Consider the following 56357-nt stretch of genomic DNA (forward strand, 5'->3'; position numbering starts at 1 on the left):
AGTCGATTCGTTCTGGAGACTGGCACATTTGTATAGTCCGGCCGCCGGCTTTAAGCCGGACGCATTCATCATTACAGTCATTGGCAACTCCGGAACATCTGACTTTGCTCTAACACTTACTGAAAAAACATGGTTTGCCTTTGAAGATCAAACGGGCCTGCTTGAAATCTCTTTTGCCAACTATGGTTCACACACCAATGACTATCAATATTCCATGTGGAATTATCTATTCGATGACATAATAACTTTTTCCCCTATTCCTGAACCCCCTTCAGCGTTCCTCGTGGCTTCGGGATTGATCGTCAGCGCATCTCTCCGCCGATACCGTCGACGCAATTACCGACGCAAACCATGCGTCGCTGTTTCCAGTTAGAGTCGGTTACGAATTACTGACGCCAACACGATAGGGGAAGACTTTGGATTTATCCTCACAATTAATTTGCCATCGAAGACTCGCAATACGTCTTTGAGAGGAGGCTTGCAAACGATGGCGCACTCTCAGCACCGCCAGACTTCGAGCGTGCGCCATGCACTCACAACGCGCTGTTCAAGATGTCGGTGACCACGGCCGGCGTGTAGAGCTCGGCGATGCCGAAGCCGCGGACGTTACTCTGTACTTTTTCGGCGATGGCCGGCAGGTCGGCGGCGCTGATCTGCAGCTGCGTCAGGCGCGTCGGGGTGCCGATCTTGTCGAACCAGTGCTCCAGTGCGGCGATGCCCTGCTCAGCGCTGTCGACACCGAACACCTGGCGAGCGAAGCGCTCGAACTGCGCCGGGTTGCGGCTGTGATACCACTTCATCCACGCCGGCATCACCACGGACAAACCGGCGCCGTGCGGCACGTTGAACAGCGCCGAAAGCGCATGCTCGATGGCGTGATTCGGATAGCTGAAGCCGGCGGCGCCGGAGAAGGTCAGGCCGTTCAGCGCGAGCGTCGCCGCCCAGGCGAATTCGGCACGGGCGTCGTAGTCGGCCGGGTCGGCCAGCAGCGCCTCGGTGGTTTCGATCACGGTGTTGAGCAGCGCTTCGACCAATCGTGACAGCAGCTTCGGATGCACGCTCGCCGTGAAATAGGCCTCGATCAGATGGGCGATGACGTCGGCGGCGGAATACACCAGATAGTCGCGCGACACGCCGCGCATCAGCTGCGGATCGACGATCGAAACCTGCGGGAACAGGGCCGGCGCAGCGATGAAGAATTTCTCCTGCGTGTCTTCGTTGGTGACGACGGCGGAGCCGTTCATCTCGCTGCCGGTGGCGGCCAGCGTCAGGATGGTGAACAGCGGCAGCGCCGAGGCGATCGCGGCCTTGCCGAGAAACAGCTCCCAGACGTCGCCGTCGTAGTGCACACCGGCGGCGATCGCCTTGGCACTGTCGAGCACCGAACCGCCACCGACCGCGAGCACGGCATCGACCTGCTGCGCACGCGCCAGCGCAACGCCTTTGCGCACCGTCGAAATGTGCGGGTTGCTGACGATGCCGCCGAGTTCAACCCAGGCGATGCCCTGTTCGGCGAGCTTGCCGCTGACGGTGGCGAACAGTCCTTCGCGCTTGATGCGTTCGCTGCCGTAGCAGAGCAGCACTTTCCTGATGCCGCGCGCGGCGAGGATCTCGCCGATCAGCTGTTCCTTGCCGGTGCCGAATTCGACGCGGGTGGGATTGAAGTAAGTGAAGTTTTCCATGGGCTTATCCGATAGGGGCTGATGAGAACGCACGACTGCAGGCGGGCGCCGTGAGCAAAGCCGTGTCGATGACGAAACGGGGAGCCGCGGCGTTGAAAACGCCGCACCGGCAGTCCGAAAGCCGCGTATCCGCCGCGGCGGGATTGCCCGTCCTGTACATCGGCTGACTGCCCTCGCCTGCTGATCACGGTGAAACTGCCGGGAGGCGATCAGGGCTCGGCAGCGCGCGCCGGCGCGGCCGCCGGTGACCTTGAGCATTCTCCCGCTCACGGCCGCGAATCGATTGAACGATCCTGCCCAGTTCTTGCCCGATCCGCCGAACTTCAGCACAACGCCCCCTGCCCCACCGGCGGCCGCAGTACAGTGCGCGGGGCAGAATTCCGAGGTCCGCAGGCCAGTGCACGACGATTCGAGTCAGGAGAGTCCGCGGATCGGCGCGCTGCACACGACGCTGGCCCGCCACATCGCACGCCGCTGTGAACACTCCGGGGAGTGGCCGACGCCGATCCCGGCACTGTCGTTCTTCCGCATGGAATGGCCGACACCGCCGTTCGTCTGTCTGGTGGAGCCGAGCGTCGTGCTCGTCGTCCAGGGGAAGAAGCAGATGCTGATGGGCGGCGCGAGCTACGCCTACGACACCCGCCGCTTTCTGATCACCTCACTGGACCTCCCGGCCAGCTCGCAGGTGATCGAAGCCAGCCCGGAGCAGCCCTGTCTGGGGCTGGTGCTGAAGCTCGACCTGCGGATGATGGCGGAGCTGATCGCGCAGGACGGCCTGCCGCCGCCACACGAACGCACCGCTCAGAGCATGGGGCTGGGCACGATCACCCCACGGCTGCTGGAGCCGTTCACGCGCCTGCTGGCGCTGCTCGATGAGTCCGATGCCATCGCCGTGCTCGCGCCGCTGATCCAGCGCGAGATCCACTACCGCCTGCTGCTGAGCGATCAGGCGGCCCGCCTGTGGCAGATCGCCGCGGTGGGCAGCCAGGGCTATCGCATCGCCCGGGTCATCGACTGGCTGAAGGTGAATTACGCGGCACCGCTGCGCATCGACGAACTCGCTGCCCGCGTGCAGATGAGCCGTTCCAGCCTCCACCATTACTTCCGCCAGCTCACCGCCATGAGTCCGCTGCAGTACCAGAAGTGGCTGCGCCTGAACGAGGCGCGGCGCCTGATGCTCAGCGAAGACCTGGACGCCGCCAGCGCCGCCTTCCAGGTCGGCTACGAAAGCCCATCGCAATTCAGCCGTGAATACAGCCGCCTGTTCGGCGCACCGCCCAGGCGTGATGTCGCCGGCCTGCGCCGCGAAGCAGAGCACGTACCCGCCGCCCGCAAGTGAGCCGCAGCCGCTCCGCGGCAATGCCCATTGCTCCAGCCCGGCACCGGCGACGCGCGGCCCCGCATCAGACAAAACCTGGCGCCCGCTGCTCAGAGCTCCCACGCCCTGTCCCCGTCAAAAGATCCGCGACGGATCTGTGCGGCCCCGTTTGCGTGGGCGTCGCAATCCCGAGAGCGCCTGCTCCCGATCGCGCCGCGCGGGCGGCAGGCGGATAAAAAAGTTCATCTGACAATCAATTGCTGCAGAGCAACAAATTTAATGCTGCACGGTCATAACGTGCACTTCACAGCTGGGGTTTACTGAAAAAAACCTTTGCGAAAACCCTTCCCATGCAACCATGCCGCAGTGCAACATGACGCTAATCAGGTCAGTCCAGCGCTGCTGCAGGGCGCGGTGGAATGCCAACAAGCTATTGAAAACTTTACCGGTCCCAACAGGGACACGGAGGCCGTTATGTCTGCAGAGCGCATCGCGCCACTTGAACTCGAGCGCTTCCTGCCTCACCGGGTCAACGTCATCGCCGAGCTGATGAGTCGCACGCTGGGGGCGATCTATCGTCATCACTTCGGCATCAGCGTGCCGGAATGGCGGGTGCTGGCAGCACTCGCCTACGGTGCACCGCTGTCTGCCAGCGAAGTCGGCCTGCGCACGCACATGGAAAAAGCGCGCGTCAGCCGCACGCTGTCACGCCTGCAGGACGCCGGCCTGATTCGCCGCGAGGTCGATCCGCGTGACAACCGCGTAGCGGTGCTGGATCTGTCGCGCGACGGACGTGAGCTGTTCTCGCAACTCTCGGCGATGGCGATCGACTGGGAAGCCGATCTGCTCGCCGGCATGGGTGATGACGACCGCGAACACCTGACCAAGCTGCTCGGCCGCCTGCACGCGCGCATCGACGAGCTGCGTGCCAGCTCATCGAAGCTGTGCTGAACGGCGCGCCTCAGGCCAGCCAGTCGCGCGCGCGCAGATAGTCGGTATACAGACGGGCCTCGGGCGTACCGGCGGTCGGTTGCCAGTCATAACGCCAGCTGACCAGCGGCGGCAGTGACATCAGGATCGATTCGGTACGCCCGCCCGACTGCAGGCCGAACAGCGTGCCGCGGTCCCAGACCAGGTTGAACTCGACGTAGCGGCCGCGACGGTAGAGCTGAAACTCGCGCTCGCGCTCGCCCCACGGCATGTCGCGGCGGCGCTCGACGATCGGCAGATAGGCGTCGAGATAGGCGTTGCCGACGCTGCGCATCAGCCCGAACGCCTGCTCGAAGCCGCCTTCGGCGTAGTCGTCGAAGAACAGGCCACCGATGCCGCGCGGCTCGTTGCGGTGCTTGAGATAGAAATACTCATCACACCAGCGCTTGAAGCGCGGGTACAGCGCCTCGCCGAACGGTGCGCAGGCATCGCGGGCGACACGGTGCCAGTGCCGGCAGTCCTCATCGAAGCCGTAATACGGCGTCAGGTCGAAGCCGCCGCCGAACCACCACACCGGCTCGGCGCCGTCCTGCAGCGCGACGAAAGCCCGCACGTTCATGTGCGAGGTCGGCACGTAGGGGTTGCGCGGATGGATCACCAGGCTGACGCCGAGCGCCTCGAAGTGCCGCCCGGCCAGCTCCGGGCGCTGGGCGGTCGCCGACGGCGGCAGACGCTCGCCGCGCACGTGCGAAAAATTGATGCCCGCCTGCTCGAACAGCGCGCCCTCGCGCAGCACGCGGGTGCGGCCGTCACCGCGCAGGCCGGGGCGGTCCTGCGGCCGTGTCCAGTCATCGCGCAGGAACGGAACGGTGCCGTCGGCGGCTTCGATCGCGCTGCAGATGCGCGTCTGCAGATCGAGCAGGTAGGGACGAATCGCGGGAATATCGAGGCTCATCGGGGCTCCGCAGGCAGATGTGGCACGCCATTCAGCCGGCGCGCACCAGCTCGCCGCTGCGCGCGTCGCGGATCGTCGTCGGTCGCGCCTGGCCACCGAGTGCGCCATGCAGGACCAGATCGACGTCGTCACCAAGCCGTGCGCGCACGGCGAGCGGCGTGCGCGCCGGCGGCTGACCGGCACGGTTGGCGCTGGTCGACACCAGCGCGCTACCGGCGGCGCGGCACAGCCGGACGACGAGCGGGTGCGCGGTGACGCGCACGGCGAGGGTATCGTGGTCGCCGCGCAGCCAGCGCGGCACATCGCGCCGGCAGGGCAGCAGCCAGGTGTTCGGGCCGGGCCAGGAATCCCCAATGCGGGCACGCAGCGCCGGCGTCAGCGGTTCAAGGAAGGCTGCGAGCTGGTCGAAGCCGGCGGCGATGAGGATCACGCCCTTGCCGATCGGCCGACGCTTGAGCGCGAGGATGCGCAGCACGGCATCGGCATCGAGCGGATCGCAACCGAGGCCGTAAACGGCCTCGGTCGGGTAGGCGAGCAGGCCGCCGTCACGGATGACGGCGACGGCCCGGGCCAGCGGGAAACGGGGAATCAGGGACATGCTCGGCGGCTATGGCAGCGGCGGCGGTCGCCGCCGGCGGGTTCAATCGGCCTTGGCGCTGGATTTCGGCGCTTTTGCGGCCTTCGGGGTCTTGGCTTCCTTGGCCGCTTTCGGTTCTTTGACCGCTGCACTGCGGCCGCGGGCACCGGCTTTTTTCTCCGGCGCCGCCGCCAGCAGTTCGAGGCACTCGGCGAGTGTCAGGGCAGCCGGCTCGCGATCCTTGGGGATCTTCGCGTTCTTCTTGCCATCGGTGATGTACGGACCGTAGCGGCCGTTGAGCACCTGCACCGGGCTGTCGTCGAACACGCGGATGTACTTGTTCGCCTCGGCTTCCTTGTGCGCGGCGATCAGCTCCAGCGCGCGCTCGCGGGTCAGCGTGTAAGGGTCGTCGTCACCCTTGAGCGAGCAGTACTTCTTGCCGTACTGCACGTAGGGGCCGAAGCGGCCGACGTTGGTGCGGATCGCTTCGCCCTCGGCGGTTTCCCCGAGCGAGCGCGGCAGCTGGAACAGGTCGAGTGCCTCATCCAGCGTGATCGTGTCCATGCGCTGCTCGGCGCGCAGGCTGGCGAATTTCGGCTTGTCGGCGTCGTCCTTGGTGCCGATCTGCACGAACGGCCCGAAACGGCCGATGCGCACCGACACCGGCTTGCCGGACTGCGGATCGATGCCGAGCTCGCGCGCCTGGGCGACCTCCTCGCGCGACACGGAGGTTTCCTTGTCCGTGACCAGCGAGCTGAACGGCCCCCAGAACTCGTGCATCAGCGGCACCCAGTCCTTTTCGCCGCGGGAGACTTCGTCGAGCTCGTCTTCGAGCTGCGCGGTGAAGTCATAGTCGACGTAGCGGGTGAAGTGCTGGGTGAGGAAGCGGTTGACGATGCGGCCGACGTCGGTCGGCACGAAGCGGCGGTTTTCGATCACCGCATATTCGCGCGCCTGCAGCGTCGAGATGATCGCCGCATAGGTCGACGGCCGGCCGATGCCGTATTCCTCCAGCGCCTTGACCAGACTCGCCTCGCTGTAGCGCGGCGGCGGCTCGGTGAAGTGCTGATCGGCGCTGATGTCGCGCAGTTCGATGCGGTCACCGACCGCCAGCGGCGGCAGCACGCGGCTGCTGTCCTCGTCGTCGGCGTCCTTGGCCTTGGCGTCGTCGACGCCTTCCTCGTAGACCATCAGGAAGCCGGGATCGGCGATCGTCGAGCCGCTGGCGCGGAAGGTGTTGCCGGTGCCGCAGGCGAGATCGACAGCGACGGTGTCGAGCGTCGCCGGGATCATCTGGCAGGCCACGGTGCGCTTCCAGATCAGCTCGTAGAGCTTGAACTGCTCGGCGCTGAGGTGGCCGCGCACCTGCTCGGGCTCGATCACCGCAGAAGTCGGGCGGATCGCCTCGTGGGCCTCCTGCGCGTTCTTCGCTTTGGTCTTGTAGACGCGCGGCTCGTCGGGAACGTTGTGCGCGCCGTACTTGCGGCTGATCAGCTCGCGGATCTCGGTGAGAGCCTCGGCAGCGAGGTTGACCGAGTCGGTACGCATGTAGGTGATCAGACCGACGTTGCCCGAGCCGATGTCGACGCCTTCATACAACGCCTGCGCCGTGCGCATTGTGCGGTTGGCGGAAAAGCCGAGCTTGCGCGAGGCTTCCTGCTGCAGGGTCGAGGTGGTGAACGGCGCCGCCGGATTGCGCTTGCGCTGCTTCTTGTCGACCTTGGTGACACTGAGCGTGCCCTGGGCGGCAGCGAGCAGGCTGCTGCGCACCGCGGCCGCACGCTCACCGTCGCTGATGCTGAACTGCGTGAGTTTTTCGCCGGCGAATTCGATCAGCTTGGCGCCGAAGGCCTGCTGCTTGAAGCAGGCGGCACCGATGCTCCAGTACTCGCGCGGCTCGAAGCGTTCGATTTCTTCTTCACGCTCGACGATCAGGCGCAGCGCCGGCGACTGCACGCGGCCGGCAGACAGACCGCGGCGGATCTTCTTCCACAGCAGCGGCGAGAGATTGAAGCCGACCAGGTAATCGAGCGCGCGGCGCGCCTGCTGGGCGTTGACCAGGTCCATTTCCAGGTCGCGCGGATGGCTGATCGCTTCCTGGATCGCGCGCTTGGTGATTTCGTGGAACACCACACGCTTGACCGGCTTGCCGTCGAGCAGCTCGCGCTCGCGCAGCAGCTCGTAGAGGTGCCAGCTGATCGCCTCGCCTTCGCGGTCAGGGTCGGTCGCCAGAAACAGCGCGTCGGCCTTGGCCAGCGCCTTGGCTATCGCGTCGACATGCTTCTGGTTGCGTTCGATGACTTCGTACTTCATCGCGAAGTCGTGACGCGGATCGACCGCTCCCTCCTTGGGGACCAGATCGCGCACATGGCCATAGGAGGCCAGCACCTCGAACTCCTTGCCGAGGTATTTCTTGATCGTCTTGGCCTTGGCCGGCGATTCCACGATGACCAGGTTCTTGCTCATGCTCGCTTCACTGCTGCGCTCAGGCGAAGTGCAGAGGCCGCGCACGCCGTAGCGGGCCAACGTGCCGTGGGCGGGAAAATGGGGGCAATGCTAGTGGAGATAGCCGGTGACGTCATCGAACAGGAGATCTTCGACCGCCGCGTAGGCGTCTTCCTGTCCGGGCTGATGAAACAGCACCATCATGATCAGCCACTTCAGCTGCGTGCTGTCGATCTCGTCGGTATCGAGCGCCATCACGCGGTCCATCACCAGCTCGCGGGTCATCGGCGACAACACGCCGACCTGCTCAAGCTGCATCAGCAGACCACGGCATTCGACATCGAGCCGCACGCACTCTTCCGCGGTGAAAATACGGAAGGAGCGGTCGGTATTGACCGGTGCCGCTGGGTCCTGCTGGCGCTCGACGAGGCTGTCGAGCCACTCGAAGGCCTGTTTGACTTCACGGGTGGCGAAACCAGCCTCGATCAACTCGCTGCGCATGGACTCGCGATCGGAGTCGGCATCGATGTCCTCGCTGATGAAGTTCTGGAACAGGTACATGAGTACGTCCAGGACATTCTCTTTCATCTCCACCTCGCATCAGACAAGCCGGACGAACAGGCCGCCGGGGGCGGAGGATACGTATCCGTCCAGCTCAAGGATCAGCAGCATGGATGAAACCACCTCGGCCGTCAATCCGCTGCGCTGGACCAGAAGGTCCACCGAAGACGGATCATTTCCCATTGAATCCAGCAGGTTACGATAGTCATCGTCAAGCTGCCCGGGCGTTGGCAGCGACGCCGCCGCAGCCTCGACCGCCGGGGCCGGCAGCGGCGTACGGAGTGCGGCATGCAGGTGCGGGGCAAGCTCGCCGAGGATCTCATCGGCAGTTTCGACCAGCTTCGCCCCCTCGCGAATCAGCGCATGGCAGCCGCGTGTCAGCGGGTTGTGGATCGAACCCGGCAGAGCGAACACTTCGCGCCCCTGCTCCGCCGCCAGCCGCGCCGTGATCAGCGAACCGCTCTGCAACGCCGCCTCGACCACCAGCACGCCGAGCGAAAGGCCGGCGATGATGCGGTTGCGCCGCGGAAAATTCTCCGCCAGCGGCGGCATCCCCAGCGGAAACTCGCTGATCAGCGCACCTTGGGCATCGGCAATCGCATGTGCGAGATCCCGATGGCGCGCCGGGTAGACTCGGTCCAGCCCGGTACCGAGCACTGCCAGCGTGCGTCCGCCCGCCGCCAGCGCCCCGGCATGCGCCGCGCCATCGACGCCGAGTGCCAGCCCGCTGGTGATCGCCAGGCCGTGTGCGGCCAGGCCGCCGGCAAAGGCATGGGCATCGTCGCGACCGCTGCGGGTCGGCCGCCGCGTGCCGACGATGGCCAGCTGCGGATCACTGAGCAGGCCGATGTCACCGTGCACCCACAGCAGTGGCGGCGGATCGGCGATCGCGGCCAGCTGCGGCGGATAACCCGCGGCGCCCAGACACAACAGATGATTGCCGGGACGCTGCGCCCAGGCGAGATCGGCCTCGATGCCGGCCGGATCCGCCGCGGCAAGCACCGCGCAGCCGGCCTCCGGCACGCCGGCGCCCCGCCAGGCCTCGCGCCCCGCCGCCAGTGCCGCGGCAGCCGATCCATGGCGGGCGAGCAGTGCGCCGAAGCGTGCCGGACCGACCCCCGGCGCACGCGCCAGCAGCAGGCTCGCAGTCAGTGCGTCCATCATCCGGCCAGGCCGATCAGGGCGCGCCGACGCGGTCCCTCACGTGCATGTCCCGCGTAGCGCTCATCACCAGCGCGTAGCTGACACGATCGAAGGTCTTGTAGACCATCAGTATGCCGGCCTTCTGATCAGGCAGTGTGACGTCATCGCCGCCGCCCGGTGCACGCTCATCCCGAACCACCCGGCCGGCTTGATAACCACCGAGCACACTACCGACCTCGACCCCGTCACGCTTACCGATGCTGAGTACCACGGAGTGATATTGGCCGATCAGCGAAATACCATCGAACACATCGAGGATGTAGCCATGTACTCCGGGTGCAACCGGCTTCGGCGTGAAATAAAACACGCTGTCATCGGTATCCCGTGCCGTCGGCAACAGGCGATCCCCTGCCAGCGCCTCACGGCGCGTGGACAACAGGCGCAAGGTCGCCGGATCGCCGTCGGCCTCAAGCTCGGCCTCACCGACGTCCAGCCCGTAGAAGCCGAGGGACTCGCCCGTCTCCGGGTGCCGGTATTCGCCAGCCGGCCGGTAGACGTGCCAGAAACGCGCGGCTGGCGGCTCGATGCCGCGCACGTAAACCACATCACGTGCGCCAAAGGTCACACGCGGATCGGGTCCCGCCAGCAGATAAGGCGCTTGCTGCCAATCGTTGCTGTCGAGCACGACGGCCTGGCGCAGAAAGGGGCTGATCAGATCACGCTGAATTGTCGGGACCGCCTCGTGCAGGGCTTCTTCACGGATCTGCGGCGACAGCTTGATGGTGCCGCCAACCCGCGTACCGCTGCGCGTCGTCGCCACCCGCAGACGCGGCTGCGAACCTTCGTAATACAGCTCGATCACGTTACCCGGATAGATGCGGTGCGGATTGGCGATCTGCGGATTGACGTGCCAGATCTCGGGCCAGCGCCAGGGCTGGTCGAGGAAACGCCCGGCGATATCCCACAGCGTATCGCCCGGCACCACCGTGTAGCGCTGCGGGGCGCCGCTGCGCACCTTGAGCGGCTCGCTGGGGCGGGCACTGGCAGCCGTGGCCAGCAGCGGCGGTGCCGTGCGCTGCGCGCCGTCCGCTGCCGACGAATCCAGCCCCTGCGTGGCACAGGCACCGACGGCGCCGGCAAACAGGGCGCTGATTAACATCCTTCCGGGAAGCGTCATGCGGCGAAGTCCTTGAATCCGAGCGGGCGGCCGGAGTGTAGCGAAACCCTCCGCCGAGGGCACGCGCACCCGGCGGATGCTACCGATGACGGGCGAATCCGTTAGACTGACGGCCACTTGCCGGCGCCCGCAGCGGGCGGATCCGCCACTGAACGAACACGTATGGCCAAACTCGACATCCTCCACTTCCCCGATCCGCGCCTGCGCAAGCGTGCAACGCCGGTCACGACCTTCGATGCCGCCCTGCAGGGACTGATCGACGATATGTTCGACACCATGTACGAGGCGCCTGGCATCGGCCTGGCGGCGACGCAGATCAACGTCCAGAAACGCCTCGTCGTCATCGACGTTTCTGAAGAAAAAAACGCGCCGCTGGTGCTGATCAACGCCGAGATCCTCGAAAAACGCGGCGAAGAGGAAATGGACGAAGGCTGCCTGTCGGTGCCCGGCTTCTACGAGACGGTACAGCGCGCCGAGTGGGTGCGGGTGCGCGCGCAGAACCGGCACGGCGAGTTCTTCGAACTGGAAACCGACGGCCTGCTCGCCGTGTGCATCCAGCACGAGCTCGATCACCTTGAGGGCAAGCTGTTCGTCGACTACCTGTCATCGCTCAAGCGCGACCGCATCCGCAAGAAACTCGAAAAGGAAGCCCGCCAGCAGGCCGGCTCCCGCTGACGCCCCGGTGAATGCAACGGCGCCGACCTGGCGCCGTTGGCGTTTCTCTCCGGGTCACCGAGGCCATCATGTCCAGCCGCATCATTTTCGCCGGTACGCCGGAATTCGCCGTGCCTTGCCTTGAGGCCCTGCTCGCCTGCGGGCACGCGCTGGCCGCCGTCTACACCCAGCCCGACCGGCCGGCCGGCCGCGGCCGCGCGCTGGCCGCCAGCCCGGTCAAGCAGTGCGCCGCCGCCGCCGGCGTGCCGGTGTATCAGCCCGTCAGCCTGCGCAATGCCGCCGCACAGGCCGAACTCGCGGCGCTGCGCCCGGATCTGCTGGTCGTCGTCGCCTACGGCCTGATCCTGCCGCAGGCGGTGCTCGACATCCCGCCGCGCGGCTGCGTCAACGTCCACGCTTCGCTGCTGCCGCGCTGGCGCGGCGCGGCACCGATCCAGCGCGCACTGCTCGCCGGCGACGCACAGACCGGCGTCACGCTGATGCGCATGGAAGCCGGACTCGACACCGGACCGATGCTGGCGACCGCGATCACACCGATCGCCGCCGGCATGAGCGGGGGTGAACTGCACGATGTGCTGAGCCGCCAGGGTGCAGCGCTGCTCGCCGAACACCTCGACGCCCTGCTCGCCGGCTCGCTGCCCGCCAGCGCGCAGGACGATGCGCTGGCCTGCTACGCCGCCAAGCTCGACAAGGCCGAAGCCGTGCTCGACTGGACACGCCCGGCAGCCGAGCTGGAACGCCAGGTGCTGGCCTTCAATCCCTGGCCGGTGGCGCAGACCACGCTGGCCGACGCCACCGTGCTGCGCATCTGGCGCGCGCAGGCGCTGGCGCAGGATACCGACGCGACAGCGGGTCGGGTCATCGCCGAATCGCGCGCCGGCATCGACGTCGCCTGCGGCCGGGGCTGCCTGCGGCTGACCGAGCTGCAGCTGCCGGGCAAGAAAGTGCTGCCCGCCGCCGATATTCTCAACGGCCGCCATTTCGTCGGCCAGACGCTGGGAGCCGGCGCATGAAACCACCCCACCAGCCAGGCAGCGACGCCGGCGACGAACCGCTGCGGCGCAACCGCCCGCGTCCGGCCGCCGCCAAGCCCGAACAAAGCGCACCGCCCGCCGCGAAAAAATCGGCGGCCAAGCGCAATTCCCGCACCGCCGCCCCGCGGCCGCGCAAGCAGCCCGCTGCCGCGGGCGCCGCACGCCCGGCGCGCGCGAGTGCCCCGCGCCTCGACGTACGCACCGCCGCGGCGCTGACCGTCGCTGCCGTGCTCGACGGCGGCAGCTCGCTGTCGAGTGAGCTGCCACGCCAGGCCGCCCGCGTCGCGCCGCGCGACCGCCCACTGCTCGCCGAACTGGCCTACGGCACGCTGCGCTTCTTCCCGGCGCTCGATGCCCGCCTCGCCCGCCTGCTCGACAAGCCGCTGGCCGCCGGCAGCGCGAACGTGCGCGCGCTGCTGCTGCTCGGCCTCTACCAGCTCGAACACCTGCGCGTGCCCGACTACGCCGCCGTCAGCAGCTGCGTCACGGCCGCCCGCGCACGGCCGGACACCGCCTGGGCCGCGGGCTTGATCAACGCCGTGCTGCGCAACAGCTGCCGCCGTGCCGCGGAGCTCGATGCGGCCCTCGCCAGCGATCCGGCAGCGCAGCAGGCCCATCCCGCCTGGCTGCTCGAACGCCTGCAGACCGACTGGCCGCAGGCGTGGCCGGCGATCGTCGCCGCCAACAACAGCCATGCGCCGCTGACGCTGCGCGTCAATCTGACGCGCGGCAGCCGTAGTGAATACCTGGAGCGGCTGACGGCCGCCGGCATCGCCGCCAGCGCCCATCCGCTGGTCGACAGCGCCGTCGTGCTCGACAACCCCTGCGAGGTCGAAGCACTGCCGGGGTTTGCCGAAGGTGCGGTCTCGGTGCAGGACGCTGCCGCCCAGCTCGCCGCCGTGCTGCTCGCCGCCGCGCCCGGCGAGCGCGTGCTCGATGCCTGCTGCGCGCCGGGCGGCAAGACCGGACACCTGCTGGAGCACACGCCCGGCATCGAACTGCTGGCGATCGATGCCGATGCCGGCCGTCTCGGCCGCGTGCACGAGAATCTCGCCCGCCTCGGCCAGAGCGCCGAGGTGCGCTGCGCCGATGCCGGCAACCCGCCGGCGTGGTGGGACGGGCAGCCGTTCCAGCGCATCCTGCTCGATGCACCCTGTTCGGCGACGGGTGTAATCCGCCGTCATCCCGACATCAAGGCACTGCGCACGGCGGCCGATCTCGACAGTCTGGCGCAGCGCCAGCTGGCGCTGCTCGATGCGCTGTGGCCGCTGCTCGCGCGCGACGGTATCCTCATCTATGCGACGTGCTCGGTGATGCGCAGCGAAAACGAGGGAACCCTGAACGCGTTCCTTGCCACACATGCCGATGCCCGCGCCGAACCGATCCGCACCGAGTGGGGGCAGCCCTGCGGCCCGGGTCGTCAGATCCTGCCGGGTGAAGCCGGCATGGACGGCTTCTTCTACGCCTGCCTGCACAAACTGCCGTGAACCAAACCGCCGGCCACACCGCTCTGCTCCGCACGCTGCTCGGTGTGCTGCTGGCGGTCGTGCTCGGCGTGCCGGCGGCCTGGGCCGACGGCTTCAAGGTGGTGCGGGCACACACGACGACGACGGATTCGGTAATCCGCCTCGACGCCCGTCTCGAATTCGACTTCACACCGCCGCCGCTGGAGGCGCTGCGCAACGGCGTGCCGCTGACCATCGAGGTGCAGATCGAGGTGCTGCGCGCACGCGAATGGGCCTGGGACGAAACCGTCGCCAGCGTGCTGCAGCGCTACCGCCTGGAGTATCACGCGCTGGCCCGCCAGTTCGTGGTGTTCAACCTCAACAGCGGCGAGCTGCGCAGCTTCCCGACGCGCAACGGCGCCATCGAGTTCATGGGCCGCATTCAGGACTTCCCGCTGCTCGACCGCGCCCTGCTGGTCAAGGGCGGCAGTTACTACGGCCGCCTGCGCACCACGCTCGACATCGAATCGCTGCCGCCGCCGCTGCGGCCGCTGGCCTATCTGTCGAGTGACTGGCGGCTGTCTTCGCCCTGGTACGCGTGGTCGCTATGAAACACCTGTCGGCCGGTCGCGGCTTCCTGCTCAATCTCGGCGTGCTGGTCACGCTGCTGTTCGCGCTCGGCCTGATGAGCGAGGCGACCGGCAACTCGACGCGCTTCGGCGAGCTCTATTCCTGGCTGCTGGTCGGCAGCGTGATCGGCTTCGTGCTGCTCGCCGTGCTGATCGGCGGCAACCTGCTGCGCCTGGCACGCCAGGTGCGCGCCGATGAACCGGGCTCGCGGCTGACGCTGCGCATGTTCCTGCTGTTCGCGGCGATCTCGGTGGTGCCGGTCTCGGTCGTTTATTACTTCTCGGTGCAGTTCATCGCCCGCTCGATCGATTCCTGGTTCGACGTGCGCGTCGAAAAAGCCCTGGAAGACGCGCTGGAGCTGTCGCGCACGGCGCTCGACCTGCGCATGCGCGAGGTGCTCAAGCAGACCACCCGCATCGCCGCCCAGCTCGGCGAAAACAGCGACCGGCTGACGACGCTGACGCTCGCCGAACTGCGCGGCGAGAGTGATGCGCAGGAGCTGGCGGTGCTCAAGCTCGACGGCAGCGTGGTGATGGTGGCCGGCAACGACACCGTCAGCCTGGTACCGGAACGGCCGCCGGACGTGGTGCTGGCGCAGGTGCGCCAGGGCAGCGACTACGTCTCGCTCGATCCGACCTCGGAACTCGGCTTCCAGCTGCGCACCGTGGTGCGCATCCCGGCGCGCTTCACGCTCGGCGACGAGTGGCTGCTGCAGGGGTTGTTCCCGGTCGCCGACCGTTTCAACACGCTCGGCCATTCAGTGCAGACGGCGTTCGATTCCTACCGCGAGCTGGTCTTCCTGCGCGCGCCGCTGAAGACCACCTTCATCCTGACGCTGTCGCTGGTGCTGCTGCTCGGCATCCTCAGTGCGCTGTCGACGGCGGTGTACTTCGCCCGCAAGCTGGTGCAGCCGGTGCGCGATCTGGCCGAAGGCACCCGCGCGGTCGCCGCCGGCCAGTACGACAAGCAGCTCGCCCCCGGCGCCAACGACGAGCTGGGCTTTCTGGTGCAGTCGTTCAACGAGATGACGCGCAGCCTCGCCACGGCGCGCGACTCCGCGCTGCAGAGCCGGCAGATGGTCGAGGGCCAGCGCGCCTACCTCGAAACCGTGCTCGCCCGGCTGTCTTCGGGTGTGCTGACACTCGACCACGACGGCCAGCCGCGCACCTTCAACGCCGCGACCATGCAGATCCTGGTGATGGACCCGACCGATCCGCTGCCGGACGATCCGGACGCGCCGATCCATCACCTGCTCGACGCCATCGCCCCGCACCTGGCCGCCGACACCACCGACTGGCGCCAGGAAGTCGCGCTGTTCATGCCCGGCGGGCGGCGCGTGCTGATGTGCCGCGGCTCGCGGCTGCCGGATGCCGTCGGCCTCAAGGGCGGCCACGTGCTGGTGTTCGACGACATCACCACGCTGGTGCAGGCCGAGCGCGATGCCGCCTGGGCCGAGGTCGCACGCCGCCTGGCCCACGAGATCAAGAATCCGCTGACACCGATCCAGCTCGCCGCCGAGCGCATCCGCCACAAATACCTCGGCAAAATGAACGAGGAGGACGGCCGCGTGCTCGACCGCGGCACGCACACCATCGTCCAGCAGGTCGCGGCGATGAAGGAAATGGTCGATGCCTTCAACGAATACGCCCGCGCCCCGCAGCTGCGCCTGGTGCACCTGAACCTCAATGAATTCATCACCGAAGTGCTCTACCTGTACCGCGAGTACCCGGCCGGCGTGGAAATCGTGCTCGATCTCGACGCGGCCAATCCCGTCATCGAGGCCGACAAGGGCCGTCTGCGCCAGCTGCTGCACAACGTCACCAAGAACGCCATCGAGGCCATCCGCGACGGCCACGGCTCACAGCTGGCGATCAGCACCCGGGTGCTCGCCGAGGGCATCGAACTGGTGTTCCAGGACAATGGGCCGGGCTTCCCGGAAGGCTCGCTCGGCAATGTCTTCGAGCCCTACGTCACTACCAAACCCAAGGGGACCGGGCTAGGATTGGCGATCGTCAAAAAAATCGTTGAAGAGCACGGCGGCCTGATCCGCGCGGAAAACGCCCCTGAAGGCGGTGCCCGCATCGCGATCCGCTTCCCCGCCAGCCATACGGCCGCTGCTCCGGCGCCCGCCTCCGCGGCCGCCGCATCCACACTGCCACTGACGCGAGCCGAGGAGGCCGGATGAGCGCAGCCCATATCCTCGTCGTCGATGACGAGCCCGATATCCGGGATCTGGTCAAGGAAATACTCGAAGACGAGGGCTACGAAGTCAGCACCGCCGAAAACGGTGCCACCGCCCGCGAGGCGCGCCGCGCGCGCCGCCCGGATCTGGTCCTGCTCGACATCTGGATGCCGGATATCGACGGCATCAGCCTGCTCAAGGAGTGGGCCGAGGGCGACGGCCTGCCGTGCCCGGTGATCATGATGTCGGGCCACGGCACCGTCGAAACCGCGGTCGAGGCCACCCGCCTCGGTGCCTATGACTTCATCGAAAAACCGCTGTCGATGGCCAAGCTGCTGCTGACTGTCGAACGGGCGCTGGAAGCCGACAAGCTGCGCCGCGAGAACATCGGCCTGCGCCGCCAGGCGCGCCCGGTGGCCGAGCCGGTCGGCCGCAGCGACACGGTGCAGAAGCTCAAGGCACAGGCGCAGCGCATCGCGCTGCACGAAGCCCCGGTGCTGATCACCGGCGAGCCCGGTACCGGCAAGGAGATCTACGCCCGCTTCATCCATGCCAGCAGCCCGCGCAAGGCCGGGCCGTTCATCGACGTCGGCGTCGGTTCGATCGCGCGCGAGAACTCGGCGCTGGAACTGTTCGGCTCCGAAGCCGGCGACAAGGTCCATTACGGCCGCCTCGAACAGGCCAGCGGCGGCACGCTGTTCCTCGACGAACTCGCCGACATGGCGCCGGAAACCCAGGCCAAGCTCGCCGGCGCGCTGGAAAACGGCTCGTTCCTGCGCATCGGTGGCAAGGAGCCGGTGCAGGTCAACGTGCGCGTGATCGCCGCCTCGCACCGCGATCTCGAAACCGAAGTCCACGCCGGGCGCCTGCGCGAGGACCTCTACTACCACCTCAACGTGCTGCCGATGCGCCTGCCGCCCTTGCGCGAGCACTGCGAGGACGTGCCCGAGCTGCTGACCTACTACGTCAACTTCTTCGTCGATCAGGAAGGGCTGCCGTACCGCAACTTCACGATGGCGGCACGCAACCGTCTGCGCAATTACGGCTGGCCGGGCAACATCCGCGAGCTGAAGAACCTGGTGCAGCGCCTGCTGATCCTCGGCGGCGAGGAAGAAATCACGCTGGAAGAAGTCGAGGCGGCGATTTCGCACGTGCAGCCAAACCGCGCCCGCGACATCGGCCACATCCCGCTCGACCTGCCGCTGCGCGAGGCGCGCGAGCAGTTCGAGCGCAACTATCTGCTGCAGCAGTTCAAGGAATGCGACGGCAACGTCGCGCGCCTGGCTGAAAAGGTGGGCATGGAGCGCACCAACCTGTACCGCAAGCTGCGTGCGCTCGGCATCGATCCCAAGCGCGCGCCCGAGGACGAGTGAGCGGCTGACGCATGAAGATCCTGATTCTCGGCGCCGGCCAGGTCGGCACCTCGGTCGCCTACAACCTGGCCTCCGAGAACAATGACATCACTGTCGTCGACACCCGTGCCGACGTGCTCGCCGATCTGCAGGACCGCATCGACATCCGCACCGTCTGCGGCGCGGCCTCGCACCCCGAGGTGCTGGCCGCCGCCGGCGCCGCCGACACCGACATGCTGATCGCGCTGACCAACAGCGACGAGGTCAACATGATCGCCTGCCAGGTCGCCGACAGCCTGTTCCGCACGCCGACCAAGATCGCCCGCGTGCGCACCGCCGAATACACCCAGTACCCGGCGCTGTTCGGTGAAAAAGGCCTGCCGATCGACGTGCTGATCGCCCCCGAGCAGCTGGTCACCGAGCACATCCAGCGCATCATCGAGAATCCCGGCGCGCTGCAGGTGCTCGACTTTGCCGACGGCCTGGTGCGCCTGGTCGGCGTGCGCGCTTATTACGGCGGCACGCTGGTCGGCAAGGAACTGCGCTCGCTGCCGGCGCACATGCCGGGCATCCACACCCGCGTCGCGGCGATCTTCCGTCACGGCGAGTCGATCCCGCCGGACGGCGATGCCGTCATCGAGGCTGACGACGAAGTCTTCTTCATCGCCGCGAAGAAAAACATCCGCGCGGTGATGGCCGAGCTGCGCAAGCTCGACAAGCCGATCAAGCGCATCATCCTCGCCGGCGGCGGCAACATCGGCCGGCGGCTGGCGAAGGCGCTGGAAGAGCGCTTCCAGGTCAAGATCATCGAACGCAACATCGAGGTCTCGCGGCGCATCGCCGAGCAGCTCGACCGCACCATCGTGCTCGCCGGCGACGCCGCCGACGAAGAACTGCTGCTCGAAGAAAACATCGAGCACACTGACGTCTTCTGCGCGGTGACCAACGACGACGAAGCCAACATCCTGTCCTCGATGCTGGCCAAGCGCCTCGGCGCGCGCAAAGTCATGGCGCTGATCAACCGCCCGGCCTACGTCGACCTGGTCGAGGGCAGCGGCCAGATCGACGTCGCCATCTCGCCGCAGCAGGCGACCATCGGCACGCTGCTGACGCACATCCGCCGCGGCGACGTGGTGCGCGTGCACAGCCTGCGCCGCGGCGCCGCCGAGGCCATCGAAGCCGTCGCCCACGGCGATCGCGCCACTTCGAAGGTCGTCGGCCGTCGCCTCGAAGAAATCAAGCTGCCGGCCGGCACCACGATCGGCGCCGTCGTGCGCCACGGCGAGGTCGTCATCTGCCATCACGACACGATGATCGAGGCCGACGACCACGTGATCCTGTTCCTCACCGACAAAAAGCGCATCAATGACGTCGAGCGCCTGTTCCAGGTCGCCGTGACCTTCCTCTGAGACGCCGATGAGCGCCGCCGACCGCGAACGCTGGGACGCGCGCTACCGCGCCGGCACGCGGGCGGCCAGCGCCGCAGCGCTCCTGCGCGACAACACGCACCTCCTGCCCCGCCGCGGCCGTGCCCTCGATCTCGCCTGCGGCCTCGGCGGCAACGCGCTGCTGCTCGCCGCGCACGGCCTCGACACTGAAGCCTGGGACGTCTCCGCCGTCGCCCTCGCGGCCCTCGCTGCACAGGCGCGCGCGCAGGGGCTGGCGCTGAGCACCCGGCAATGCGACCTCGACGACACGCCGCTGCCGCTGCAGACCTTCGACGTCATCGTCGTCGCGCGCTTTCTCGACCGCCGCCTGTTCGCCGCGCTGCCGGCGGCCCTGCGCCCCGGCGGCCTGCTGTTCTACGAAACCTTCAGCCGCCTGTCGGCGCACGGCCCGGCCAATCCCGACTGGAAACTCGCCGACAACGAACTGCTCGCCGCCGCGCACGGCCTGCGCCTGCGCGTCTACCGTGATGAATGGGATGCCGGCGACGAGACCCGCGGCCTGCGCGGCCTGGTCCAGCTGATCGCCCAGAAACCCGCCTGAACGCGAGGAAGCCACCGATGAACCCCGCCGCTCTCGAAGCCATGCTCGCCCGCGGGCAGGACAACGCCCTGCTGCGCTTCACCCTCGGCCAGCTCTACCTGCAGGCCGGCGAGGCCGCGCGCGCCATCGAGCACCTGCAGCGCGCCGTCGAACAGGACGCCCAGTATTCGGCGGCGTGGAAACTGCTCGGCCGCGCCCGTCACGCCGCCGGCGACGCCGCCGCGGCCGTCAGCGCCTTCGAGCACGGCATCGCCATCGCCCGCGACAAGGGCGACCTGCAGGCGATGAAAGAAATGCAGGTGTTCTGCAAGCGCGCCCGCCGCGACGCCGACGCCGCGCCCGGTCACTGAGCGCTCAGTAGAACGGCGGCTCGCCGGCCGGCCGCGTCTTGAAGCGCTTGTAGCTCCACAGGTACTGCGCCGGCACGCGGCGGATCGCCGCCTCGACGCCGGCGTTGAGCGCGGCGAGCGAAGCGGCCTGGTCGGCGCTGCCGATGGCGGCATCGAGGCGGGAGAACACCAGGCGAAACCCCGCCGCGTGCGCCAGGCGCTCGGCATAGACCAGAAACACCGGCGTGCCGGAGCGTGCGGCGAGGCGCGAGACCAGCGTCATCGTGCACGCCGGGATGCCGAAGAACGGCGCGAATTCACCGTTGTCGGCACCGGGGTCCTGATCCGGCAGGATGCCGGCGACCTCGCCGTGGCGCAGCGCCGCCAGCAGCGCGCGCACGCCGCGCTGATCGGTCGGCACCAGCCGGGCGCCGCCGCGCTCGCGGCCGCGGCTGACCAGCTCGTCGATGCCGAGCCGTGTCGGCCGGTACAGGCTGGTGATCGGCGAGAGGCTCGCCGCATACAGGCCCGAGACTTCCCAGGCGCCGAGGTGCGGCGTCAGCAGCACCACGCCGTGGCCGGCGGCGACCGCGGCGCGGTAATCGGCCTCGCCGTGTACCTCGCGCACCAGCGCCAGCACCCGCGGCAGCGGCCATTGCCACAAGGCGCCGAGTTCGAGCATGCCTTTCGCCGTTTCCATCAGATTGCGGCGCAGCAGGCGCCGGCGCTCGGCGGCGGACAGCTCGGGCCAGCAGGCGGCGAGATTGCGCGCGGCGATGCGCCGCGTGCCGTTCGGCAGCAGCCACAGCCCCGCGCCGATCACGCTGCCGAGCGCGTGCACCACGCCCAGCGGCAACCGGGCGAGGCCGCGCAGCATCGCCTGCACCCAGCGGGCGCGGCGTTCACGGGAGATCAGTCGGTGTTTCATCGTCTCTCAAAGCACGACGCCCGCAGCGGCGGGCGTCGTCGGTGTCACTCGTCGAAGCGCCGCGGGGCCAGCGGCGGATTACCGTCGTAGATCAGACTGCGGCGGCGTTCGAGGTAGGCGTCGCGCGTCTGCAGGTAGCGATCGAGCACGGCGCCTTCGATGACGCGCTCGCTGCGCAGCAGGTCGGCGCGCCGGTCGATCAGCCGCAGCGCGACCATCGAGTTGCGCAGCGGCACGTCCTTGATCAGCCACACCGGATCGACGTTGAAGGCATCGACGCCCATGCCGACGGTGTCACGCAGCGTACTCGGCCCCCAGAGCGGCAGCACGAAGTAGCTGCCTTCGCCGACGCCCCAGTGCGCCAGCGTCTGGCCGAAGTCCTCGTTGTGTTTGGGCAGGCCCCAGGCCTGCGCGACGTCGAAGAAGCCGAGCACGCCGAAGGTGGTGTTGAACACCATGCGCGTCAGATCGATCAGCGCGTCGTCGACCTTGAGCTGCAGCAGGTTGTTGACCAGGTTCAGCGTGTCGCCGACGTTACCGAACATGTTGGTGATGCCGTCGTCGAGGAACTGCGGCGTGACGTACTGGTAGCCGCGGGCGATCGGCTTGGCGAAATACTCGTCGATGTTTTCGTTGACGCCGAACATCCAGCGGTTGTAGCCGGGCAGACGATCGAGCGCCTCGGGATCGAGCGGCGCGAGATTCGGCTGCGTGGCACAGGCGGAGACGATCAGCGACAGCGCCGCGACACCGGCGCGCAGCGTGGAGCGAAAAGCATTCATTGGAGCCGGGTTCCTTTGGGACGGCGGCAGGGCGGAATGGGCCGATGATAACTGCAAGCCGTGAACGCCTGCCACGCTGCAAGGCGCCGACAGCCGTGCAAAAACCGCATGAGCGTCCTGCACAAACGACATCGCTGCCGGGCCGGCGCAGACCTCGGTAAAGCCGCCGCGCAGGCTCTCGACCATGCCGCCCGGCTGCTGCGGCTGCTTTACTTCGACGGTGCCGTACCCCAGCGCGTGCGCCGCGATCGCCCCCGACCGCGCAGCGCATGTGACCGCTCCGCCCGATGTCCGCAGGAGACCTGCCCTTGAGCCCTCGACACCTCACCCGATGCGGCGGCCTCGCGCTGCTCTGCCTCACATTCGGCCCGGCACGCGCCGCCGACGGACCCGCCTTCGATTGCCACAAGGTCGCCGACGGCAGCATCGCCGCGCTGATCTGCGCCAGCCCGCCGCTGTCGGCGCTCGACCGCCAGCTCGCCACGGTCTACGCCGCCGCCACCCGCAAGGCCGCAAACGAGCACCCGCCGACCCTCAAGGCCGAACAGCGCGGCTGGATCAAAGGCCGCGACGAGTGCTGGAAGAGCGACGACAAAACCGGCTGCGTGCGCGAGGCATACCGCCAGCGCATCGCCGAACTGCAGGCCCGCTACCGTCTGGTCGAAGCCCGCGGCCCGTTCCACTACCGCTGCGCCGGCCAGCCCGGCAATGAGCTCGTCGTCACCTTCTTCGCCACCGAACCGGCGACGCTGATCGCCGAGCGCGGCGACAGCGTCTCGCTGATGTATTCGCAGCCGAGCGGCAGCGGCGCCCGCTACGAAGGTCGCAACGAAAGCTTCTGGGAACACCACGGCGAGGCGCGCGTGCGCTGGGGCGCCGACGCCGCGGAGATGAACTGCAGCGTCACCCGCTGAACCCGCTCAGCGGATCGCGATGCCCTCGCTCAAGGCCAGGAAGCGACGCAGCTGCGCCGCGCTCGGCGGCCAGCTGTCGGCACCGAAGCGCTCGCGGTGACGGGCCACCGCGACATCGAGCGCCGCCTGCTGCGCGGGGGTTGCATGGGCATCGTCGAGGCGCCCGCCGCGGGAGCCGGCCTCGTCGAGCAGAGCTTCGGGCTCGACCAATTGCCGTGCCCCGAGCGCGACCAGCAGCGCCTCCGACAGCGGCGCTTCGTCCGTATGCGCCGCCGGCGCCACGCCGAGCAGACGGCGCAGCAGGCGGTCGAACGGCCCCGCGTCGCCATCGAGCGGGCGCTGGCGCATCGCCACGTAGCGCACCCGGTTCTGGTAGCGCTTGAGCGCGCGCGGCGTCGGCCGGCGCACGGTCAGCAGATACGGCAGCCAGATGTCGAGCGCATCGGCAAAGTGCTGGGAATCGCGCACCACGATGTCGGGCCGGCGCAGGCGTACGGCGAGCAGCGCAAGCGCGATCAGCAGCGCGACACCGACGCCGCTCGACAGCAGCGGCCGCTCGGCCGCCTGACCGGGTGCCGCCACCGCGGTGGCCCGCTGCGGCCCGGCCAACGCCGGCAGCGGCGCGGCCGGCTCGACACCGGCCTGCGCCCCCGGCGACGGTGGCACCGCAACCGCCAGCAGTGCGAGGTCCGCCGGCGGCTCCGGCGTGATCCCCGCCAGATAGAAGCCGCCGCCCGCAGCGGCGACCACCAGCGAACCGCCCAGCAGCACGCTCGCCAGCCCGTGCAGACGCCGCTGCCAGCCGTGCAGCCGCTGCTCGCCGGCCGGCGCGTGCTCACCGCCGGCCAGCATGCCGCGGCTGCGCGGCGGATCGGCGGGGTCGAGCAGCGGCACCGGCACTTCGATGTTGATCAGCTTTTCCAGGTAGTCGCGGGCGTAACGCTCGCGCTTGGCGCGGGCGCGCTCCTCGTCGCTCAGCGGTTCGCCGCGCACGCTGGCGGCCTGATCGGCCATCTCCTGCGCCAGTTCCTTGAAGGCGATGCCGAGCGCGCCCTGGACTTTCTCCTTGTCGATGCCGAGCACGATGAAGCAGTCGCCGGACGACACCAGGAAGTTCACCGCCTCCAGCACTTCGAGCACGTGGTCGGGCTGGCAGCGGTCGAGGTCGTCGATCAGGATCAGCATGGTGCGCGGTTCGAGCGCGCGGGTGACCTCGGCGAATTCCTGCTGGTAGCGGTAGCGGAAACTGGTCTGCGCGCCGAGATCGCGCACGCTGGTCTTGTCCGACAGGCTGGCGAGCAGCACCTCCGGCTTAACGCCGAAAGCGCGCACCGCCTTGAGCAGGCCGGAGCCGGCCGCCAGCGCCGCGGCCAGCGCCGCCAGGCCGCGCGCCAGGCCGCCGGCACTGCCCGTCGTCGCCTGCGGCCGGGCTTCGCTGGTCTTTTCGGTCTCGTCCGCCACGGCGTTCGCAGCGGCTGGCAGGGCGCTGATGTTGCTGCGCTTGTCGCCCGCTTCGCCGCTGGTCAGCGCCGCCGTGAACTGCGTCGTCAGCGTCTGCGTCAGCGCCCAGGCACGCTCGAAGCGCAGCGGAAAATCCTTGAGGAAATAGCCGCCGGACCAGCAGGCGAGCAGCAGCACCAGCAGCGCCCACGGCCAGCGCCGGCCGGAGCGGATCATCAGCAGCCGCCAGCGAAAACGCAGGCCGTCGAGGCTCCAGCTCGGCGGGATCGCCTGGCGGCGGATGCCGTCGATCAGCGCCGCCAGCAGGTGCTCTTCCTTCTGGTGGTGCCAGGCGTTGAACCACACGGCGCGCACACCATGGCGCTCCAGCTCGCCGCGCAGCAGATTCATCAGCGAGCTCTTGCCAGTGCCCCAGTTGCCGGTGATCGCCAGCGTCAGCGGCGGGCGCGTGTGCTCGTTGCGCATGAAAAACGCCAGCCCGCGCGCCAGCGGCGCGAAGGCCAGCGCATCCGGCTCGCCGGGCTCCAGCGGTTTGTCGGAGGCCGGTGCATCGGCGACCGAGGGCTGTGCTGCGTATTCGGCGCGCGGCTTGCGCACGGCCAGCAGCAGCAGGCCGATGCCCGCCGCCCAGGCCAGCGCCATCCACGGTGCCGGGTCGCGCTGGTAACGCGGCCAGTCGCGCGCCGCCGCCTCCGGGTTGAGCTCGCCGCCGCGCCAGCTGCGGCCGCCATCATCACTGGCGAGCAGCGTCGGACCGTTACCGACGACGCGCACGCTCCGGCCATCGGCACTGGCCTGCACGTCGAGCAGGTTCTGCGCGCTCAGCCGCGGCAGGCGCTGCCAGCGCTCGCCGCCGTCGCTCGTCGCCAGCAGCGTGCCTTCGGCACCGACCGCCCAGCCACGGCGGCCATCGGCGGCGAAGCTGACGCCGTAGAGGGCGACATCGACACCGCTGGGCTGCGTCTGCCAGAGCTGGCCGCCGTCGCGGCTGACCAGCAGCGTGCCGCGCTCGCCGACCGCCCAGGCACGGCGCAGGTCGTCAGCGCAGTGCAGCGCGTTCAGCGGCTGGATGCTGCCGCTGGCCTGCGCACGCCACTGGCGACCGTCGACGCTGGCGAGCACGCTGCCGCCATCCCCGACCGCCAGCGCCTGCACGCCGTCGGCCGCGGCGCAGACCGCCCACAGATCGCGGCCGCTGCCGCTGCTCTGCGCCTGCCAGTGCGTGCCACCGTCACTGCTGGCGAGGATCGTGCCGCGATCGCCGACCACCCAGCCGTGACGCGCATCGGCGGCGAACGCCACGGCGCGCAGGCGGCGCGGCGTACCGCTGTTCTGCAGCTGCCAGCGCTCGCCGCCATCGACGCTGGCCAGCACCACGCCCTGCGTATCGCCGGCGTAGCCGTCACTCGACCCGTCAGCGACACCGACCGCCCAGCCGTGACGGCCGTCGGCGGCAAACTGCAGGTCGAGCAGGCTCAGGCCCGCCACGGCAAGCGGCTGGCGCGGCTGCCAGCGTTCGCCGTCATCGCTCAGCGCCAGACGGCCGCCGGCAGCCGTCGCCCAGGCCGGAGCCTGCGCCGCGCTGAACTGCAGCCGCGCCAGCCACTGCGCGCCGCCGCGCACCGGCCGATACCAGTGCGCGCCGCCATCAACACTCGCCAGCAGCGTGCCGCGCGGCCCGGCGGCCCAGATGCGCTGAGCGTCGGCCGTCATCCGCACCTGCTCGAAGGCCAGTCCGCGCGCCTGCGCCAGCGCCTGCCAGCTGGTGCCGCCATCACGGCTGACCGACAGACCGAGTGCGCCGGCCGCCACGCCGTACTGGCCGTCGGCGGCGAAGTCGACCGCCTGCATGCGCGCCGGCGCCGCGGCCGGCCGCCAGCTGACGCCGCCGTCGCCGGTCAGCAGCAGCGTGCCGTCAGCGCCGCTGGCCCAGCCCCGACCGTCAGCCGCGACGTGGATCGCGCCCAGGCTGGCACGGCTGCCGCTGGCCTGCGGCTGCCAGGACTGGCCGCCGTCACGGCTGGAGAGGATGCTGCCGGCCTCGCCGACCGCCCAGCCGCGCGCCGCATCGAGGAAGTACACCGCATACAGCGTCGGCGGCGGCAGCGCCCGCGTCGGCGCCGGTTCCTGCCAGCTGCGACCACCGTCAGTGGTCGACAGCTGCAGGCCGTTCTCGCCGACGATCCAGCCATGCACGGCGTCGACGAAATACACGCCGTACAGCGTCGCGCCGGCGGCGATGCGCTGCGCCTGCCAATGCTGGCCGCCGTCGGCCGTGCTCAGCAGCCGGCCGTCGGCGCCGACGGCCCAGCCGTCGCGGCCGTTGGCGAGGAAGTACAGGGCGTTCAGCGGCAGCGGCGGACCCGTGCGCGGCGGCTCGACGATCGGCGGTTGCTGCTGTTGCTGTTGTTGCGCCGCCGGCGCTTGCTGCTGCACGGGCGATGGCTGCACAGGCTTGAAAGCCGAGTTGTTGGTGTTGCTCGGCGCTTCGACCGGCGGGGCGATGCCCGCCAGTGCCTTGTCGAAGCTCGCCGCTGCGGCGGTCATCGCCCCGGCGGCGGACTCCGCCGCCATCGGCAATTCGGCCTCGGCCCATTGCCGCTGCCAGACGATGCCGCCGTCGGCGCTGTAGAGGATTTCGCCGGCGGCGCTCAGCAGCCAGACGCCCGTGCCGGCGAGCTGCACGTCGACGATGTCGGCGCCGAGCAGCGGCTGACGCATGAAGGCGTTGTACTCACGCGGGGCGCTCCAGCCGTCGACGCTGAGCAGTGAAGCCGGCGGCTGCCAGGCATCCAGCCGCGGTGGCTGACGCAGCGCGAGCACGGTCGACACCAGCAGCAGCAGCGCGCCGCCGAGCAGGCTCAGCCCGCGCGCGGAGCGCAGGGCGAAGGCCGCCGGCCGGCGACGGGACAGACTCGCGGTAGCGGACTTGGCCATCGTGCTGCCCTCCCCGCCGGCGGCGGTCATGCTCGTTCAGCACAGACTAAAGCCTGTTATGCCGCGGGCGTCGCGCTCATCCGCGGAACTGTGTACGGCGCGCGGTCCATACGGGCACCACCCCGCGGCGGCGGCGGCGCAGTCACAGCATGCGTTCGAGCGTCGCGTGCAACTCCATGATGTGCCGGGTATTGGCACCGAGGTCGCCGGCGCGGCCGTGGCGCGTGCTGGAGCGCACATGCAGCTCGGTGCCGCGATCACCGAGCTTGAGCTCGATTTCGACATCACTGCGCAGGTGCAGCAGTGGCGTCCGTGCCACCGCGTGCAGGCGCTTGCCGGCAGGATCGCTCTCAAGCAGCTCCCAGTTGAGCAGGTCGACGACGTGGGCGACGCGCTCGAACAGCCGCGCCGGCGGCAGGCGGTAGATACGCAGTTCGAGTTCGCGGCAGGGATGGCCGTGGCGTGTCTCGGCGACGTGCTTGCTCAGGTAGATCCACAACCGGCGGGCGCTGCCGGGCTTGTCGTTGAGCGGCACGCAGTTGAGGATCAGTGCGCCGACGATCAGGCTGCCGCCGGCGGCGAACAGCGTCATCAGAAGCTGGTTCATTCGGGCCTTCCCATGCTTGCTTGAGCTTCGGGTTCGGGCGGCAGACCGGCCAGGCCGCCCGTCGGTTCCGTCAACCCAGGTCGCCCCACAGTGCGGTGATCGCCGCCAGCGCGGCGACGCCGGCGGTCTCGGTGCGCAGTACGCGCGGGCCGAGGTGCACACCGTGCCAGCCGGCGGCGAGCGCCGCCTGCACCTCGGCCTCGCTGAGCCCGCCTTCCGGGCCGACCAGCAGACTCAGCCGGCCGCTCGGCGGCGCCAGCGTGCGCAGTCCGCGACCGGCCGTCGGGTCGAGCACCAGGCCGCAGGTCGGCGGCGCGGCGAGCAGCGCGGCGAGCGGCAGCGGTTCGGCGACCTCGGGAATGCGGTTGCGGCCGCACTGCTCGCAGGCGGCGATGACCACGCCGCGCCAGTGCGCCAGGCGCTTTTCCCAGCGGCCGGCGTCGAGCTGCACCACCGAGCGCGCGGTGAGCACCGGCTGGATCGCCGCCACGCCGAGCTCGACGGCTTTCTGCAGCGCGAAGTCCATGCGCTCGCCCTTGGCCACACCCTGCGCCAGCACCACCTGCAGCGGCGACTCGCATTCGCGCGCGCGATGTGCCAGCAGCGTGACGCTGGCGCCGCGCTTGCCGACCTCGCCGAGCACGGCCTCCCACTCGCCGCCACGGCCGTCGAACAGCACCAGCGGCGCGCCGGGCACCAGGCGCAGCACGCGCACGGCATGGTTGAAGGCATTGTCGTCGAGCGCGACGCTCTGCCCGGCGCCGAGTGCGACGGGCGAATGGAAACGCGGAATGCGCATGGGCGGTCCCGTGGGCTGAGGGGCTGACGGATCGGGCCGGCATTGTAACGGCTGGCTTGCCGTATGCTGGCGCTCCCCGCCGCCGAACCGGACCGTGTCATGCCGAAGATCGCCACCTGGAACGTCAACTCGCTGAAAGTGCGGCTGCCGCAGGTGCTCGACTGGCTCGCCCGCGAGCAGCCGGACGTGCTGGCGCTGCAGGAGACCAAGCTGCAGGACGCCGACTTCCCCGCCGCCGACATCGAAGCCGCCGGCTACCACGTCGCCTACGCCGGGCAGAAGACCTACAACGGCGTCGCCGTGCTCAGCCGCGAGCCGGGCAGTGCGCGGGTCACCGACCTGCCCGGCCTCGACGATCCGCAGCGCCGGGTGCTCGGCCTGAGCGTCGGCGCGCTGCGCGTGCTCGATCTCTACGTGCCCAACGGCCAGGAGGTCGGCAGCGAGAAATACGCCTACAAGCTCGGCTGGCTCGCCACGCTGGCCGACTATGTCGCCGCGCAGCTCGCCGAGCACCCGCAGCTGGTGGTGCTCGGGGATTTCAACATCGCGCCGGACGACCGCGACGTGCACGACCCCGAGGCCTGGCGCGACAAGATCCTCTGCTCGGAGGCCGAGCGCGCGGCGCTGCGCCGCCTGCTCGATCTCGGCCTGAGCGATACCTTTCGCCTGTTCGAGCAGGAGCCGAAGAGCTTTTCCTGGTGGGACTACCGCGGCATGGGCTTTCGCCGCAACCTCGGCCTGCGCATCGACCTGATCCTCGCCTCGGCGCCGCTGGCCGCGCGCTGCCGCACCTGCCGCGTCGACAAGGCGCCGCGCAAGCTCGAACGCCCCTCCGACCACGCGCCGGTGGTCGCCGAATTCGCCGACTGAGCGCGGCGCGTCAGCCGGCGCTGGCCTCGGCGGCCATCTGATCGAGCACTTCCCGGGCGTTGCGGAAGGCTTCGACGCCGGCCGGCATGCCGCAGTAGACGGCGGCCTGCAGCAGCACTTCCATGATCTCCTCGCGGCTGCAGCCGTTGTTGACCGCGCCGCGCACGTGGCCCTTGAACTCGGTGCCGCGGTTGAGCGCGGTCAGCATCGCCAGGTTGATCAGGCTGCGGGTCTTGCGGTCGAGTCCGGGGCGGGTCCAGATCTCGCCCCAGGCCATGCCGGTGACCAGCTGCTGGAACGGCATCGTGAATTCGTCGGCATTGGCAAAGGCGCGCTCGACGAAGGCATCGCCCATCACTTCACGACGCACCTTGAGGCCGGCTTCGAACTGTTCCTGATTCATGCGGATGACTCCCGATGAGGATGGAAACCGCCGATTGTCGGCAGCCGCGGGGCCCGGCCGCAAGCTGCGGCGGCCGCCGCGGCCGTTCATTCGTCGACGATGAAGCCGGCCTCGCGCAGCGCCTGGACGATGTCCTCGGCCGACAGCAGGCGACCGTGTTCGATGTTGATCTCACCGTGTTCGGCATCGACGACGACGTGATCGATGCCCGGCAGGTCCTGCACGGCGTTGAGCAGCAGGCGACGGTGCTCGGCATCGTCGAGCCCCTGAGTGACAAGTGTCGTGGACGGCATGGCGTTTCTCCCGGTGACGGTTAACGGCTGTTTAGCAGCTGACGGCGGCACTGCCGCGGTGGGCGGGTACAATCGCCGCCCTCGCCGCTTCACCGGATCAGCCGCCGTGCACACGCTCAATCCGCCGCAACGCGCTGCCGCGCAGCACATCGATGGCCCGCTGCTGGTACTCGCCGGCGCCGGCTCGGGCAAGACGCGGGTGATCACGCAGAAAATCGCCTACCTGATCCGCGACTGCGGCATCGCCGCCCGCCACATCGCCGCGGTGACCTTCACCAACAAGGCCGCCCGCGAGATGCAGGAGCGCGTCGGCAAGCTGGTGCAGGGGCCGGAGGCCAAGGGGCTGCGGGTGTCGACCTTCCACACCCTCGGTCTCGACATCATCCGCCACGAGCTCAAGCGCCTCGGCTACAAGCCGGGCTTTTCGATTTACGACGCCCGCGACACGCTGCAGCTGCTGCAGGAGCTCGACGAGAACCTCGACAAGGACAGCGCGCAGAAGGCGCAGTGGACCATCTCGCATTGGAAGAACGCGCTGGTCAGTGCCGAAGACGCCATCGCCGAGGCGCAGGACGAGGCCACCTTCGACGCCGCCAAGCTCTACGCCCAGTACGTCGCCCAGCTGCGCGCCTACAACGCCGTCGACTTCGACGACCTGATCCTGCAACCGCTGCGCCTGCTGCAGAGCGAGCCGCAGGTGCTGGCGGCCTGGCAGAACCGCATCCGCTACCTGCTGGTCGACGAGTACCAGGACACCAACATCTGCCAGTACCAGCTGGTCAAGGCGCTGATCGGTGCGCGCGCCAACCTCACCGCGGTCGGCGACGACGATCAGTCGATCTACGCCTGGCGCGGCGCGCAGCCGCAGAACCTGCGCCTGCTCAGCGAGGACTTCCCGCAGCTCAAGATCATCAAGCTGGAGCAGAACTACCGCTCCAGCCGGCGCATCCTGCATGCCGCCAACACGCTGATCAGCCACAACCCGCACGTCTTCGAGAAGAAGCTGTGGAGCGAGCACGCCATCGGCGAGCCGATCCGCGTCATCGTCTGCAAGGACGGCGACGATGAGGTCGCCCGCGTCGTCAACGAGCTGCTGCACCACCACTTCAAGCACCGCACGCACTGGCGCGACTACGCCATCCTCTACCGCGGCAACCACCAGTCGCGGCCGTTCGAGACGCTGCTGCGCACGCACAACGTGCCCTACCGGCTGTCCGGCGGGCAGAGCTTCTTCGCCCAGGCCGAGGTCAAGGACCTGCTCGCCTACCTGCGCCTGCTGGTCAACCCGGACGACGACGCCGCCTTCGTGCGCATCGCCAACGTGCCGCGGCGCGAGATCGGCCCGGCGACGCTGGAAAAACTCGCCGCCTACGCCCAGGGCCGCGGCGTCGGCCTGCTGCCGGCCTGCCTCGAACTCGGCCTCGGCGCCCATCTGCCCGAGCGCGCCGTCGACAAGCTAGCCGCTTTCGCGCGCTGGATCATCGACGTCGGCGAGCGCGCGCAGCGCGGCGATCCGGCCGTCGCCTGCCGCGAGATGGTCGAGGAGCTGCGCTACGCCGACTGGCTCAGGGAACAGGCCAGCGATCCCAAGCAGGGCGAGCGGCGCATGGCCAGCGTGCACGAGCTGCTCGACTGGATCGCGCGCATGGGCGAAAGCAGCGACGGCGCCGCGCCGCCGTCACTGGCCGAGCGCGTCGCCAAGATGTCGCTGATCGACCTGCTCGAACGCCAGGAAAGCGACGAGCCGCACGACGAGGTCACGCTGATGACGCTGCACGCGGCCAAGGGTCTGGAGTTCCCGCACGTGTTCATCATCGGCCTGGAAGAAGAAATCCTGCCGCACAAGAACAGCATCGACGCCGACACCATCGAGGAGGAGCGCCGGCTGGCCTACGTCGGCATCACCCGCGCGCAGAAGTCACTGACGCTGACGCTGGCCAAGCGGCGCAAGAAGTACGGCGAATGGGAAAGCTGCGAACCGAGCCGCTTCCTCAGCGAGCTGCCGCAGGACGATCTCGAATGGGAAGGCGTCGGCATCGAGCTGGCGCCCGAGGTCAAGCAGGAACGCGGCCGCGCCCATCTGGCCAGTCTCAAGGGCATGCTCGGCCGGCGCTGAGGACGGCCGGCAGGGCAGCCGCACGCCTCGGTCATCGCGGGCGCTGGCGGCCGCCGGCCGGACCGTAACGGTCGACGGCACGGACGATCCAGCCAACCGGCGAACTCTCCGGCAGCCTCCAGATCGCCCGCATCGGCTACTGGTCACCCGGTACGTTGTGCGCATGCAGAAGCAGCGCAGGCGGTTTCAGCTCGCTCAGGACGGCTGTGCCCCAGCGCGCAGCGGCCCGCTTGCCATGCAGGGCGGGCAGTTGCCGCGCCGCTCGCGGCAGGCCCGGACACGTCGTTACTGCAATGAAAAAGGCCGCCCGCAGGCGGCCTTGAAAGCGGGTGCAGCGCGCGGCTTACTGCTGCGCAGCATCAACCATGTAGCCGATCGCCGAGATCATGTCGGCGTCCGGCAACTGCAGATTGCCGCCCTTGGCCGGCATACCCTTGTAGCCGGTCAGGCCGTGCTGGACGAGGACGTCGAAGCCCTGCGCCAGACGCGGCGCCCAGTCTTCCTTGTTGCCGAACTTCGGCGCACCGGCGACACCAGCCTGATGGCAGATGATGCAGACGGTGCTGTAGGTCTGCTTGCCACGGGCCAGATCGACCTCGGCCGGCAGCACGATCTTGGTGATCGCCACGGCCGGTGCCGGCGCCGGAGCAGCCGCTTCAGCCGGGGCCGGCGCAGCGGCCGGCGCTTCGGTCTTGGCCGGCTCGGCGGCCGGAGCCGGAGCAGCCGCGGTTTCGGCCGGCGCCGGAGCAGCCGCTTCAGCAGCGGCCGGCGCCGGAGCGGCAGCAGCCGGCGCCGGAGCAGCGGCAGCCGGGACCGGAGCAGCGGCGGCCGGGGCCGGAGCAGCAGCAGCCGCAGCCGCAGCCGGGACCGGAGCAGCAGCGGCCGGGGCCGGGGCCGGAGCAGCAGCAGCCGGGGCGGCAGCGCCGGCCTTGATGCCGGACTCACCGAGCATGTACTCGATGGCGCCACGGATCTCGTCGTCGGAGAGCTTCGGATTGCCACCGCGCGCCGGCATCTGGCGGATGCCGTTGAGGGCATGGTTGACCAGGGTATCGAAGCCCTGCGCGAAGCGCGGGCCCCAGTCGGCCTGGCTGCCGATCTTCGGCGCGCCGAGCACGCCGGCCGTGTGGCAGGCACCGCAAACGGTGCTGACGACTTCCTTCGGCGCCAGTTTCGGCACGACCTTGTTCGGGTCGGCAATCGCGATGGTCGCGACTGGCTTGATGCGATCGGTCGCCGAGACGCGGGCACGCGAACCATCATCACCTGGCATGGTCAGCACCGGAATCAGGCGCGAGACCAGGAAGATAACGGCTCCGAGCAGCGCGAGCACGGCCATCAGGCCCGTGAACGTGGTCAGAAAGGACTTGTCTTGCTGGTTCACGCGTTCTCACCTCTCCAAAAGTGTGCAGGTGCTGTCCCGGACGGCGACAGCGGCGGCGCCCGGCACTGCGGTTCTTAGAGTGCCCGCTCAAGCGTGAATGGGCTGGAAAAAAAACGCTGCATTGTAGCGACAATGCAGATTCCGCGTGAAGCTTGGGGCTTTGTCTCGTGACGCCCGCGGCGCGGCTCCCGAATCTCTCCTGCCGGCGGCTGGCAAAGCGGGTGGCGCACGGCTCAGCCGCCGGGCCGCTGACTCAACGTAGCAGAACGCAGCCGGCCCGCCTCACAGCGCCGGCATCCCCGCGCCGACATCCCCGCGCTCAGGCGACGAGCTGCGCCAGCCAGTCGCTGAGGCTGTAGTAATCGGTGATGCGGGTGATGCGGCCGCGGCGGATCTCGAAGAAGGCGCCGCCGCTCAGGCGGTAGCGCTGGCCGGCGGCCGGCGGCAGGCCGATGTCGGTGGCGAGGTACTCACCGTCGACGCGGTACTCGACCGCGGCGCGCGAACCGTCGGCGTTGGTCATGATCTCCAGCACGTCGATGCGCTCGCGGTAACAGCGGCCGCTGCGCTGCAGGAAACTGCCGAAGGCCATGCGCCCGCTTTCGCGCCCGCCCTGATTGATGTCGTGGACGACATCGGCCGCGAGCAGATCGAGCACCGCCACGATATCGCCGGCGTTGCAGGCGGCGTAGAAACGGTTCAGCAGGGCGTGGGTGGCGGCGGGCATCGGCGGCAATCTCCGGGCTGGCGGGGGCATCGGCCTGCCCCGCAGTCTAACGAAAGCCCTTGCCGCAATCGGCGCCCGGGGCTTTCTGCCGGCGACACTGCATGACGCATACGCGACATCCCGAGCGGCCGTTCAGTCGCTCTGGCTGAGCAGCCCCGGCACCAGGCTGTGCGTCAGGTTGCGATGCTGGCTGATGCGCTGGATCAGGCCCTCGTGCAGCTCGAAGAAGGCGCCACCGATCAGCCGGTAGTTGCCGCCCTCGTCACCGTCGAGGCTGACGCCGAGCACGGTGTATTCGGCGGCGGCGCGCGAGCCGTCGCTGTTGCACATGACGCAGAGCTCGAAGAAATGCTCGCGCACGTGCTGGGCGGCCTGCTTCAGCTCGCGCAGATACGCGGCCTTGCCGAGCTGGCGGCACTCGGCGCTGTCGCTGTAGACGAATTCGCTGCCCAGCAGCTCACGCACGGATTCGTAGTCACGGGCGTTGAGCGCGGCATACAAGCGTTCGATCAGTCCCTGGGTCGGGGCATTCATGCAGGCTCCTCGATACGACGGCCCTGCCGCCGTCATCCGCTTGAAGAGTGCGCTGCGCCATCTCGGGGCGCACTGCACCGGTTTGGTTAAGGCGATTCTAGGGGTGGGGGCGCCGCGGTCGAGTCCGCAGGCGACGCACTTTGGCCTGTGCGCGACGGAGCGCCCGCCGGGCCTGGACGGTGCCGTCGCCGACACCAAGAAACGCGTCGTTTGCAAGACATTGGATGGAAAAGCGACTGGCTAGATTGATGCCACCGGACGGCACAGGGTCATGTGCCGCCGCCATCGCATCCACTTCCCGTCGAGAGAGCCGCGTTACATGGAACAGCACCTGGACAGCCACGCCGAAGCCCTGCATCTGCTGCGTACCCGCGAAAAGAACTTCAGCCTGCCGCAGCCGTTTTACAAGGACCCGGCGTTCTATCAGCTCGATCTTGAGCACATCTGGTACAAGAACTGGATCTTTGCCGGCGTCAGCTGCGACATCCCCAAGCCGGGCGATTACTTTACGCTGGCCATCGGCGAGTATCCGCTGATCGTCTCCCGCGCCAAAGACGGTTCGATTCACGCCTTCCACAACACCTGCCGCCACCGCGGCTCGCGCATCTGCTCGAAGCACCGTGGCAATGCGCCGAAACTGGTCTGCCCGTACCACCAGTGGACCTACGAACATGACGGCAAGCTGCTGTTCGCCGGCCAGATGGGTCCGGACTTCGACGTTTCCAAGTACGCGCTCAAGCAGGCGCACTGCCGCACCGTCGGCGGCTACGTGTTCGTCTGCGTCGCCGATGAGGCGCCGGACTTCGAAGCCTTCCGCGCCACCGTCGAGCCCTACATGCTGCCGCATGAGCTCGAAGGTGCGAAGGTCGCGCACACCAGCACGCTGATCGAGAAGGCCAACTGGAAGCTGGTCATCGAGAACAACCGCGAGTGCTACCACTGCGCCGGCAGTCACCCGGAGCTGCTGCGCACGATCTCCGAATTCGACGCCACCGACGATCCGCGCATCAACCCGGTGTTCCGCCAGCGCATCATCGACAAGGCCGCGCAGTGGGACGCGCAGGGGCTGCCGAACAAGGCGGTTTACGCCGACAACCACCGCTACCGCGTGGTGCGCCTGCCGCTGGCGCACGGCGAGTCGATGACGATGGACGGCAAGCCGGCGGTCAAGCGCCTGCTCGGTCACCTCAGCGATGCCGATCTCGGCTCGGTGCGCCTGCTCAGCCTGCCGAATTCCTGGAACCACCTGCAGGGCGATCATGCGCTGGCCTTCCGCGTACTGCCGCTCGGCCCGGAAACGACGATGGTCACCACCTTCTGGTTGGTGCACAAGGATGCCGTCGAGGACGTCGACTACGACGTCGCCAACCTCGCCAAGGTCTGGGAAGCGACCAATGATCAGGACCGCATCCTCGCCGAGGAAAACCAGGTCGGCATCGATTCGCCGGCCTACGAGCCCGGCCCGTACGGCACCGACATCGAATTCGGCGTGCTCAATTTCATCGGCTGGTATACCGATGCGCTGGAGTCCGAGCTGGCCGGTCCGCAGCCGAGCCTGAAACCGGTCGCCGCCTGACCTTTACCCGCCGGCGCCGGCCACGCCCCTGCCGCGTGGCCGGCGCCGCTGTCCCGCCTGCCCGAGGATCGCTCCGCCATGAACGTCCGCAACGCCATCGCCCGCCTCAACAACGAGGCCAAACCCTGGAACAGCCACCGCGAGCTGCTCGAATGCACGATGGTGCTGCAGGACAGTGCCAACGTGAAAACCTTCTGCTTCCAGACCGCGGACGCCAGCCTGTTTCGCTACCTGCCGGGGCAGTTCATCACGCTGGAGCTGGAGATCGACGGCGAGAAGGTATTCCGCACCTACACGCTGTCGTCGAGCCCGTCGCGGCCGCTGTGCCTGACCATCACCGTCAAGGCGCAGCCCGGCGGCAGGGTCTCCAACTGGCTGCACCAGAACCTCAAGGTCGGCGATTTCGTCAAGGCGCACGGTCCGTCGGGTATCTTCACCTTCCATAACCACGTCGCCGACAAGTACCTGTTCCTCTCCGGCGGCGTCGGCATCACGCCGGTGCTGTCGATGACACGCTGGCTGTTCGACTTCGGCACGCATACCGACGTCACCTTCATCCACAGTGCGCAGACGCCTTCGGACATTCTCTTCCGCCACGAGCTGGAGATGATCAACGCCCGCCTGCCGGAGTTCAAAGTCGCCTTCGTCTGCGAGCGCGCCGACCCTTACGGCGCCTGGACCGGCTACAGCGGCCGCCTCAACCAGCTGATGCTGGAGCTGATCTGCCCGGACTATCAGGAGCGCGAGGTGTTCTGCTGCGGCCCCGAGCCGTACATGCGCGCGGTGCGCGACATCCTGCGCAAGTCCGGCTTCGACATGGCGCGCTACCACGAGGAAAGCTTCGACGTCCCGGTGCACGATGAAACCGAGACCATCGAGCGCCACGACACCGTCGTCGACGCGCAGGCCAGCGCGCAGGTCGACTTCACCGTCAGCGGCAAGAAGGTCAGTTGCCGCGAGTCCGACACCCTGCTCAGCGCCGCCCGCGAGGCCGGGCTGCACATCCCCAGCGCCTGCATGTTCGGCGTCTGCGGCACCTGCAAGGTGAAAAAGACTGCCGGCGAGGTGCACATGGTCCACGCCGGCGGCATCAGCGACGAAGAAATCGCCGAAGGCTACGTGCTCGCCTGCTGCTCCAACCCACTCGGCGAAGTCGCCATCGAATACTGAGCCACGCGGCTCACGCCGGTGTGAGCCCGGCACGCAGGTGCGCCTCGAAGGCGCGCACCTTCAGCGGCAGGTAGTCGCGCGAGGGGTAGACCAGCCAGGCCGCCGGGTCGAACTCGGTGACAGCGGCGTGGTAGTCCGGCAGCAGATCGAGCAGGCGGCCGCTGCGCAGATCCTCGCGCACCAGCCAGTCGGCGATCAGCGCGATGCCGGCGCCGTGGCGCGTGCACTCGCGCAGCGCCAGCGCGCTCGAACACAGCAGCGGCCCGTCGATAGCGACGGCCTCCTCGACGCCGGCGGCATCGCGAAAACGCCACAGCGGCCCGGCGCCCGGCAGCAGGTAGCGCAGGCAGGCGTGACCGGCGAGCTCCGCCGGACGCGCGGGGCGACCGCGGCGCGCCAGATACTCGGGACTGGCGCAGACCACGTAGCGGGTGCGCAGCAGCGGCCGCGCCACCAGGCTGGAGTCGGCCAGCGGCCCGACGCGCACGGCCAGGTCGATGCGTTCGGCGAGCAGGTCGAGCAGCTCGTCGGTGAGCCGCAGCTCGACCTGCAGCGCCGGGTAGCGGGCACAGAACTCGGCCAGCCGCGGCACGATCAGTTCATGGCCGAACGCCACCGAAGACGTCACCCGCAGCAGGCCGCGCGGCGCGGCACCGATGTCGCCGGCCTCCAGCGCCGCTCGCGCCAGCGCCTCGACCAGCGGCTCGACACGGCGGAAATACAGCTCGCCGGCCTCGGTCGGCACCAGCCGCCGCGTGCTGCGCTGGAACAGGCGCAGGCCCAGCGCCCGCTCCAGCCCGGCGATCATCCGCGAAATCGACGAGGGATCGACTCGCCGCTCGCGCGCCACCGCGGCAAAGCTGCCGCGGCGCATCACCTCGACGAACACCCGCAGTTCCTCCGTATCCATCGCTGCCTCCGCGCTGATCGGTAAAGCCTTTACGCAACGTTGCCGGCCGCCGATGCAGGGCCGCCCCGGCGATTACTGCGCCGCGTGCACGAGTGCTTGGCGCTGCGGCGGCTGTCGCCCCCACCCGCCGCGCCCCTAGCCTGCAGTCACCTTCACCGCCGAGGCGACTGTCATGCCCACCAGCCCCCGCTTCCCCGCCCGCCCTGCCGGAGCCTGCCGATGAGCCGCGTCGCTGTCCTCGGCCTCGGCGCGATGGGCGCGCGCGTCGCCCAGCGCCTGCTCGCCGCCGGCCACGCCGTATGCGTCTGGAACCGTTCGCCGGCAGCGCTCACCGCCCTCTGTGCCATCGGTGCCGAACCGGCGCCGACGCCGCGCGCAGCACTGATCGGTGCCGAGTTCGCACTGAGCCTGCTGCGCGATGACGAGGCCAGCCGCAGCGTCTGGTTCGATCCGCACGACGGCGCCCTCGCCGGCCTGGCCGGCGGCGCGATCGCGCTGGAGGCGAGCACGCTGAGCCCGGCACTGGCCCGCGAGCTGGCAGCCGCCGTCGATGCCCGCGGCGCCGGTTTTCTCGACGTGCCGGTGGTCGGTTCACGGCCGCAGGCCGAAGCCGGGACGCTGGTGACACTGGCCGGCGGCGACGCCAGCGTGCTCGAACGCGCCCGCCCGCTGCTCGCCGCCTACAGCGCCCGCGTGCATCACGCCGGCGCGGCGGCCGGCGCCGGCATGGCGCTGAAGCTCGCGGTCAACGCGCTGTTCGCGCTGCAGGCCGGTGCGCTCGCCGAAATCGGCGCGCTGCTGCTGCGCCAGGGCCTCGACCTGCCGGCGTCGCTGGAGGCGATCAACGCGCTGCCGGTCGCCAGCCCGCTGCTCGCGGCACTCGGCGCGCAGATGCTCGCCGACCGCCACGAGCCGCTGTTCCCGCTGGAACTGGCGCTCAAGGACTTGCGCTACGCCAGCGCCGCCGCCGGCGCCAACCGCCTGCTCAGTGCCGCCGAGGCGCAGTTCGCCGAGGCCGCCGCCGCCGGCCTCGGCCCGCTGCAGCTGACCGCGGTGCGCCGCCTGTACCGCTGGCGCGCCTGAGCATCGGCCGTTTCCCGCACGGCCGGCACCTGCGCCGGCCGCGCATTCCTCCCCCCGTCCAGGAGAACCCCCGCATGTCCCTGCAACAGCAACTCGATGACTTCATGGCCGGCGTCCGCGAAAAGGTGCCGACCGACATCCTCAGCAGCGTTGATGCCGCCTACGGCGAACTCGCCGCCGACGGCCGCTTTCCGCAGGCGCTCGGCGTCGGCGACACGCTGCCGGCGTTCACCCTCAACGACGCCCAGGGGCAGCCGCAGTCGAGTCAGACACTGCTCGCCCGCGGTCCGCTGGTGGTGAGTTTCTACCGTGGTGCCTGGTGCCCGTTCTGCAATATCGAGCTGCGCGCGCTGCAGCAGGTGTTGCCGGAAATCCACGCCCTCGGCGCCGAACTGGTGGCGATCTCGCCGGAGCTGCCGGATTACTCGCTGCCGCTGATCGAGCGTGAGCAGCTCAGCTTCCCGGTGCTCAGCGACCTCGGCAATGAAGTCGCCGCGCAGTGCGGCATCGCCTTCGAGCTGGAAGGCGAACTGCGGCGCATCAGCCTGGAGGTGTTCGGCGTCGACCTGCCGAGTTTCAACGGTGATGCCAGCTGGCGCCTGCCGGTGCCGGCGACCTTCGTCGTCGGCCGCGACGGTCGCGTCGTGCTGGCTTTCGTCGATGGCGAGATGCGCCACCGCGCCGAGCCGACGGCAATCCTCGCCGCACTGCGTGAACTGGCCGCGGCACAGGCCGCCTGAGCCGGCGGGTCCGGCCCTCGCCAGATCCCCGACGATGACGCGATACCCGGCGCGGGCGGCTCAGGCCGCCCGCCGCCGGCGCAGCGCCACCCACACGCCGCTGCCGGCGATCAGTATCATGCCGGCGATCGACACCGCATCGGGCAGTGCCTCGAACACCCACAGGCCGATCAGCGTCGAAGACACGATCTGGCTGTAGGTGTACGGCGCCAGCGAGGCCGGCGAGGCGTAATCGAAAGCCTTGATCAGCAGCGCATGGCCGCCGTAGCCGCACAGGCCGAGCAGCCCCATCACTGCGCTGTCGGCCAACGTCGGTGTCACCCAGACGAAGGGCAGCGCGCAGCTCGCCAGCAGCGTGCCGCACAGGCCGGTGATGAAATTGGTGGTGACACCGCTTTCGCTGCCGCTGAACTTGCGGGTGATGATCTGATACAGGCTGTTGGCCAGCGCGCCGCCGAGCGGCAGCAGCACGGCGAAGCTGAGCAGCGCACCGCCGGGGCGCACCACCACCAGCACGCCGACCAGCCCGGCGAGCACCGCCAGCCAGGTCGCGCGATCGACGCGCTCGCCGAGCAGCGGCACCGAGAACACCACCACCAGCAGCGGCGTCAGGTACATGATCGCCGTGGCCTCGGCCAGCGGGATGTACTTCAGCCCGGTGACGAACAGCACGGTGACGCTGAACAGCAACAGCCCGCGCAGCAGCTGCATGCCCGGTCGCCGCGTATGCAGCAGCGATCCGCCCATGCGCGGCGCGAACACCAGCAGCATCAGCAGCGTGTGCACGGCGTAGCGCGCCCACACCACCATCGCGATCGGGTAGCGCTGGCCGAGGTATTTCGAGCTGGTGTCGAGCAGCGAAAACACGAACACGGCGAGCAGGGTGATGCCGATGCCGAGCCACGGCGAACGGGCGGCAGAGGGGGCGGGAAGCGGAGGCATGACGGCGGGGACAGTCTGGCGGGCGGCGGAAGCGCGATCTTACGCGGGCACCCGCATGGTGACTGCATAGGCAGCGGTTGAGCGGCAAGACAAGCGTACATGGCTGCTGAACGCGCCAGTGCAGCGCTCACTGCATGGCTGCCCAACGCCGCTTGTCGTCACCGGCGGGCTCACCCATGCTGCGCCGCCGCCCGCCGCCCGCCGCTGGAGCCCCCCGATGTCCGCCGTCCTCCCGCTTCCCGCCCGCCGCAGCGACTTCGTCGCCGGCGGCATCTATGCGCTGCTCGCTTACGCCAGCTGGGGCCTGATGCCGGCATTCTGGAAGCAGATCCACGGTGTCGACGCCGCCGAGCTGGTCGCTCATCGCGTGGTCTGGTCGCTGCTGGTGACGCTGGCGCTGGTGGCCTGGTTTCGCCGCGGCGCGGAATTCCTCGCCACGCTGCGCTCGCCGCGCCGGCTGGCAGTGCTGGCGGTGAGCACGCTGCTGGTCACCGGCAACTGGCTGCTGTTCGTCTGGGCGGTACAGCGCGGCCAGGTGCTCGAAGCGAGCCTCGGTTATTTCATCAACCCGCTGCTCAACGTCGTGCTTGGCATGCTGCTGCTCAAGGAGCGACTGCGGCCGCTGCAATGGCTGGCGGTGCTGATCGCCGCCGCCGGCGTGGTCAATCAGGGCCTGCAGCTGCACACGCTGCCGTGGGTGGCACTGACGCTGGCGCTGACCTTCGGCTGCTACGGCCTGATCCGCAAGCTGGCGCCGGTCGAGCCGCTGGTCGGCCTGACCGTCGAAACCCTGCTCGCCACTCCGCTCGCCCTCGGCTACCTGTTGTGGCTGGCAGCCGGCGACGCCTGCGCCTTCCTGCTCACCGACGGCGGCCAGCGCGCCTGGATCATGAGCGCCGGGCTGATCACCGCGCTGCCGCTGCTGTGGTTCGCCAACGCCGCCAAACGGCTGAAACTGTCGACGCTGGGGTTTTTCCAGTACCTGGCGCCGAGCGGACAGATGCTGCTCGCGGTTTTCGCCTACGGCGAACCGTTCACGCCGGTGCACATGATCACTTTCGGCTGCATCTGGGCGGCGCTGCTGATCTACAGCGCCGACGCCCGCCGCGGCATGCGTATCGACTGAACTGAAATTTCAAGCCTGCGGGGGCTCTTTGGGGATTCGACCGACCCTGGCAACTCCAGTGCCGGCAGCCCTCCTACGCACTGACTTTGCAGACATACCATGCGGTCAGAAAGACAGAGGCCGTAGTGCTCTGCTCGATGATGCAGGCACAGCGCCATCGCATTCGACAAAACGCCATGCACGACTGATCCAGATGCCAATCAGGTTGGCGCACGGACCCCGAAACCGGCCTCGACCAAGGGCCTGAACGCCATTACCGAGCCAGGTCTCGGTTCAGATCTGCCGTAACGTCGTGTCAAGCAAATCGGCGCATGCTGCCGCCAGCTTCCTGCTCCGCCTTCGTCGATGTGATCCACTAAATCACATGTAGCTTCAATCCGGGCCGCAAACAAAAACGGCCTGCCCGATTGAGGCAAGCCGTTGATTTGATTGGCTGGGGGACTAGGATTCGAACCTAGGTTGACGGAGTCAGAGTCCGTAGTCCTGCCGCTAGACGATCCCCCAAATATCCGGCGCGTAATGTAACGGAGCTTTAAACGAAACACAAGCTCCGGTACATAAATTGCATTAGCGCTTGGAGAACTGGACAGCGCGACGGGCTTTGCGCAGACCGACCTTCTTGCGCTCGACCGCACGGGCGTCACGGGTGACGAAGCCGGCTTTGCGCAGCGTCGGACGCATGCTCTCGTCGTAGGCCATCAGCGCACGGGTGATGCCGTGACGGATGGCGCCAGCCTGTCCGGTCATGCCGCCGCCAATGACGGTGATCTTCAGATCGAAGCGGCCAACTGCATCGACGGCTTCGAGCGCCTGGCGCACGACCATGCGCGAGGTCTCGCGACCGAAATAGATGTCCAGCGCGCGGCCGTTGACGGTGATTTCACCGTTGCCGTTCGGCGACAGGAACACGCGGGCGGTCGAGGTCTTGCGACGACCGGTACCATAGAACTGATTTTCAGCCATATCTTCAGAACCTTGTCAGAAGCCGCGGGGCTCAGATGTCCAGAACCTGCGGCTGCTGGGCCGCATGATGATGCTTCGGGCCGGCATACACCTTGAGCTTGCGATACATCGCACGGCCAAGCGCGTTCTTCGGCAGCATGCCCTTGACGGCGATTTCGAGCACGCGCTCCGGCGCACGCTCGATCATCTTCTCGAAGGTGAAGGACTTCATGTTGCCGACATAGCCGGTGTGCTTGTAGTACACCTTGTCCTGCACCTTGTTACCGGTGACACGGATCTTCTCGGCATTGACGACGATGATGTAATCACCGGTGTCGACATGCGGGGTGTACTCGGCCTTGTGCTTGCCGCGCAGGCGACGGGCGATCTCGGTGGACAGGCGGCCGAGGGTCTTGTCGGCAGCGTCGACCACGAACCAGTCACGCTTGACGTCAGCCGGCTTGGCGCTGAAGGTCTTCATCATTCGCTCCAAGGGAAAGCCCGCGGCGGCGATGGTCGTCCGGTTCCGGCGCGACCCCGCTCGAAAGGCGCGGGCTGAAGAATTCTGTATTTTCAATTCGCGGCCAGGGCAACAAACAACTGCCATGCCCGGTCGAGGGCGCGCATGTTAATCAGTCATCGCGCTGATGACAAGCATTTTTCAGTCCGGCAGGCGCAGACGTTCAACGATGCGGCCGTTGACCAGATGCTCGTCGATGATCTCGTCGATGTCGTCGTTATCGACATAGGTGTACCAGACCGCCTCCGGATAGACGACGAGCAGCGGGCCGAGCTCGCAGCGGTCGAGACAACCGGACTTGTTGACCCGCACCTTGCCGGCACCGGTCAGGCCGAGCGCCTGCACGCGTGCCTTGGCATGCTCCAGCGCGGCCATGGCGCCGCAGGGGCCGCATGACTGCCGACCGGCGTCGGGCGCCCGTTCGTTGGTGCAGAAGAATACGTGATGGCGATAGTGGGACATGGGGGCTGCTCTCTGACGTTCCCTCGAAAGGCATGGAGTATGACGCCGGCGCCCGCACTGCGTCACGACAGCGATTCCGGTCCGTGCGGCCGAGGACTTATGATCGCCTTAAGACTCCCAACGCCTTTGAGGTCGTCCCCATGAGCCTGCGTCGCCCGAATCCCATCGATCACCTGATCACCCAAGTCGATCAGGCCGTGCGCACCCTGTTCGGCCGCCCAGCCACCACCGGCCGCCCCCATCCCGCCAGAGAGGCGGAAGACGGCGAACTGGCCGAGCAGGAGCGTGACCTCGCCGTACGGCTGATGCGGATCAACCACACCGGCGAGGTCTGCGCGCAGGCGTTGTATCAGGGCCAGGCGCTGACCGCCCGCCTCGATACCGTGCGCGAGAAGATGGAACACGCCGCCGCCGAGGAAAACGACCACCTCGACTGGTGCGAACAGCGCGTGAAGGAACTCGGCGGGCGCACCAGCCTGCTCAATCCGCTGTTCTATGCCGGCTCGTTCGCCATCGGCGCGCTGGCCGGGCGCATCGGTGACCGCTGGAGCCTGGGCTTCGTCGCCGAGACCGAACGCCAGGTGGTGCGCCATCTCGACGACCACCTGCAGCGCCTGCCGACGCATGACGGCACCAGTCGCGCGATCATCGAACAGATGAAGGTCGACGAAGGCCAGCACGCCAGCACCGCGATCAGTGCCGGTGCCGCCGCTCTGCCGCTGCCGGTACGCCTGGCGATGAAGGGCACCTCGAAGCTGATGACCGGCAGCGTCTACTGGGTCTGAACGGCTGCGCGCGCCGACGAGTCGCCGGCCGTGCAGCCCGCCGGCGCTCAGGAATAACGCATGCCGCGGCGCAGATTCTTGCCGTAGAAGATTTCCGACATCTCGCGCTTGAGACTCGCCGCGATGCGCTGCTGCTCGCGTGGCGGCACGTCTTCTTTTTCGACACCGAACAGATAGTTGTTCAGGTCGAACTGCTTCAACATCATCTTCGTGTGGAAGATGTTTTCCTGGTACACGTTGACGTCGATGGTGTGATAGCGGTCGCGCGTATCCGGCGTCAGGTAGTTCTGGATCGAATTGATCTTGTGATCGATGAAGTGCTTGCGCCCCTCGACATCGCGCGTAAAGCCACGCACCCGGTAATCGAGCGTGACAATGTCGGAATCGAAGCTGTGGATCAGGTAATTCAGCGCCTTCAGCGGTGAGATGCGCCCGCAGGTCGAAACGTCGATGTCCGCGCGAAAAGTACAGATGCCGTTGTCCGGATGGCCCTCCGGGTAGGTGTGCACGGTGATGTGACTCTTGTCGAGATGCGTGACCACCGCCCCCGGCATCGGCCCCGGCGACATCGAATTCGACAGCTGCTCGGCAGCGATCGGCTCCTCGGAAATCAGGATGGTGACGCTCGCCCCCTGCGGCTCGTAGTTCTGATTGGCGATATTGAGAATGTTCGCGCCGATGATGTTCGAGACGTTGACGAGGATCTCGGTCAGGCGCTCGGCACGGTACATCTCATGGATGTAGGCCATGTACTGCGCCTGCTCCTCCGCGCTCGCGGCGTAGCAGATATCGTAAATGTTGAAGCTGAGCGTCTTCGTCAGATTGTTGAAGCCCATCAGCTTCAGGCGCGGCAGAGGTTTTGGCTTCACCTCGGTCTTACCCCCCACGGTTACGTCGGCAGCACACACGGCCGGCCGTTAAAAAACGGCGGAGTATAACCAACGACGGTGACAAGTCACCGTCGTTTCAAGGGTTTCTCGGGCATTGCTCAGGCGCTGATTTCGTAGCTGTGACTGACCTCGGCGATCTGCGCAAACATGATCGAGGCCGAGCAGTACTTCTGCGCCGACAGCTCGACGGCGCGGCGCACGTGGTTTTCCGACAGGTCCTGGCCGCTGACGACGAAGTGCAGATGGATCCTGGTGAACACTTTCGGATCACTCGCCGCACGCTCGGCACTGACCTCGCAGCGGCAGTCGCTGACCGCCTGCCGCGCCTTCTTCAGGATGTGGATGACGTCGATCGACGAGCAACCGCCGGTGCCGAGCAGCAGCATTTCCATCGGCCGCGCGCCGAGGTTATGGCCGCCGACATCGGGGGCAGCATCCATCACCACGGCGTGGCCGCTCTCGGTCTCGCCGACGAAGGTCATCTCGTCGAGCCACTTCACGGTTACTTTCATACGGACAGACCTCCGCGACCGGCAGCATGCCGCCGCGTAAAAAAGCAGGATGACGAACCGGCGGCAGACGCCGGCTCAGGCAAACAACTCGGCAAGGCGGGCGCCGGGGTCGGCCGCGCGCATGAATGCCTCACCGACGAGGAAGGCATCGACGCCGTGCTCGCGCATCGCCAGCACGTCCTCGCGCCCGAGGATGCCGCTTTCGGTGACGACGGTGACCCCGGCCGGCACCTGCGACAGCAGGCCGAAGGTGGTCTGCAGCGTCACCTCGAAGTTGCGCAGATTGCGGTTGTTGATGCCGACCAGATCGAGATCGAGCGCCAGTGCGCGTTCGAGTTCCTCGCCATCGTGCACCTCGACCAGCACGTCCATGCCCAGCCCGCGTGCCTGCTGATACAGATCACGCAGCGGCGCATCGTCGAGGGCGGCGGCGATCAGCAGCACGCAGTCGGCACCGATCGCGCGCGCCTCGGCGATCTGGTAGGCATCGACGAGAAAGTCCTTGCGGATCACCGGCAGCGTGCAGGCCGCACGCGCGGCGATCAGGTAGTCCTCGTGGCCCTGAAAGAAGTCGGCATCAGTCAGCACCGACAGGCAGGCGGCACCGCCGGCTGCGTAGCTGCGCGCGATCGCCGCCGGATCGAAGGGATCGCGCAGCAGGCCTTTGCTCGGCGAGGCGCGCTTGGCTTCGGCGATCACCGCCGAGCGGCCGGCGGCGAGTTTGCCACGCAGCGCGGCGGTGAAACCGCGCGGCGCATCCGCCATTGCAGCACGGGCTTCGAGCTCGGCCAGTGACACCCGCGCCGAGCGCTCGGCGATCTCCTCGTGCTTGCGCGCGATGATGCGTTTGAGAACGTCCGGAGTCTCGCGCATCGTCTCAAGCCGCCCGTTGCGTGAAGGCGATCAGCTCGGCGAACTTCGCCTGCGCCGCACCACTGGCGATGACCTGGAGGGCGCGTGCCACGCCCTCGGCCGGCGATTCCGCCAGGCCGGCGACATAGATCGCGGCACCGGCGTTGAGCGCAACGATGTCGCGCGCCGGCCCGGGTTCGCCGGCCAGCAGGTTGCGGATCACCGTCAGCGATTCGGCCGGCGAGGCCACGCGGATCGCATCGAGCGGTGCGCGTTTGAAGCCGAAGTCCTCCGGCGCGATCGTATAGCTCGTCACATGGCCGTGGCGCCCCTCGGCGACCAGGGTCGGCCCACCGATGGAAATCTCATCGAGGCCGTCCTCGCCGTGCACCACCATGACGTGGTGGCTGCCCAGGCGCATCAGCACCTCGGCCAGCGGCTCGACCAGCGCCGGACTGAACACGCCCATGACCTCGTTCGGCGCAGCGGCGGGATTGGTCAGCGGGCCGAGCACGTTGAAGATCGTGCGCACCGCCATCTCGCGCCGCGGACCGATCGCGTGCTTCATCGCGCCGTGATGCTGCGGCGCGAACAGGAAGGCGACACCGACCTCGCGGATGCATTCCTCGATGCGCGCCACCGGCAGGTCGAGGCGCACGCCGGCGGCTTCGAGCACGTCGGCGGCGCCGGTCTTGCCGCTGACCGCCCGGTTGCCGTGCTTGGCGACGGTGCCGCCGGCGGCAGCGACCACCATCGACGACGCCGTCGACACGTTGAAGCTGCCGGAAACGTCACCGCCGGTGCCGACGATGTCGACAACGTGCTCGCCGTTCGCCTGCACCGGCGTCGCCAGCTCGCGCATCACCCGCGCGGCGGCGGCGATCTCATCGACCGTTTCGCCCTTCATGCGCAGGCCGACGAGAAAACCGCCGATCTGCGCCGGCGTCGCCGCGCCGGTCATGATCAGGCGCATCACGTCGGTCATCTCTGCGGCCGAAAGGTCCTGCCCTTCGACGACGCGGCGAATGGCGTTCTGCATGTCCATCGGCTGTGCTCCCCGCTCAGCGCTTGAGGAAATTGGCCAGCATCGCGTGGCCGTGTTCGGTGAGGATCGATTCCGGGTGGAACTGCACCCCTTCGACATCGAGCGTGCGATGCCGCACCCCCATGATTTCATCGATCGAGCCGTCGGCGTGCTCGGTCCAGGCGGTGATCTCAAGGCAGTCCGGCAGACTGCTCTGCTCGATCACCAGCGAGTGGTAGCGGGTCGCCGTCAGCGGGCTGGGCAGGCCGGCGAACACGCCGGCGCCGTGGTGCACCACCGGCGACACCTTGCCGTGCATCACGTCCTTGGCGCGCACGATACGCCCGCCGAAGGCCTGGCCGATGCTCTGGTGGCCAAGGCAGACGCCGAGGATCGGCAGCCGCCCGGCAAAGCGTCCGATCGCCGGCACCGAGACGCCGGCCTCGTTCGGCGTGCACGGCCCGGGCGAGAGCACCAGATGACTCGGCGCCAGCCGCTCGATCTCGTCGAGCGTGATGCAGTCATTGCGAAACACCTGCACGTCCGCACCCAGTTCACCGAAATACTGCACGAGGTTGTAGGTGAACGAGTCGTAGTTATCGATCATCAGGAGCATGGCAAAAAACACCTTTTGGCATGAGTTAATCCGAGAGCGCTGCAATGCCTGCTCCTGCAAGCGTGCGGCGTTGGCACCGTCCGGCAGGGCGGACATTCTGCCCCGAGCAACAAGGATGGCGGAACCCCTCGCCATCGCCGCCCCGAGGCGGTGAACACCCCGGCGGCGAAGGCCAGCGGCGACCGCCGCACACGCCCGCCGGTCGCGACGGGCGGACAAACGCTGCGCAATGCGCTCATCATCGAGCTCCTCGCTTCATGCTGTGAGTGGAGAGCCGCATGCCCCAGCCGCCCCTGACTCCGAACGCGCCCGCCCTGCTCGCCGACGTCGGCGGCACCAATGCCCGCTTCGCGCTGCTCGATGCAGCGCACGCGCTGCCGCGTGCGATCCGCACGCTGCCCTGCGCCGACTACCCCGGCATCGATGCCGCGATCGCCGCCTATCTGGCGGACAGCGGCGCCCAGCCGCAGCGGGCCGTCGTCGCCATCGCCAATCCGATCACCGGCGATGCCGTGCGCATGACCAACCATCACTGGTCGTTCTCGATCGAAGCCGTGCGCCAGCGCCTCGGTCTGCAGCAGCTCAAAGTCATCAATGACTTCACCGCGCTGGCGCTGGCGCTGCCGCGCCTTGCCGCCGCTGACTGCCTGCAGATCGGTGGCGGCGTGGCCGCCGCACGCGGGCCGAAGGCACTGCTCGGCCCCGGCACCGGCCTCGGCGTCTCCGGCCTGCTGCCGAGCGGCAGCGACGGCTGGATCGCCCTCGCCGGCGAAGGCGGGCACGTCAGCTTCAGTCCGGCCGATGAGCTGGAGCTGGAGATCCTGCGCCTGAGCTGGCGGCGCCATGCGCACGTCTCGGCCGAGCGCCTGCTCTCCGGCGGCCTCGGCCTGCCGCTGCTGTATCAGGCGCTGTGCGAGATCGCCGGCGTCGCCGCCGAGCCGCTCGACAGCGCCGAGATCAGCCGGCGCGCGCTCAACGCCAGCTGTCCGCAGTGCCAGCAGACGCTGGAGCGCTTCTGCACGATGCTCGGCACGGCCGCCGCCAATCTGGCGCTGACGCTCGGTGCCAGCGGCGGCGTCTACCTCGGCGGCGGCATCCTGCCGCGCTTTCCCGGGTTCTTCGCCGCCTCGGGGTTTCGTGCACGCTTCGAGGACAAGGGCCGCTTCAGCGACTACCTGAAGGCGATCCCCTGCTACCTGATCACGGCCGATAACCCGGCGCTGCTCGGCGCAGCGGCGGCGCTGGCGGACTGAGGGCCGCGCGCGACAGCGGTCGCGCCGCATGCTCAGTCGCCGATGCGTGCCGCCAGCGCGGCGGCACGCATCACAGCCCGCCCTTTGTTCAGCGTCTCTTCCCACTCGCTGCGCGGCACCGAGTCGGCGACGATGCCGGCGCCGGCCTGCAGGTGCAGCACGCCGTCCTTGATCACCGCGGTACGGATCGCGATCGCGGTGTCCATGTTGCCGCTCCACGACAGGTAGCCGACGGCGCCGGCATAGATGCCGCGCTTGACCGGCTCCAGCTCGTCGATGATCTCCATCGCGCGGATCTTCGGCGCGCCGCTGACAGTGCCGGCGGGGAAGGTCGCGCGCAGCACGTCCATCGCCGTCAGCCCCGGCAGCAGCCGGCCGGTGACGTTGGAGACGATGTGCATGACGTGCGAGTAGCGCTCGACCACCATCTGCTCGGTGATGTGCACGCTGCCGGTGACGCTGACGCGTCCGGCGTCGTTGCGGCCGAGGTCGATCAGCATCAGATGCTCGGCGAGCTCCTTCGGATCGGCCAGCAGCTCGGCCTCCAGCGCCCGGTCCTCGGCCTCGTCGCGACCGCGCTTGCGGGTGCCGGCGATCGGCCGCACGGTAACCACGCCGTCCTCCAGACGGGCGAGGATCTCCGGGCTGGAGCCGACGATGTGCAGCTCGCCGAGGTTGAAGAAATACATATACGGCGAGGGGTTGAGGCTGCGCAGCGTGCGGTAGAGGTCGAGCGGCGCAGCGGTGTACGGCGCGCTCATGCGCTGCGAGGGCACCACCTGCATGCAGTCGCCGGCGAAGATGTATTCGCGAATCTTCTCGACCGCCGCCTCGAAGCCCTGCTGGGTGAAGCCGGAGACGAAATCGGCCTCGCTGAGCGGCCGGCGCTCGCCGTGCTCATAGGCGGTCGAGCCGCTGCGCAGGCGCTCGACCAGCTCGTCGAGGCGCTGCTCGGCGCGCTCCAGCGCGCGTTCGACCGCCGGGTCGACCTGGGTGATGACGTAGAGCTTGCCGGCGAGGTTGTCGAAGACGACGACGTCTTCCGAAACCAGCAGCAGGATGTCCGGCGCACCGATCGGATCGGGATTCGGGCAGCATGCCAGTCGCGGCTCGACGTAGCGCACCGAGTCGTAGCCGAAATAGCCGACCAGACCGCCGGCGAAGCGCGGCAGGCCCTCGCGGTTTTCCGGCACGCGGAAGCGACGCTGGAAGGCTTCGATCCAGGCCAGCGGATCGGCGACCTCGGCGTGCTCGACGATCTCGCCGCTGTGCTCGACGCTGACCTCGTGGCCGCGCACACGGATCACCTTGCGCGCCGGCAGGCCGATGATCGAGTAACGCCCCCATTTCTCACCGCCCTGCACCGATTCGAGCAGGTAGGTGTAGGGCGCGTCGGCGAGCTTGAGATAGGTCGACAGCGGCGTGTCGAGGTCGGCGAGGACTTCGCGGACCACGGGAATGCGGTTATAGCCGGCGGCGGCGAGCGCGGCGAATTCGGAAGCGTTCATGACGAGACCTCGGTGATTCGGCGAAAGGACGATGCGATGGCGAAACGGCGCGGTAACTCAGGCGCGCGCACGCCATCGCAGGTCGATCGGCTGGGTCTCGGTCGGGATCATGATGGCGCCTCAGGCGATCAGCGCCGGCAGCTCGGCGAGGCTGGCGACGACCACGTCGGGCGCCGACTCGCGGATGTCGCGGCCGTGGTTGTAGCCGTAGGGCACGGCGGCCACCGGGCAGCCGGCATTGCGCGCGGCGCCGATGTCGTTTTTCGAGTCGCCGACCATCAGGCAGCGCGTCGGCGTCACGCCGAGGCGCTCGGCGGCGAGCAGCAGCGCATCCGGCGCCGGCTTGTGCGCCGGCGTGCATTCACCGCCGACCAGCGTCGCGAAATAGCGCTCGATGCCGATGCGCGTCAGCAGCGGTGCAGCCAGCTCGGCCGGCTTGTTGGTGACGCAGGCGAGCGGCAGCCCGCGCGCGGCGAGCGCCTGCAGGCAGTCGGCGACACCGGCGTACAACGTGCTGTAGACGCAGACGCAGTCGGCATAGAAACGGCGGTACAGCGGGCGGGCGCGCGCCATCAGCTCGGCGTCGGCCTGACCGTCCATCGAGTCGGTGAGCGCGCGGCGGATCAGGTTTTCCGAGCCGTTGCCGACCCAGGTGCGCACCTTGGCCTCACCGCGCGCCGGCAGGTCGAGCGCCGCCATCAGCCGGTCCACGGCGATGGCGATGTCCGGCACGCTGTCGACCAGCGTACCGTCGAGATCGAAGAGCACGGCATCGATGTCATGGAACATCAGGCGTGGACCTCGGCGAGTTCGGCGCGCATCCGCGCGATGGTCGCGGCGTAGTCCGGCGTGCTGAAGATCGCCGAGCCGGCGACGAAGGTGTCGGCGCCGGCGGCGGCGATCGCACCGATGTTGTCGACCTTGACGCCACCGTCGATCTCCAGGCGGATCGGCAGGCCGCTGGCGTCGATCAGCGCGCGCGCCTCACGCAGCTTGCCGAGCGTCGCCGGGATGAAGCTCTGGCCGCCGAAGCCGGGGTTGACCGACATCAGCAGCACCATGTCGAGCTTGTCCATCACGTACTTCAGGCAGTCGAGCGGCGTCGCCGGGTTGAACACCAGCCCGGCCTTGCAGCCGCAGGAACGGATCAGCTGCAGCGTGCGGTCGATGTGCCGACTCGCCTCGGGGTGGAAGGTGATGTAGCTGGCGCCGGCCTCGGCGAACATCGGCACCAGCGCATCGACCGGCTCGACCATCAGGTGCACGTCGATCGGCGCGCTGACGCCGTGCTTGCGCAGCGCCTCGCAGACCAGCGGCCCGATGGTCAGGTTCGGCACATAGTGGTTGTCCATCACGTCGAAATGGACGATGTCCGCGCCGGCGGCGAGGACGTTGTCGACTTCCTCGCCCAGGCGCGCGAAATCCGCCGAGAGGATCGAGGGAGCGATCAGGTAATCCGCCATCTTGCTGACTCCGACCGCGTGCGTGACACGGCCCGTGTGCGAAAAGGGCATCAATTTACCCGATTCGGCGGCGGATTGCCGTGTGCGGATGCCGTCTCAGTCCAGCCCGCGTGCCACACGGATGCGCTCGTAGGCCGAGCGGATGGCGTGGGTGCGCTCGGCGGCGCGCTTGAGTTCGGCCTCGGAGGCGCCGCTGGCGCTGAGTTTGTCCGGGTGGTGGCGGCTGAGCAGGCGACGGTAGGCGCGGGTCAGCTCATCGTCGGAGACGCTCGAATCGATGCCCAGCGTGGCGTAGTCCTGCGTCAGCGTCGGCGGGTGCGGGCGGGCGCTGCCGCGCCGCGAGTGCTCGTAGCCGCCGCCGGACTGCGCACCGCCGCGCTGCAGGCGGATCAGCTGCTCCATCGCATCGAGCTGGAAGCGCGGAATGCCGAGGCGGTTGAAGATATCGGCGAGCAGCGCGCGCTGCTGCGGATGCGGCTCGCCCTCGGCCCAGGCGGCTCCGACCTGAATCTCCAGGAACAGCCGCAGCAGGTCGTTGCGGTGCAGGCAGGCGAGCTGGAAGCCGTCGAGCACGTCGACCAGCGGAAAGTCCGGGCGCTTGCCCTCGGTGAACAGACGCATCGCCGCGCGGCGCTGCTCGCCGTCGAGGCGCAGATGTGTCATCACCGCGCGGGCGGCATCGAGCTCGGCCTCGGAGACGCGACCGTCGGCCTTGCAGACCGCGCCCATCGTGGTGAAAGCGGCAGTAAAGAAGGCCTGTTCGGCGCTGGTTTCACGCTCACGCTCATCACTGGTGGTCAGGCGCTCGACACCGCGGTCGAAGTTGTGACCGATCGCGGCGCCGAACATCGCGCCGAGCGGACCGCCGAACATGAAGCCGACGGCGCCGCCCATCATTTTGCCCCACCAGCTCATCGGGGCGCTCCGCTACGGTGAAGGACGAACGGGTGATCGCGGTACATACAGGCTCGGCTCGGTTCAGCTGCGAAAGTAACGGGCTTCGTCGAAGGTGCGCAGCCACTCGGGTTTGAGGCCGACGAACACCGCCGTCAGCATGCCGTTCATCAGCCCTTCCGGGAACAGGTAGAGCGGCAGGAACGGCAGGTATTCACGGGCGATGCGGGAGAAGCTGTAGGCATCGAGCAGCACCAGCACGCCGACCACTGCCAGCACCGTCACCAGTGCCGCGAAGATCGCGCCGAAGAAGCCGCAGACGAAGATGTAGACAAAGGGATTGGTCGGCAGCCGGCGCGTCACCCAGTGCTGGATCAGGTAGCTGATCGTCACCGGCAGCACGCCGGTCAGCAGCATCGTCAGCGACAGCTCGTACCAGTCGAGCTTGCCGGAGACGGCCAGACCGAGGCCGAGCACGATGACGGCGAGCGTGGCCAAGGACCAGCCGAACATCAGCGTCAGCACGGTGACGCCGAGAAAGTGATAACCGAGCCCCGGCGTGACGCCGGCGCGAAAGCTCCACAGCAGCAGCAGCGAGACCAGCGCGCCGCCGAGCACGTGCTGCATCGAATTTGCCGTCAGCGCACGCCACGGCGCCTGGCGCACCGCGACGACACCCAGCGTGGCCAGCGCCAGGTGCGAGGTCAGCATCAGGCCGGTGGGCAGGACTTCGGAGGGTATGTTCATAGTGTGCTTCCAGCATAACGCCGCGACGCCTGCGACCGTAGACCGCCGACCGGCGTCGCGGTGCTGGCGATGCGGCGGTGCATCATCGAAACGGTACCACGTCACGCACGCACTGATGGATCGCATCCGCGCTGCACGGTGACTTGGCGCTGCCCGGCACGCGGCGCACAATTCGCGCCCTGTTCGACCCCCGCCGGAGCCCCGCCCGTGAGCGACATCCTCGCCGACACCCCTGCCGAACTGGCCAGCCTGCCGCTGATCTACCGCGGCAAGGTCCGTGACGTGTACGGCATCGACGACCAGCACATCCTGATGGTCGCCAGCGACCGCCTTTCCGCCTTCGACGTCGTGCTGCCGACCGGCATCCCCGGCAAAGGCGCGACGCTGACGACGATTTCCAACTTCTGGTTCGCCCGCCTGCGCCACATCATCCGCAACCACCTCGACCTGGCCACGGTGACGCTGGAGCAGGCCCTGCCCGACCCGGCCGAACGCGCGCGCGTCGCCGGCCGCGCGGTGGTCGCGCGCAAGCTGCGCGGGCTGCCGATCGAGGCCATCGTGCGCGGCTACATCATCGGCTCGGGCTGGAAGGACTATCAGCAGACCGGTTCGATCTGCGGCATCGCGCTGCCGAGCGGGCTCAAGCTCGCCGACAAGCTGCCGGCACCGATCTTCACGCCCTCGACCAAGGCCGCCGTCGGCGACCACGACGAGAACGTCAGCTTCGAGACGGTGATGGCAAAGATCGGCGAGGAGCTGGCCGCGCAGGTGCGCGCGGTCAGCATCCGCCTGTATCAGGAGGCCGCGGCCTACGCGCTGACGCGCGGCATCATCATCGCCGACACCAAGTTCGAGTTCGGCCTCGACGAGCACGGCGAACTGGTGCTGATGGACGAGGCGCTGACCCCGGATTCCTCGCGCTTCTGGCCGGCCGACCAGTACCGCGCCGGCGTCAACCCGCCGAGCTTCGACAAGCAGTTCGTGCGCGACTACCTGGAAACCCTGGACTGGAACAAAAAGGCGCCGGGGCCGCTGCTGCCTGAGGAGATCCTCGAAAAATCCGCCGCCAAGTACCGCGAGGCGATGACCCGCCTGACCGCGTCCTGAGCCGCCCCGCGCCACGGCCACGCGCTGCCACTGGCGGCGCGTGGCCGTTTGCGTTC

Annotated in this window: 55 protein-coding genes and 1 tRNA gene (1 of these 56 only partly in view); 23 read left to right on the top strand and 33 right to left on the bottom strand. The window is 68.4% G+C overall.

Translation table 11 applies throughout. The annotated features are described in order from the left end of the window. A protein-coding gene (locus C7443_RS19790; protein WP_146213226.1) for a hypothetical protein crosses the window boundary here: on the top strand, positions 1-373 show its 3' portion. It extends 290 nt beyond the left edge of the window; only the last 373 of its 663 coding nucleotides appear in the window; its start codon lies off the left edge, out of view; the stop codon is at positions 371-373. Between the two features lie 160 nt (positions 374-533). Here the strand turns inward: C7443_RS19790 and C7443_RS03805 are convergent, their stop codons facing one another. Next, positions 534-1682: an iron-containing alcohol dehydrogenase gene (locus C7443_RS03805; protein ID WP_110017239.1), complete on the bottom strand. Its 1149-nt coding sequence runs from the start codon at positions 1680-1682 to the stop codon at positions 534-536. Positions 1683-2079: 397 nt separating this feature from the next. Here C7443_RS03805 and C7443_RS03810 point away from each other — a divergent pair, with 397 nt between their 5' ends. Next, positions 2080-3021 carry an AraC family transcriptional regulator gene (locus C7443_RS03810; RefSeq protein WP_110017240.1) on the top strand — a complete coding sequence of 314 codons (942 nt, stop codon included), beginning with the start codon at positions 2080-2082 and terminating at the stop codon, positions 3019-3021. Positions 3022-3474: 453 nt separating this feature from the next. Next, a complete protein-coding gene (locus tag C7443_RS03815) occupies positions 3475-3951 on the top strand; it encodes a MarR family winged helix-turn-helix transcriptional regulator (protein WP_110017241.1) in 477 nt (158 codons plus the stop codon). Between the two features lie 10 nt (positions 3952-3961). Here the strand turns inward: C7443_RS03815 and hemF are convergent, their stop codons facing one another. From hemF to C7443_RS03845, 6 genes are all read right to left on the bottom strand, one after another. Then, entirely contained in the window at positions 3962-4885 is a 924-nt protein-coding gene (gene hemF, locus C7443_RS03820; RefSeq protein ID WP_110017242.1) for an oxygen-dependent coproporphyrinogen oxidase, read from the bottom strand. 31 nt (positions 4886-4916) lie between these two features. Beyond that, positions 4917-5483, bottom strand: a complete 567-nt coding sequence (tsaC, locus tag C7443_RS03825; protein WP_110017243.1) for an L-threonylcarbamoyladenylate synthase type 1 TsaC — start codon at positions 5481-5483, stop codon at positions 4917-4919. 42 nt (positions 5484-5525) lie between these two features. Next, positions 5526-7928 carry a DNA topoisomerase I gene (locus C7443_RS03830; protein WP_110017244.1) on the bottom strand — a complete coding sequence of 801 codons (2403 nt, stop codon included), beginning with the start codon at positions 7926-7928 and terminating at the stop codon, positions 5526-5528. 90 nt (positions 7929-8018) lie between these two features. Continuing rightward, complete coding sequence (locus C7443_RS03835) at positions 8019-8495, bottom strand: Smg family protein (protein ID WP_110017245.1); 477 nt, start codon at positions 8493-8495, stop codon at positions 8019-8021. A 12-nt stretch (positions 8496-8507) separates the two neighbouring features. Next, positions 8508-9629, bottom strand: a complete 1122-nt coding sequence (dprA, locus tag C7443_RS03840; protein WP_110017246.1) for a DNA-processing protein DprA — start codon at positions 9627-9629, stop codon at positions 8508-8510. Between the two features lie 16 nt (positions 9630-9645). Further along, positions 9646-10770: a LysM peptidoglycan-binding domain-containing protein gene (locus C7443_RS03845; RefSeq protein WP_110017247.1), complete on the bottom strand. Its 1125-nt coding sequence runs from the start codon at positions 10768-10770 to the stop codon at positions 9646-9648. Positions 10771-10950: 180 nt separating this feature from the next. Between C7443_RS03845 and def the strand changes: the two genes are divergently transcribed. The 9 genes from def (at position 10951) to C7443_RS03890 (ending at position 20445) form a co-directional block, all read left to right on the top strand. Continuing rightward, positions 10951-11463, top strand: coding sequence for a peptide deformylase (def, locus tag C7443_RS03850; protein ID WP_110017248.1), 513 nt, complete (start codon positions 10951-10953; stop codon positions 11461-11463). A 68-nt stretch (positions 11464-11531) separates the two neighbouring features. Then, complete coding sequence (fmt, locus tag C7443_RS03855; protein WP_110017249.1) at positions 11532-12476, top strand: methionyl-tRNA formyltransferase; 945 nt, start codon at positions 11532-11534, stop codon at positions 12474-12476. Then, a complete protein-coding gene (gene rsmB / locus C7443_RS03860) occupies positions 12473-13984 on the top strand; it encodes a 16S rRNA (cytosine(967)-C(5))-methyltransferase RsmB (protein WP_246004534.1) in 1512 nt (503 codons plus the stop codon). Before fmt ends, rsmB begins: the two co-directional genes overlap by 4 nt. Continuing rightward, positions 13981-14553, top strand: coding sequence for a DUF4390 domain-containing protein (locus C7443_RS03865; protein WP_170123482.1), 573 nt, complete (start codon positions 13981-13983; stop codon positions 14551-14553). Before rsmB ends, C7443_RS03865 begins: the two co-directional genes overlap by 4 nt. Next, positions 14550-16757: a sensor histidine kinase gene (locus C7443_RS03870; RefSeq protein WP_110017251.1), complete on the top strand. Its 2208-nt coding sequence runs from the start codon at positions 14550-14552 to the stop codon at positions 16755-16757. The genes C7443_RS03865 and C7443_RS03870 overlap by 4 nt, the downstream gene beginning before the upstream one ends. Continuing rightward, on the top strand, positions 16754-18127 hold the full coding sequence (locus tag C7443_RS03875; RefSeq protein ID WP_110017252.1) for a sigma-54-dependent transcriptional regulator: 1374 nt from the start codon (positions 16754-16756) through the stop codon (positions 18125-18127). Before C7443_RS03870 ends, C7443_RS03875 begins: the two co-directional genes overlap by 4 nt. 11 nt (positions 18128-18138) lie before the next feature. Further along, positions 18139-19515, top strand: a complete 1377-nt coding sequence (trkA, locus tag C7443_RS03880; RefSeq protein WP_110017253.1) for a Trk system potassium transporter TrkA — start codon at positions 18139-18141, stop codon at positions 19513-19515. A gap of 7 nt (positions 19516-19522) precedes the next feature. After that, positions 19523-20095, top strand: coding sequence for a class I SAM-dependent methyltransferase (locus tag C7443_RS03885; RefSeq protein ID WP_110017254.1), 573 nt, complete (start codon positions 19523-19525; stop codon positions 20093-20095). Between the two features lie 17 nt (positions 20096-20112). After that, complete coding sequence (locus tag C7443_RS03890; RefSeq protein ID WP_110017255.1) at positions 20113-20445, top strand: tetratricopeptide repeat protein; 333 nt, start codon at positions 20113-20115, stop codon at positions 20443-20445. 4 nt (positions 20446-20449) lie between these two features. Here the strand turns inward: C7443_RS03890 and C7443_RS03895 are convergent, their stop codons facing one another. Together C7443_RS03895 and C7443_RS03900 are read right to left on the bottom strand one after the other, a co-directional pair. Continuing rightward, a complete protein-coding gene (locus C7443_RS03895) occupies positions 20450-21352 on the bottom strand; it encodes a lysophospholipid acyltransferase family protein (protein WP_246004535.1) in 903 nt (300 codons plus the stop codon). Between the two features lie 44 nt (positions 21353-21396). Continuing rightward, positions 21397-22134: an MlaA family lipoprotein gene (locus tag C7443_RS03900; RefSeq protein WP_170123483.1), complete on the bottom strand. Its 738-nt coding sequence runs from the start codon at positions 22132-22134 to the stop codon at positions 21397-21399. Positions 22135-22481: 347 nt separating this feature from the next. Between C7443_RS03900 and C7443_RS03905 the strand changes: the two genes are divergently transcribed. Further along, positions 22482-23048, top strand: coding sequence for an MliC family protein (locus tag C7443_RS03905; protein ID WP_246004566.1), 567 nt, complete (start codon positions 22482-22484; stop codon positions 23046-23048). Positions 23049-23054: 6 nt separating this feature from the next. Here C7443_RS03905 and C7443_RS03910 read toward each other — a convergent pair whose 3' ends face one another. From C7443_RS03910 to C7443_RS03920, 3 genes are all read right to left on the bottom strand, one after another. Beyond that, the gene (locus tag C7443_RS03910; protein ID WP_146213227.1) at positions 23055-27446 is read right to left on the bottom strand and encodes a YCF48-related protein; all 4392 of its coding nucleotides are present in this window, start codon (positions 27444-27446) and stop codon (positions 23055-23057) included. Between the two features lie 142 nt (positions 27447-27588). Next, positions 27589-28053, bottom strand: a complete 465-nt coding sequence (locus tag C7443_RS03915) for a DUF1499 domain-containing protein (protein ID WP_110017259.1) — start codon at positions 28051-28053, stop codon at positions 27589-27591. A 70-nt stretch (positions 28054-28123) separates the two neighbouring features. Beyond that, on the bottom strand, positions 28124-28852 hold the full coding sequence (locus tag C7443_RS03920; protein WP_110017260.1) for a 16S rRNA (uracil(1498)-N(3))-methyltransferase: 729 nt from the start codon (positions 28850-28852) through the stop codon (positions 28124-28126). A gap of 99 nt (positions 28853-28951) precedes the next feature. Here C7443_RS03920 and xth point away from each other — a divergent pair, with 99 nt between their 5' ends. Further along, on the top strand, positions 28952-29722 hold the full coding sequence (gene xth, locus C7443_RS03925; protein WP_110017572.1) for an exodeoxyribonuclease III: 771 nt from the start codon (positions 28952-28954) through the stop codon (positions 29720-29722). A gap of 10 nt (positions 29723-29732) precedes the next feature. On the opposite strand, the gene pcaC is transcribed toward xth, so the two are convergent. After that, complete coding sequence (gene pcaC, locus C7443_RS03930; RefSeq protein ID WP_110017261.1) at positions 29733-30125, bottom strand: 4-carboxymuconolactone decarboxylase; 393 nt, start codon at positions 30123-30125, stop codon at positions 29733-29735. An 86-nt stretch (positions 30126-30211) separates the two neighbouring features. Beyond that, positions 30212-30418: a heavy-metal-associated domain-containing protein gene (locus tag C7443_RS03935; RefSeq protein ID WP_110017262.1), complete on the bottom strand. Its 207-nt coding sequence runs from the start codon at positions 30416-30418 to the stop codon at positions 30212-30214. A 106-nt stretch (positions 30419-30524) separates the two neighbouring features. Between C7443_RS03935 and rep the strand changes: the two genes are divergently transcribed. Further along, a complete protein-coding gene (rep, locus tag C7443_RS03940) occupies positions 30525-32534 on the top strand; it encodes a DNA helicase Rep (RefSeq protein WP_110017263.1) in 2010 nt (669 codons plus the stop codon). Positions 32535-32877: 343 nt separating this feature from the next. Here rep and C7443_RS03945 read toward each other — a convergent pair whose 3' ends face one another. From C7443_RS03945 to C7443_RS03955, 3 genes are all read right to left on the bottom strand, one after another. After that, positions 32878-33918, bottom strand: coding sequence for a c-type cytochrome (locus tag C7443_RS03945; protein ID WP_110017264.1), 1041 nt, complete (start codon positions 33916-33918; stop codon positions 32878-32880). 319 nt (positions 33919-34237) lie between these two features. Continuing rightward, entirely contained in the window at positions 34238-34645 is a 408-nt protein-coding gene (locus C7443_RS03950) for a ketosteroid isomerase-related protein (protein ID WP_110017265.1), read from the bottom strand. A gap of 132 nt (positions 34646-34777) precedes the next feature. Beyond that, entirely contained in the window at positions 34778-35179 is a 402-nt protein-coding gene (locus C7443_RS03955; RefSeq protein ID WP_170123484.1) for a nuclear transport factor 2 family protein, read from the bottom strand. A gap of 319 nt (positions 35180-35498) precedes the next feature. Here C7443_RS03955 and C7443_RS03960 point away from each other — a divergent pair, with 319 nt between their 5' ends. Further along, positions 35499-36755: an aromatic ring-hydroxylating oxygenase subunit alpha gene (locus C7443_RS03960; RefSeq protein ID WP_110017267.1), complete on the top strand. Its 1257-nt coding sequence runs from the start codon at positions 35499-35501 to the stop codon at positions 36753-36755. Positions 36756-36833: 78 nt separating this feature from the next. Then, positions 36834-37925, top strand: coding sequence for an FAD-binding oxidoreductase (locus tag C7443_RS03965; protein WP_246004536.1), 1092 nt, complete (start codon positions 36834-36836; stop codon positions 37923-37925). 10 nt (positions 37926-37935) lie between these two features. Here C7443_RS03965 and C7443_RS03970 read toward each other — a convergent pair whose 3' ends face one another. Continuing rightward, the gene (locus tag C7443_RS03970; protein ID WP_110017268.1) at positions 37936-38835 is read right to left on the bottom strand and encodes a LysR family transcriptional regulator; all 900 of its coding nucleotides are present in this window, start codon (positions 38833-38835) and stop codon (positions 37936-37938) included. 219 nt (positions 38836-39054) lie between these two features. Between C7443_RS03970 and C7443_RS03975 the strand changes: the two genes are divergently transcribed. Beyond that, positions 39055-39918 (top strand): NAD(P)-dependent oxidoreductase, encoded by an 864-nt coding sequence (locus C7443_RS03975; protein ID WP_110017269.1) that lies wholly within the window; start codon positions 39055-39057, stop codon positions 39916-39918. A gap of 74 nt (positions 39919-39992) precedes the next feature. Further along, positions 39993-40658 carry a peroxiredoxin-like family protein gene (locus C7443_RS03980; RefSeq protein ID WP_110017270.1) on the top strand — a complete coding sequence of 222 codons (666 nt, stop codon included), beginning with the start codon at positions 39993-39995 and terminating at the stop codon, positions 40656-40658. A 60-nt stretch (positions 40659-40718) separates the two neighbouring features. Here C7443_RS03980 and C7443_RS03985 read toward each other — a convergent pair whose 3' ends face one another. Next, complete coding sequence (locus tag C7443_RS03985; RefSeq protein WP_110017271.1) at positions 40719-41600, bottom strand: DMT family transporter; 882 nt, start codon at positions 41598-41600, stop codon at positions 40719-40721. Positions 41601-41817: 217 nt separating this feature from the next. Between C7443_RS03985 and rarD the strand changes: the two genes are divergently transcribed. Further along, positions 41818-42726, top strand: coding sequence for an EamA family transporter RarD (gene rarD / locus C7443_RS03990; RefSeq protein WP_110017272.1), 909 nt, complete (start codon positions 41818-41820; stop codon positions 42724-42726). 430 nt (positions 42727-43156) lie between these two features. On the opposite strand, the gene C7443_RS03995 is transcribed toward rarD, so the two are convergent. From C7443_RS03995 to C7443_RS04010, 4 genes are all read right to left on the bottom strand, one after another. Then, positions 43157-43230, bottom strand: a tRNA-Gln gene (locus C7443_RS03995). A 63-nt stretch (positions 43231-43293) separates the two neighbouring features. After that, complete coding sequence (rpsI, locus tag C7443_RS04000) at positions 43294-43689, bottom strand: 30S ribosomal protein S9 (RefSeq protein ID WP_110017273.1); 396 nt, start codon at positions 43687-43689, stop codon at positions 43294-43296. A gap of 31 nt (positions 43690-43720) precedes the next feature. Then, a complete protein-coding gene (rplM, locus tag C7443_RS04005) occupies positions 43721-44149 on the bottom strand; it encodes a 50S ribosomal protein L13 (protein ID WP_110017274.1) in 429 nt (142 codons plus the stop codon). Positions 44150-44329: 180 nt separating this feature from the next. Further along, positions 44330-44650: a (2Fe-2S) ferredoxin domain-containing protein gene (locus C7443_RS04010; protein WP_110017275.1), complete on the bottom strand. Its 321-nt coding sequence runs from the start codon at positions 44648-44650 to the stop codon at positions 44330-44332. A gap of 140 nt (positions 44651-44790) precedes the next feature. On the opposite strand from C7443_RS04010, the gene coq7 reads away from it, so the two are divergent. Further along, positions 44791-45435 (top strand): 2-polyprenyl-3-methyl-6-methoxy-1,4-benzoquinone monooxygenase, encoded by a 645-nt coding sequence (gene coq7, locus C7443_RS04015; RefSeq protein WP_110017276.1) that lies wholly within the window; start codon positions 44791-44793, stop codon positions 45433-45435. Between the two features lie 47 nt (positions 45436-45482). Here the strand turns inward: coq7 and speD are convergent, their stop codons facing one another. The 5 genes from speD to C7443_RS04040 form a co-directional block, all read right to left on the bottom strand. Then, entirely contained in the window at positions 45483-46271 is a 789-nt protein-coding gene (speD, locus tag C7443_RS04020; protein ID WP_110017277.1) for an adenosylmethionine decarboxylase, read from the bottom strand. Between the two features lie 152 nt (positions 46272-46423). Continuing rightward, a complete protein-coding gene (locus C7443_RS04025) occupies positions 46424-46837 on the bottom strand; it encodes an OsmC family protein (protein WP_110017278.1) in 414 nt (137 codons plus the stop codon). Positions 46838-46912: 75 nt separating this feature from the next. After that, positions 46913-47710: an indole-3-glycerol phosphate synthase TrpC gene (trpC, locus tag C7443_RS04030; RefSeq protein WP_110017279.1), complete on the bottom strand. Its 798-nt coding sequence runs from the start codon at positions 47708-47710 to the stop codon at positions 46913-46915. A gap of 4 nt (positions 47711-47714) precedes the next feature. Then, positions 47715-48734, bottom strand: coding sequence for an anthranilate phosphoribosyltransferase (gene trpD / locus C7443_RS04035; RefSeq protein ID WP_110017280.1), 1020 nt, complete (start codon positions 48732-48734; stop codon positions 47715-47717). A 16-nt stretch (positions 48735-48750) separates the two neighbouring features. Beyond that, complete coding sequence (locus tag C7443_RS04040; RefSeq protein ID WP_110017281.1) at positions 48751-49329, bottom strand: anthranilate synthase component II; 579 nt, start codon at positions 49327-49329, stop codon at positions 48751-48753. A 278-nt stretch (positions 49330-49607) separates the two neighbouring features. Here C7443_RS04040 and C7443_RS04045 point away from each other — a divergent pair, with 278 nt between their 5' ends. Then, a complete protein-coding gene (locus C7443_RS04045) occupies positions 49608-50582 on the top strand; it encodes a glucokinase (RefSeq protein ID WP_110017282.1) in 975 nt (324 codons plus the stop codon). Between the two features lie 32 nt (positions 50583-50614). Here C7443_RS04045 and trpE read toward each other — a convergent pair whose 3' ends face one another. The 5 genes from trpE to C7443_RS04070 all read right to left on the bottom strand — a co-directional run bounded on the left by trpE (position 50615) and on the right by C7443_RS04070 (position 55194). Next, positions 50615-52090 (bottom strand): anthranilate synthase component I, encoded by a 1476-nt coding sequence (trpE, locus tag C7443_RS04050; RefSeq protein WP_110017283.1) that lies wholly within the window; start codon positions 52088-52090, stop codon positions 50615-50617. A 120-nt stretch (positions 52091-52210) separates the two neighbouring features. After that, the gene (locus C7443_RS04055; protein WP_110017284.1) at positions 52211-52879 is read right to left on the bottom strand and encodes a phosphoglycolate phosphatase; all 669 of its coding nucleotides are present in this window, start codon (positions 52877-52879) and stop codon (positions 52211-52213) included. Next, a complete protein-coding gene (gene rpe / locus C7443_RS04060) occupies positions 52879-53553 on the bottom strand; it encodes a ribulose-phosphate 3-epimerase (protein ID WP_110017285.1) in 675 nt (224 codons plus the stop codon). The genes C7443_RS04055 and rpe overlap by 1 nt, the downstream gene beginning before the upstream one ends. Positions 53554-53649: 96 nt before the next feature. Continuing rightward, positions 53650-54468: a co-chaperone DjlA gene (djlA, locus tag C7443_RS04065; RefSeq protein WP_110017286.1), complete on the bottom strand. Its 819-nt coding sequence runs from the start codon at positions 54466-54468 to the stop codon at positions 53650-53652. Positions 54469-54531: 63 nt separating this feature from the next. Continuing rightward, positions 54532-55194, bottom strand: a complete 663-nt coding sequence (locus C7443_RS04070) for an energy-coupling factor ABC transporter permease (protein ID WP_170123485.1) — start codon at positions 55192-55194, stop codon at positions 54532-54534. A 216-nt stretch (positions 55195-55410) separates the two neighbouring features. Here C7443_RS04070 and C7443_RS04075 point away from each other — a divergent pair, with 216 nt between their 5' ends. Then, positions 55411-56301: a phosphoribosylaminoimidazolesuccinocarboxamide synthase gene (locus C7443_RS04075; protein ID WP_425467068.1), complete on the top strand. Its 891-nt coding sequence runs from the start codon at positions 55411-55413 to the stop codon at positions 56299-56301. The last annotated feature ends 56 nt before the right edge of the window (positions 56302-56357 follow it).

The organism is Plasticicumulans acidivorans (assembly GCF_003182095.1).
Taxonomy (GTDB): domain Bacteria; phylum Pseudomonadota; class Gammaproteobacteria; order Competibacterales; family Competibacteraceae; genus Plasticicumulans; species Plasticicumulans acidivorans.

Bases quoted from the DNA above. Each gene is read 5' to 3' on its own strand.
- C7443_RS04040 (WP_110017281.1), bottom strand. From the start codon at position 49,329: ATGCTCCTGATGATCGATAACTACGACTCGTTCACCTACAACCTCGTG.
- C7443_RS03965 (WP_246004536.1), top strand. From the start codon at position 36,834: ATGAACGTCCGCAACGCCATCGCCCGCCTCAACAACGAGGCCAAACCC.
- C7443_RS03830 (WP_110017244.1), bottom strand. From the start codon at position 7,928: ATGAGCAAGAACCTGGTCATCGTGGAATCGCCGGCCAAGGCCAAGACG.
- C7443_RS03875 (WP_110017252.1), top strand. From the start codon at position 16,754: ATGAGCGCAGCCCATATCCTCGTCGTCGATGACGAGCCCGATATCCGG.
- djlA (WP_110017286.1), bottom strand. From the start codon at position 54,468: ATGAGCTGGTGGGGCAAAATGATGGGCGGCGCCGTCGGCTTCATGTTC.
- hemF (WP_110017242.1), bottom strand. From the start codon at position 4,885: ATGAGCCTCGATATTCCCGCGATTCGTCCCTACCTGCTCGATCTGCAG.
- trpC (WP_110017279.1), bottom strand. From the start codon at position 47,710: ATGCGCGAGACTCCGGACGTTCTCAAACGCATCATCGCGCGCAAGCAC.
- C7443_RS03815 (WP_110017241.1), top strand. From the start codon at position 3,475: ATGTCTGCAGAGCGCATCGCGCCACTTGAACTCGAGCGCTTCCTGCCT.
- speD (WP_110017277.1), bottom strand. From the start codon at position 46,271: ATGGGCTTCAACAATCTGACGAAGACGCTCAGCTTCAACATTTACGAT.
- rpe (WP_110017285.1), bottom strand. From the start codon at position 53,553: ATGGCGGATTACCTGATCGCTCCCTCGATCCTCTCGGCGGATTTCGCG.
- C7443_RS04055 (WP_110017284.1), bottom strand. From the start codon at position 52,879: ATGTTCCATGACATCGATGCCGTGCTCTTCGATCTCGACGGTACGCTG.
- C7443_RS04010 (WP_110017275.1), bottom strand. From the start codon at position 44,650: ATGTCCCACTATCGCCATCACGTATTCTTCTGCACCAACGAACGGGCG.
- pcaC (WP_110017261.1), bottom strand. From the start codon at position 30,125: ATGAATCAGGAACAGTTCGAAGCCGGCCTCAAGGTGCGTCGTGAAGTG.
- coq7 (WP_110017276.1), top strand. From the start codon at position 44,791: ATGAGCCTGCGTCGCCCGAATCCCATCGATCACCTGATCACCCAAGTC.
- rsmB (WP_246004534.1), top strand. From the start codon at position 12,473: ATGAAACCACCCCACCAGCCAGGCAGCGACGCCGGCGACGAACCGCTG.
- tsaC (WP_110017243.1), bottom strand. From the start codon at position 5,483: ATGTCCCTGATTCCCCGTTTCCCGCTGGCCCGGGCCGTCGCCGTCATC.
- C7443_RS03960 (WP_110017267.1), top strand. From the start codon at position 35,499: ATGGAACAGCACCTGGACAGCCACGCCGAAGCCCTGCATCTGCTGCGT.
- C7443_RS04070 (WP_170123485.1), bottom strand. From the start codon at position 55,194: ATGAACATACCCTCCGAAGTCCTGCCCACCGGCCTGATGCTGACCTCG.
- def (WP_110017248.1), top strand. From the start codon at position 10,951: ATGGCCAAACTCGACATCCTCCACTTCCCCGATCCGCGCCTGCGCAAG.
- C7443_RS03805 (WP_110017239.1), bottom strand. From the start codon at position 1,682: ATGGAAAACTTCACTTACTTCAATCCCACCCGCGTCGAATTCGGCACC.
- xth (WP_110017572.1), top strand. From the start codon at position 28,952: ATGCCGAAGATCGCCACCTGGAACGTCAACTCGCTGAAAGTGCGGCTG.
- C7443_RS03955 (WP_170123484.1), bottom strand. From the start codon at position 35,179: ATGAATGCCCCGACCCAGGGACTGATCGAACGCTTGTATGCCGCGCTC.
- C7443_RS03910 (WP_146213227.1), bottom strand. From the start codon at position 27,446: ATGGCCAAGTCCGCTACCGCGAGTCTGTCCCGTCGCCGGCCGGCGGCC.
- trpD (WP_110017280.1), bottom strand. From the start codon at position 48,734: ATGGACATGCAGAACGCCATTCGCCGCGTCGTCGAAGGGCAGGACCTT.
- rpsI (WP_110017273.1), bottom strand. From the start codon at position 43,689: ATGGCTGAAAATCAGTTCTATGGTACCGGTCGTCGCAAGACCTCGACC.
- rarD (WP_110017272.1), top strand. From the start codon at position 41,818: ATGTCCGCCGTCCTCCCGCTTCCCGCCCGCCGCAGCGACTTCGTCGCC.
- C7443_RS03915 (WP_110017259.1), bottom strand. From the start codon at position 28,053: ATGAACCAGCTTCTGATGACGCTGTTCGCCGCCGGCGGCAGCCTGATC.
- C7443_RS03980 (WP_110017270.1), top strand. From the start codon at position 39,993: ATGTCCCTGCAACAGCAACTCGATGACTTCATGGCCGGCGTCCGCGAA.
- C7443_RS03935 (WP_110017262.1), bottom strand. From the start codon at position 30,418: ATGCCGTCCACGACACTTGTCACTCAGGGGCTCGACGATGCCGAGCAC.
- C7443_RS03975 (WP_110017269.1), top strand. From the start codon at position 39,055: ATGAGCCGCGTCGCTGTCCTCGGCCTCGGCGCGATGGGCGCGCGCGTC.
- C7443_RS03835 (WP_110017245.1), bottom strand. From the start codon at position 8,495: ATGAAAGAGAATGTCCTGGACGTACTCATGTACCTGTTCCAGAACTTC.
- C7443_RS03900 (WP_170123483.1), bottom strand. From the start codon at position 22,134: ATGAATGCTTTTCGCTCCACGCTGCGCGCCGGTGTCGCGGCGCTGTCG.
- C7443_RS03870 (WP_110017251.1), top strand. From the start codon at position 14,550: ATGAAACACCTGTCGGCCGGTCGCGGCTTCCTGCTCAATCTCGGCGTG.
- C7443_RS03920 (WP_110017260.1), bottom strand. From the start codon at position 28,852: ATGCGCATTCCGCGTTTCCATTCGCCCGTCGCACTCGGCGCCGGGCAG.
- trpE (WP_110017283.1), bottom strand. From the start codon at position 52,090: ATGAACGCTTCCGAATTCGCCGCGCTCGCCGCCGCCGGCTATAACCGC.
- C7443_RS04045 (WP_110017282.1), top strand. From the start codon at position 49,608: ATGCCCCAGCCGCCCCTGACTCCGAACGCGCCCGCCCTGCTCGCCGAC.
- C7443_RS03950 (WP_110017265.1), bottom strand. From the start codon at position 34,645: ATGCCCGCCGCCACCCACGCCCTGCTGAACCGTTTCTACGCCGCCTGC.
- C7443_RS03885 (WP_110017254.1), top strand. From the start codon at position 19,523: ATGAGCGCCGCCGACCGCGAACGCTGGGACGCGCGCTACCGCGCCGGC.
- C7443_RS04025 (WP_110017278.1), bottom strand. From the start codon at position 46,837: ATGAAAGTAACCGTGAAGTGGCTCGACGAGATGACCTTCGTCGGCGAG.
- dprA (WP_110017246.1), bottom strand. From the start codon at position 9,629: ATGGACGCACTGACTGCGAGCCTGCTGCTGGCGCGTGCGCCGGGGGTC.
- C7443_RS03890 (WP_110017255.1), top strand. From the start codon at position 20,113: ATGAACCCCGCCGCTCTCGAAGCCATGCTCGCCCGCGGGCAGGACAAC.
- trkA (WP_110017253.1), top strand. From the start codon at position 18,139: ATGAAGATCCTGATTCTCGGCGCCGGCCAGGTCGGCACCTCGGTCGCC.
- C7443_RS03895 (WP_246004535.1), bottom strand. From the start codon at position 21,352: ATGAAACACCGACTGATCTCCCGTGAACGCCGCGCCCGCTGGGTGCAG.
- C7443_RS03845 (WP_110017247.1), bottom strand. From the start codon at position 10,770: ATGTTAATCAGCGCCCTGTTTGCCGGCGCCGTCGGTGCCTGTGCCACG.
- C7443_RS03985 (WP_110017271.1), bottom strand. From the start codon at position 41,600: ATGCCTCCGCTTCCCGCCCCCTCTGCCGCCCGTTCGCCGTGGCTCGGC.
- fmt (WP_110017249.1), top strand. From the start codon at position 11,532: ATGTCCAGCCGCATCATTTTCGCCGGTACGCCGGAATTCGCCGTGCCT.
- C7443_RS03970 (WP_110017268.1), bottom strand. From the start codon at position 38,835: ATGGATACGGAGGAACTGCGGGTGTTCGTCGAGGTGATGCGCCGCGGC.
- rplM (WP_110017274.1), bottom strand. From the start codon at position 44,149: ATGAAGACCTTCAGCGCCAAGCCGGCTGACGTCAAGCGTGACTGGTTC.